Below are 53,057 nucleotides of genomic sequence, written 5' to 3'. Positions count from 1 at the left end.
CCAGGATCAAACTCTCAGGTTCAGATCGCCAACAAAAGCCGGCGACTGACAGGACCGCCTGAAGCGATCTCCTGAAACGTCGATACTGTTACAGTTTCTCTGCTCAAAAGATGCACAGACGATCCTCAATTGTGCCGATCCCCAAAGAGACCCAGCACCACAAGGCCGCAACGGCTACCAACTGCCGCCGCCTGCGCATCCCTTCTCACAACACGGTATAAACTTGTCAAAGAACCCGCAACGCTGAGACGCGTCGCTTCCGAACATTTCAGCGGCGCTCCGTTCTGGATCACCGCGTCGTGTTCGGCTTATTTAGTGGTCTTTACTTTCGCTGTCAACCTCTTTTTTTTCGAGGTGCTCGGCAGTTACTTGGTCGGACCACTGTTTCCCTTGAAGCGTCACTGCTCTTTCGAACCGTGCTGCGTCGCGGGAGGCGGTGTATAGGCCGCTTGGCCGATGCCGCGCAAGCGCTTTTTTCGCCCCCTCGCGATTTTCATGCGGCACCGCCGCCTTACCGGATGATCGAGGTCAGGACTCAGCGCCGGATGATTGCCTTGAGCCAGGGCGAAATCGCAAAAACGTCCGTGAAGTAGCCCTGCTGGATCACCGCACGCCCAGCCTTGTGAATGTTGGCGGGCAGCTTTCCCAGCTCTCCCTTGCGGGTCACCACATGGATGGACCGGCGGAAGCCGGAAGTCGGCAGCGGCAGCACACGCATATGGTTGAGGTGCTGGCGGCTTTTCACCAGGGCCGTCGGCGGAAGCAGGCTCCACCCCATCTCCTCCGCCACCATGGCCATCACGGTGTCGGTCGCATCGAAGGCGAAACTCCGCGGCACCTCCATGCCCAGCCGCCGCAAATGCTGGTCCACCAGCCGGCCGAGCGCGCTGTCCGTCGTGCTGCGGATCAGCGGCAAGGTTTGGGACAGGGTCCGCAGGGCGGCTTCATCGACCACATCGGGACAACTGCGCGGCAGCAGCAGCACGAAGGGCTCGGTGAGCAGACACAGGCTGTCCACCTGATCCATGTCGTCGAAGCTGTCATTGGTGAACAGGACATCCAGCCGGCGGGCAAGAAACTGCTCGCGCAATTGCCCGCACAGGCCCGACGCGATGCTGAAAGACGGCACGTGGTCGCGCAGCCGTTGCAGCAGCCGCGGAATGAAGGGTGCCGCCAGCGTGTCGATGCAGCCGATGCGCAGTTCCGGCATGAAGGCACCATCCGTGCCGCCGATTGCCGCCGGCAATTGCCGCGCATCGGTCAGGATGCGGTTGCTCCAATGCCAAAGCCGCTGCCCGGCCGCTGTCAGCGCCATCGGCCTGATGCTGCGGTCGAGCAGTTGGGTGGCGAAGGCGGTTTCCAGTTGACGCACGACATGGGAGACGGCCGATTGGGTCAGCCCGAGCCGGCCGGCAGCGCGGGTCATGCTGCCCAGTTCGGCGACGGCAACGAACACTTCCAGGGATCCCAGGTCAAAGTCTCGGTGATGCATGGGGCTCCGATCTGCGACGGTTCGGGACAACTGCAAACTGCATACTATCTTATGTTGGATCTGGGCATGAATGCAGCTCATCCCGACCATGAAAGAAATTTCTCCAACTGACCGGAACTGCGGTTTCCGCGGCAGCCTCAATGCCTGCCTGCAATTACGCCGGGGTTCCTGCCATGACGTCTTCCTTCGACACTCCCACCCCGCCGACAGCCACAGCCCGACGGATCGGCGATTGGGTGGCCGGATTGCGGCGAAGCGATGTTCCTGACGCAGTCGCCGCGGTGGCACTGGACTGCATCGTCGACACCCTCGGGGTCGCGCTCGCCGGCTGCGGCGAAGCGTCCGCCCGGCTGGCGGCCGACGAGGCGCTCGCGAGCTATGCCGCCGGGCCATCGCCGTTGCTGGCCGGAGGCCGCCTGTGCGCGGAGGGGGCCACCTTCGCGAATGTCGCAGCCGCCCATGCGCTGGATTTCGACGACAACAGCTATGCCGGCTTCGTCCATGGCTCCGCCGTCGTGGTGCCGACAGCGCTGGCGATGGTCGATGAGGTCGGGGGGACGGGACGCGATCTGCTCACCGCCGTCGTCGCCGGCGCGGAAGCGCAATATGCGCTGGCGGAGGCGGTCGGCAACGGCGTGTACCACGATGGCTGGTGGACCACGGCACTGTTCGGCACCGTCGGCGCAGCGGCCGCCAGCGCCAAGGCGCTTGGACTGGACGGCCGGACGGCAGCGGACGCCATAGCCTTCGCGCTCTGCGGAACCGGCGGCCTGCGTGCGTGCTTCGGTACCGGGGCCAAGCCGCTGCTGGCGGCGCAGGCCGCAGCGAACGGAGTGCGCGCCGCCCGGCTGGCCGCGCGGGGCCTGACGGTGCCCCATGGGGTGGTGGAGGATCCACGCGGCTTCGCAACGCTGATGGCGGCGGGCCGCTTCGATCCGGCGGCCCTCGATGGGCTCGGCCGGCACTGGCGCCTGCTCGATCCCGGCATCGACACCAAGCTCTATCCGGTCTGCCTGTCCGCCCATGCCGCCATCGACGCCATGCGCGACCTTATGGCGGAGCATGGCTTGAAGCCGCAGGACATTCGGACCGTCCACTGCCGTGTCCCACCGGTGGTGGCTGCCAACCTGACCTATCAGTATCCGGCGACAGCGGGAGAAGCGCGCTTCAGCCTGCCCTTCGCCGTCGCCTGCGCGATGCTCTACGGAACGCTGGGTCTGGAGCATCTGGGCGATGCGACGCTCACCGATCCGGATCTGCGCCACGCCATCGGATGCGTCTCCATGGCGGCCGATCCGGACTGGAATGCCGATCCCGACCGTGCACGCACCGCGCCTGAGGGCGCGGAGGTGAGCGTCGAGACACAGGCGGGAGAGCGCCATACACGCTTCTGCGCCTCGGCACGCGGCACGGTGGCCCGTCCGTTGTCGGCGACGGAGCGCGCGGCCAAATTTCACACCTGCGCCGCCCGCGCCGTCGGGGCCGAGACGGCGGAGCGCCTCCATCGAAAATTGTACCGGCTCGAGGCCGAAGGCAGCCTGTCGCGCCTGTTCGACCCTGCACACCATGGCAGCTGTTCATGATGTCGATGAATATCGATCATGCTGCCCGGCCGCTCCGCTGGGAACGGCCCGTATTTTCATCATGCTGTCGCGACCAATCATCTTGGGTAAAACATAAGGAATCCAGGGATTTCCCCGGGAGTGCACTGCACAAATTTTGCCCGCCTAAGCCCTCTGCCCAAATCTTAGCCCGTTCGTTGCCCGGTTCCTCGTCCTTCCGGCGTCCTTTCCTCCGGCTGCGGCCTTGTGAGACCGTTTCGGTCAAGCAGGAACCAAGGTCCGCCGCAAGGGCCGGCAAACAGAGGGGCTTTCATGATGATGCGACGTTTGGTGGCACGGGCTGTGCTCTCGGCGATCCTCCTGTCCGGGACGGCGATGTCGGTCCAGGCCGCGGGTACGCTCAAGGTTTCGGTGGATTCCAACCTGAACACGCTGGATCCGGCCAAGATGAAGGGCGGCCAGGAGTATGTTGCCGCCTACCTGATCTTCAACGGCCTGACCGTCATCGGCCATGACATGACGGTGAAGCCCGATCTGGCCGATCGTTGGGAGCGCAGCGACGACCTGAAGACCTGGACCTTCCATCTGCGCAAGGGCGTGAAGTTCCACAACGGGCGCGAGCTGGAGGCCGAGGACGTCGTCGCCACCATCGCCCGCATCCAGGACAAGGCGACCGGTTCCACCGCCCGCGTCAATTTCGAGATCGTGGAGTCGATGAAGGCGCTGGACCCGCTGACCGTCCAGTTCCAGCTGAAAAGCCCCTATGCCGGCTTCGCCGAGCTGTTCGGCGAGCGTCAGGCGCGCATCGTGCCGCGCGACGCCGTTGACACGCTGGCCTCCAAGCCGGTCGGCACCGGTCCGTTCGAGTTCGTGTCCTTCGCCCCCGGCGACCGCATCGTCCTGAAGCGCAACGCCAACTACTTCGAGCCCGGCCTGCCGAAGCTGGACGAGGTGATCGTGCGCATCCTGCCGGAATCGGCGGCCCAGGTGGCGGCGCTGACCACCGGCGAACTGGATCTGGTGTGGAACCTGCCGCTGGAGGCCATCGAGAAGGTCAAGGGCGACCCGAAGCTGAAGATCGATTCCGTCCCGACCTCGACCTGGGACGGCGTCATCATGAACAACACGGTGAAGCCCTTCGACGATCCGCGTGTGCGCAAGGCGGTGGCGATGGCGCTCGACAAGCAGGCCATCACCCAGATCGCGCTGTTCGGCAACGGCACCCCGACCCACTCGCCGATCCCGCCGAGCCATCCCTACTACAACAAGGATCTGAAGATCGCCAAGGGCGACCCGGCCGGCGCGAAGAAGCTGCTGGCAGAGGCCGGCTATCCCAACGGCTTCGAGGTCACGCTGCACACGCCGGCCGGCCGCGCCACCCGCGAACGTCTCGGCCTCGCCGTGCGCGAGCTGCTGAAGCCGGCCGGCATCACCGTCAACGTCCAGCGCGTTCCCTTCGACGTCTTCCTGAAGGACATCGAGGGCAAGGCCGGCTTCTACATCGACGGCTTCTTCAGCCGCCCGACCATCGATACCTCGGTCTATCCCTGGTACCACTCGCGCGGGTCGTGGAACACCGCGCTGTGGAGCTATTCCAACCCGAAGATGGACACGCTGCTGGACGGCGCGCGCCAGGCCAAGAGCGAGGATGAGGCCAAGGCGCTCTACACCCAGGTCCAGGCGCTGGCGGTGGAGGATTCACCGGGCGTCATCCCCTACGTCATCAACCACATCAACGGTCTGAGCGCCAAGGTCCACGGGTTCCATTCGCACCCGATGATGTTCCTCGACCTGCGCGACGTATCGGTCGACTAAGGTCGTTTTGGGGGTCGTTCGGGGGCCGGTTGCCTAAGGCCGGTCCCCTCCTCTTCCCGCAGGGGATGCTGCCATGTTCGCCTACACACTGACCCGTCTCGTCTATCTGGCGCTGGTCCTGGCCGTGATGTCGGTCCTGATCTTCCTGGTGACGCAGGCGATGCCGGGCGATGTCGCCTCGATGATCGCCGGCCAGTTCGCCTCGAAGGAGGTGGTGGACGCCATCGCGGTCAAGCTCGGCCTCGACCAGCCGCTGATCGTCCAGTACGGGCATTGGGCAGCCGGCATCCTGCGGGGCGACCTCGGCCGCTCGCTGGTGCTGGAACAGCCCATCGGCCCGATCCTGATGGAGGCGCTGGCCCGCTCGCTGGTGCTGGCCGTGGTGGCGCTGTTCGTGGTCGCTGTGGTCGGCATCGGGCTGGGCGTCCTGGCGGCGGTGCGGCGCGGCAAGCTGACCGACCAGCTGGTTTCCGGCGTCTCCTATCTCGGCATCGCCGTGCCGGACTTCTTCTGGGCCATCGTGCTGGTGCTGGTCTTCGGCAGCTACATGAAGCTGCTGCCCACCGGCGGCTATGCGCCGATCACCGACGGCTTCCTGCCCTGGGCCTCGCATCTGGTCCTGCCGGTCGTGACGCTGGTGCTGATGCTGCTGGCCCGCATCGCCCGGCTGACCCGCTCCAGCATGATCGACGTGCTCCAGACCAACTACGTCAAGTTCGCCCGCGCCAAGGGCATGCCGGAATCGGTGGTGATCCTGCGCCACGCGCTGAAGAACGCGCTGTTGCCGACCATCACCGTGCTGGCCATCGATTTCGGCCTGATCCTGGGCGGCGTCGTGGTGATCGAGACGATCTTCTCCTATCCCGGCATGGGCCGGCTGCTGCTGTTCGCCATCCAGCGCCACGACCTGCCGCTGATCCAGGCGACGATCCTGATCGTGTCGGCCGCCTACTGCCTCGCCAACCTGACCGCCGACCTGCTCTACGCCTTCGTGAACCCGAAGATCCGCCACGGCATGAGGGCCTCCTGACATGACCGACGCGACCCCCGCCCAATCGGTTCCACGCCGGCAACTGCCGCCCCTGCCCGTCTCGCTCCTCGTCGGCATCGTCCTGCTGGCCCCGCTGGTGGTGGCCGCCGTCGCCGGCTCCTGGATCGCCCCCTACCCTTATGATGAGATGAACATCATGAGCCGGCTGCAGCCGCCGGGGGCCGAGTTCTGGTTCGGCACCGACGAGTTCGGCCGCGACGTGTTCAGCCGCACCCTGGTCGGCACCGGCAGCTCGCTGGTGATGGGCGTCGCCGCAACGGCGCTGAGCCTGCTGGCCGGCGTGCCGCTGGGGCTGATCGCCGGCTACAAGGGCGGGCGCGCCGGCGAGGCGATCATGCGGGCCATGGACGTGCTGATGTCCTTCCCGCCGATCCTGCTGGGCATCCTGGTTCTGGCCGTCACCCCGCCGGCGCAGTGGAAGGCCATCGTCGCCATCGGCATCGTCTATGTGCCGCAGGTGGTCCGCCTGACCCGTGCCATCACGCTGGAGCTGATGCAGGAGGAGTTCATCACCGCCGCCCGCCTGCGCGGGGAGAGCGCCGCCTACATCCTGTTCCACGAGATCCTGCCGAACATCTGGCCGCCGCTGGTGGTGGAAGCCAGCCTGCGCGTGGTCTTCGCCATCCTGCTCGGCGCCTCGCTCAGCTTCATCGGCATGGGGGCGCAGCCGCCCTCCTCCGACTGGGGCCTGATGATCAGCGAGGCACGGCCCTTCGTGGAACAGGCGCCGTGGATCGCGCTCTGCCCCGGCTTCGCGCTGGCGACCGCTGTGATCGGCATCAACCTGCTGGGCGACGGGCTGCGTGCCCTGCTCGACCCCCGCAACACGGGAGCGCACTGAGATGATGACCGCTCCGCAAGCCCGTCCGGCGGTTCCGCCGGTGGTCAGCCCGGCGATCGCACCCGAACCGGCGCCGCTGCTGGATGTCCGCGGCCTGACCATCAGCTACGGCAATGCCCGCGGCACGCTGCGCGCCGCCAGCGACGTCAGCTTCGCCATCCGTCCCGGCGAGGTGATGGGTCTGGTCGGCGAGTCCGGATCGGGCAAGAGCACCGTCGCCATGGCGATCCTCGACCTGCTGGGCGGGGGTGGCCGGGTGGACTCCGGCGAGATCCTGTTCGACGGCGTCGACCTGCGCCGCCTGTCGCCGTCCGAACGCCAGGCGTTGCGCGGCGACCGCATCGCCGCCGTCTTCCAGGACCCCTTCACCTCGCTGAACCCGGCGCTGACCGTCGGCCACCAGATTGCCGAACCGCTGATCCAGCACAAGGGCCTCTCTCCCCGGCAGGCCGCCGCACGGGTGCAGGATCTGCTGGCCGAGGTCGGCATCCGCGATCCCCGCCGGGTCGCCGCCGCCTACCCGCACGAGCTGTCGGGCGGCATGCAGCAGCGGGCGCTGATCGCCACCGCGCTCGGCTGCGAGCCGAAGCTGCTGATCCTCGACGAGCCGACCACGGCACTCGACGTGACGGTCGAGGCCCGCATCATCGAACTGCTGGCGAAGCTGTGCGACAGCCACCGGCTGAGCGCGCTGTTCGTCTCCCACAACCTCGGCATCGTCAACCGCATCTGCCAGACCGTCACCGTCCTCTATGGCGGTGTGGTGGTGGAGACCGGGCAAACCGGCCGTGTGCTGTCCCGCCCGGCCCATCCCTATGCCAAGGGTCTGGTCGCCGCCCTGCCGCGCATCACCGCGGAGCGCCGCCACCGCCTGCCGTCGATCCCCGGCACCGTCGCCAAGCTGGCCGGGCCGCCCGCCGCCTGCGTCTTCGCTCCGCGCTGCCCCTTCGCCGAAGAGACCTGCCGCAGCCAGCCGCAGGCGATGCGGACGGATGAGGGCGGGGACGGCGTGCGCTGCTGGAAGGCCGACGCGCTGGCCGGCACGCCGTGGCCGGACGAGGATGCCGCCTCCGACCGCCGCCCCAGGGCCGCGCAGCCGCGCTCCGCCCCGCTGGTGGAGGTCGACCATCTGCGCAAGATTTACGGCGCCAGCCGGTCCATCCTGCCCTGGCTGCGCCGGGCCGGCACCGTGGCGGTGGAGGATGTGTCCTTCACCGTCGGCCGCGGCGAGGTTGTCGGGGTGGTCGGTGAAAGCGGCAGCGGCAAGAGCACCATCGGCCGCGTCCTGCTGGCGCTGACCGAACCCAGCGCCGGCACGGTGACGTTCGACGGGGCCGACCTGACGCGGCAGATCGGGAGCGGCGACCAGACCCTGCGCCGCCGCGCACAGCTGGTCTTCCAGAACTCCGCCGCGTCGCTGAACCCGCGCAAGACGGTGGGGGCGGCGATGGACCGGCCGCTGGTGCTGGCCGGCCGGGCGGATGCGGAGGAGCGGCGCCGGACCGTCGCCAGCCTGCTGACCCGCGTCGGACTGCCGGCCGCCTACGCCGACCGCTATCCGCACGAGCTGAGCGGTGGGGAGCGCCAGCGCGTCAACATCGCCCGCGCGCTCGCCACCGATCCGGACTTCGTCGTCTGCGACGAGGCGGTGTCGGCGCTCGATGTCTCTGTGCAGGCCAACATTCTGAACCTGCTGGCCGAACTGCGCGACGAGATGGGCCTGTCCTATCTCTTCATCACCCATGACATCGCCGTGGTGTCGCACATCGCCGACCGCGTGCTGGTCGTCTATGGCGGCACCATCTGCGAGGAAGGGCCCATCGGCCGCGTGCTCCGCCCGCCGTACCACCCCTACACCGAGGCGCTGCTGTCCGCCGTGCCGCGGCTGGCGGAGGACGGGCAGGAGGCGCCGCGCATCCTGCTGGAGGATGCGGCCACCGCCCCCGGCGGGCGGGGCTGTGTCTTCGCCGGACGCTGCCCGCGCAAACTGGGGACGGTCTGCGACGAGCAGGCCCCCCCCGTCCACGAGACGGCCGACGGCCACCGCATCGCCTGCCATATCCCACTGGCGACGCTGGCCGAACGCGCCGCGGTCTTTCCCGAGCTGGCCGACGGCGACACCCGGCACTGATCGGGCCTTTCCCTACGCCATGTCTGCCGGCGCTTCGGAAGCGAGGCGCCCGACGCCACCCCCTTGCCTTTCGATCCACCGTCCAACCAAGCCAGGACTTTCGCCATGACCGTCCACACCCGCATCCGCCAGTTCAACACCAAGAAGACCTATCCCGAGCAGTCGATCGACAACGACCTGTGCCAGACGGTCGTCGCCCGCGGCACCATGGTCTTCGTCCGCGGCCAGATCGGCCAGAATCTCGACACCAGCGAGAGCGTCGCCATCGGCGATGCCGCCGGCCAGACCGAACAGGCGATGGCCAACATCAAGATGCTGCTGGAAGAGGCCGGCTCGCAGCTGGAGCACATCTGCAAAATCACCGTCTACATCACCGATCCGCGCTACCGCGAGCCGGTCTACCGCACCATCGGCAAATGGCTGAAGGGCGTCCATCCGGTGTCGACCGGTCTCGTGATCAGCGCGCTCGCCCGCCCGGAATGGGTGGTCGAGGTCGATGCGATCGCGGTGATCCCCGACGCCTGAGGCTCCGGTCCCGCCGCCAACTGCCCAGCCAACAGACAAGAAGAACCGCCACCATGAGCACCAGCCTGACCAACCCGCCGCGCCGCGAGCTGCAAAGCTTCCTGGACTTCCCGATCTGCACCGACCTCGACCAGCTCGACGGCCATATCGGCATTCTCGGCATCCCCTACGGCGATCCCTACTCCATCGACGAGGTGACCAACGACCAGACCAACGCCCCGACCTGGGTGCGCCGCTATACCGAGCGGGCGCTGCGCAAGCTGGAGCGCTGGGACTTCGACATCGGCGGCCCGCTGCTGGGCGGCAAGGACATCAAGGTGGTGGATTGCGGCGACGTGAAGGCCGATCCCCGCAACCTCGACCTGCATTACGCCAACGCCGAGGCGGTGGTGCGCCGGATGCTCGCCAAGGGCATGCTGCCCATCGTCATCGGCGGCGACCATGGCATTCCGATCCCGGTGCTGCGCGCCTATGACGACCAGGGGCCGATCACGCTGGTCCACATCGACGCCCATCTCGACTGGCGCGACGACGTGAACGGCGCCCGCAACGGCTATTCCAGCCCGATCCGCCGCGCCGCCGAGATGGACCACATCGGCCAGATCTTCCAGATCGGCCTGCGTTCCGCCGGCAGCGCCCGGCCGGAAGAGGTCGAGGCGGCGATCGCCTACGGCGCGGTGCTGGTGCCGGACGTGGAGTTGCAGGACATCGGGATGAAGGCGGTGCTCGACCGCATTCCCGACGGTGGCCGCTATTACCTGACCATCGACGCCGACGGCATGGACCCGACCATCATGCCGGCGGTCAACGGCCCGGCGCCGGGCGGCGTCACCTATCCGCAGATCCGCACCCTGATCCACGGGCTGGTGGCGAAGGGCCGTGTCGTCGGCATGGACATCGTGGAGATCACGCCTAAGAAGGACCTCAACGGCATCACCGCAATCACCGCCGGCCGCATCATCTGCAACCTGATCGGAAAGACCATCCAGGCCGGCTATTTCGACGCCAAGTAAAAATAACCGAGTGATGGGAATGGGGAGCATGGAGCGATGACCGCTGCCCGCCGGCTCGACCGGCTTTTCTGCGACCGGGCGCTGCTGGCCGGCGGCTGGGCGTCGGGGGTGCTGCTGCGCTTCGACGCCCAGGGTCTGATCGCCGCCATCGAACCGGGGGTGGACAGGCCGCCCGCCGGGGTGGAGCGGGCAGCCGGGCCGGTCATCCCCGGCATGCCCAACCTGCACAGCCATGCCTTCCAGCGGGCGATGGCCGGGCTGACCGAGCGGGCCGGCCCGGCCGAGGACAGCTTCTGGACTTGGCGGGAGGTGATGTACGGCTTCGTCCGCCGCATCGATCCCGATAGTCTCCAGGCGGTGGCGGCGATGGCCTATGCCGAGATGCTGGAGCGCGGCTACACGTCGGTGGCGGAGTTCCACTATCTCCACCACGATGCCGACGGCCGGCCCTATGCCGATCCCGCCGAGATGTCGATGCGCATCCTGGCGGCGGCCGACGCAACCGGGATCGGGCTGACCCATCTGCCGGTGCTTTATGCCCAGGGCGGCTTCGGCGGACAGCCGGCGGGCGAGGGGCAACGGCGCTTCCTCAACGATCCGGACCGCCTGCTGGCCATCGTCGAAGCCTGCCGCGCCGCGCCCGGCGGACATCGCACCGGTCTGGCCCTGCATTCCCTGCGCGCGGTGTCGCCCGACGCGATGGCGGCGGCACTGGACGGTATCGCGGCGCTAGATCCTACGGCGCCGATCCACATCCATGTCGCCGAGCAGACGGCGGAGGTGGAGTCCTGTCTCGCCTGGTCGGGGCGGCGGCCGGTGGAATGGCTGCTCGACCGCGGCTGGCCGGGGCCGTCCTGGTGCCTTGTCCACGCGACCCATGTCACCGCCGGCGAGGTGGCCGGCATCGCAGCCTCGACAGCGGTGGCGGGGCTTTGCCCGACAACCGAGGCCGATCTCGGCGACGGGCTGTTCCCGGCGCGCGATTTCCTGGCGCAGGGTGGCCGGTTCGGCATCGGGTCCGACAGCCAGATCGTCATCGATGCCGCGGAGGACCTGCGCCTGCTGGAGTTCGGGCAGCGGCTGGCCGCGCGGCGGCGCAATCTGCTGGCACCGCAGCCGGACAGCTCGACCGGCGCGGCCCTCTACCGGGCGGCGGTGGCCGGCGGCGCACAGGCGCTGGGACAGCCGGAGCCGGCAGGCGGCCTCAAAGCCGGACAGCGCGCCGATCTGGTCGTGCTCGATCCGGACGATCCGCGTCTCTACGGCCGCAGCGACGATACGCTGCTCGATTCCTACGTCTTCACCGGCGCCCGCAATCCCGTGCGCGATGTGGTGGCGGCCGGGCGGCTGGTAGTAAGGGGCGGCCGGCATGTCGATGCCGACGCGATCCGCACCGGCTGGCGCCGTGCCGTCGACCGGCTGCACGGCGCCTGAGCGACGCCCAGAACGAAGCCCACCCAGAACGAAGTCCAAAAGGAACAGGGACATCCCGATGACGGCGACCATCGACATTCTGGAACGGCTGGTGGCCTTCAACACCGTCAGCCGCGAAAGCAACCTCGATCTGATCCGCTGGGTGCAGGAGAGGCTGGAAGCCGCCGGCGTCGCGACATGGCTGGTGCCGAGCGACGACGGGCGCAAGGCCAACCTGTTCGCGACGCTGGGACCGGCCGACCGTCCGGGCGTCCTGCTGTCCGGTCACAGCGACGTCGTCCCGGTCGAAGGTCAGGCATGGACCAGCGATCCGTTCCGGCTGACCCGCCGGGACGGCAAGCTGTTCGGCCGCGGCACCGCCGACATGAAGGGGTTCGTCGCCGCCGCCCTCGCTTTGTTCGACCGCGCCGCCAGCCGGCAGGCCGCCGGCCAGCCCCTGTCGCAGCCGCTGCATCTGGCACTGTCCTATGACGAGGAGGTCGGCTGCCTCGGCGTCCGCCGGCTGATCGAGATGATGGCGGCATTGCCCGTCCGTCCGCGCTTCTGCATCGTCGGCGAACCGACCGGCATGCAGGTGGTCACCGCCCACAAGGGCAAGACCGCCCTGCGTGCCGAATGCCATGGCGTCGAATGCCATTCCAGCCTGGCGCCGCAGGGCTTGAACGCCATCCACATGGCGAGCGACCTGCTGACCGGGCTGCGCCGCATCCAGAACCAGCTGAGAGACGGCGGCGCGCAGGACGATGCCTATGACGTGCCCTGGACCACCATCCATGCCGGGGTGATCCAAGGCGGGGAGGCGCTGAACATCGTGCCGAACCGCTGCCGCCTCGATTTCGAAATCCGCCATTTGCCGCAGGACCCGATGGGTCCGCTGCTGGACAGCATCCAGGCGGAGGCCGATGCCATCGTCCGGCGCCTGCGTCCCGATTTCCCGACCGCCGGGCTGACCGTCGCCGAGCTGTCGAGCTATCCGGCGCTCGACACCGACAGCACCGCCGAGGTGGTGGCCTTCGTCAAGGCGCTGACCGGCGGCAACAGCACCGGCAAGATCTCCTTCGGCACGGAGGGCGGGCTGTTCCAGCAGAGGCTGTCGATGCCCACGGTGGTGTGCGGCCCCGGCAGCATCGGCGAAGCCCACAAGCCCGACGAGTTCATCGCCGAGGACCAGCTTGCGGCCTGCGACCGCATGCTGGATGCCCTGCTGGCCCGCCTGACCTGACGGCATTCCCCCGGAAACAGGGCCGCCGGTGGAGGTGGGGCCACCCGATCAGACGGCAACCATCTCCATCAGCCGGGCCCGGTCGGCGGACGAGGCCGCTTCGCCATGCAGCGTGATGCGGCCCCGCTCCACCGCATAGAAGCGGTCGGCGACGTCGAGCGCGCGGTGGATGTTCTGCTCCACCAGCAGGATGGTCAATCCCGCCCGCTTCAGCTCGGTGATGATCGCGAAGATCTCGTCGACGATCATCGGCGCCAGCCCTTCGGTCGGCTCGTCGATCAGCAGCAGCTTGGCGGTCCCCACCATCACGCGGGCCATCGCCAGCATCTGCTGTTCGCCGCCGGACAGGGTGGTGCCGAGCTGCCGACGCCGTTCGGCCAGCCGCGGGAAGCGGGCGAAGGCCTGTCCGATTGCCTGCTCATTCTCCCGGCGCGCCCGGCCGGGACATTGGCGCAGTCCCAGCCGCAGATTTTCCTCGACGCTGAGGCCGGGGAAGATGCGGCGGTCCTCCGGCACCAGACCGAGCCCGAGGCGGGCGATGGCGTCGGGCGTCTGCCCGGCCAGATCGACGCCGCCGAAACGGATGTTGCCGGAACTGGCAGGCACCCAGCCGGCGATGGATTTCAGGATGGTGGTCTTGCCGACGCCGTTGCGGCCGAACAGCCCGACCACCTCGCCCGGAACGGCCTGGAGGGACACGCCCTGCAGGACATGGCTGAGGCCGTAATGCGCGTGCAGGTTCTCGATGGAAAGCATGGTTGTCACCCGTGTCCGAAATAGGCGGCCTGCACCGCGGGATCGGCGCGCACCGCCGTGGGCGTCCCCTCGGCGATCTTGCGGCCCTGGGCCATCACGACGACATGGTCCGACAGGCTCATCACCAGCCCGATGTCATGTTCGATCAGCAGCACGGTCAGCTCGCCGGCCAGCGAGCGGATCAGCGCGCCGGTGTCGGCGGTGTCGCCATGGCTCATGCCCTGGGTCGGCTCGTCCAGCAGCAGCACCCGCGGTTCGGCGGCCAGCGCCACCGCGATCTCCAGCCGCCGCTGTTCGCCGTGGGAGAGGTTGCCGGCAAGCTCGCGCGCCTTGGCCGACAGGCCGAAGCGGTCCAGCAGCGCCTCGGCCTTGGTGAGGGCCCGGCGGCTGTGGCCGACCGGATGCAACGCGTGCCAGGGCCGTTCCAGCACCTGCGCAGCGATCCGCAGGTTTTCCAGAACCGGCAGTTCGAAGAACAGGTTGGTGATCTGGAAGGACCGGGCCAGCCCGGCGGCGAGCAGCCGGTCTGGTGCCTGCCCGGTGACGTCGGCTCCGTCCAGGGTGACCCGGCCGGCGGTGGGGCGGATGGCGCCGCTGATCAGGTTGAACAGCGTGCTCTTGCCGGCCCCGTTGGGACCGATGACCGAGGTGATCCGCCCGGCGGCGGCATCGAATCCGACGCCCGCCACCGCCTGGAGCCCGCCGAAATTCACCGACAGGTCGCGTACGCCCAATGCACAGGCGCTGCCCGCGCCGGCCGCTGTCTTGAAGGAGGCAGCCGTCATGGCGTCGTCCTCCCTTGTCCGGTGCGACGGCCCAGCCGTGCCAGCAGGGCGCCGACCAGTCCCTTGCGCAGGAAGATGACGGACAGCATGAAGATGACCCCCACGACGATCAGGTGATGCTCGGTCCAGGACCCGACGACCGAGCGCAGGGCGGTCAGCAGCAGGCTGCCCACCACCGGCCCGACCAGCGTGCCGACGCCGCCGACGATGACGGTGATGACGGCGTTGCCGGAGGTCTCGAAGAACATCAGTTCGGGCGAGACGAAGCCGCGCAGCATCGGGTAGAGCGCCCCGGCCAGCGCCGCGACGCAGGCGGCCAGCACATAGACCGCCAGCTTGTAGCGCCAGGCGTTAAATCCGAGGAACGGCACGCGCTTCTCGTTGGCGCGGATGGCGGCCAGCGTCCGGCCGAACGGCGCGTCCATCAGATAGGCCAGCCCGGCATAGGCCGCCACGGTCAGGGCCAGCACCAGCAGGAAGAAGGACAGCGGGTCGGCGGTGTCGAGGCTCAACGGCCCGAAGCCGATGCTGATCTGCGGGATGCCGATCAGCCCGTCCGAGGCGCCCAGCGCGCGGGTGTTGTAGACGGTCTTGGCGGCGACCTGAGCCAGCCCGAAAGTGATCAGCGCGAAATAGACGCCCTTCACCCGGTTGGCGATGACGCCGCCGATCAGGCCGGCCACGCCGCCAGCCAGCAGGGCAGCCGCCATCGCCAGCCAGAAGCTGGGCGCGACGTCGCGCAGGACGAGCGCCGAGACATAGGCGCCCAGCCCGAAATACAGCGCCTGCCCCAGCGACAGCAGGCCGGTATAGCCCAGCAGCAGGTCGACGCTCATCGCCAGCCCGGCGAAGATCAGCGCCTCGGTCGCCAGCCGCAGGTAGAAGCCGTTGCCCGTCGCCCAGGCGACGGCGGCGAATCCCAGCGCCACCGCCAGGAAGGCCAGCGCCAGCCAATGGACCGGGGCCAGACGGGACAATCGCGATACCGGACCGGCGCGGCCGGGATCGGAAAGGGTGCGCAAGGTGGCCTCAGGCATGTCCCAACCTCCCGAACAGGCCCTGCGGCCGGACCATCAGCACCAGCACCATGATCCCGAACACCAGCGGGTCGGACCAGACCGGCGAGATGTAGAGGCTGGACAGCGCCTGCACCTGGGTCAGCAGCAGGCCGGCGACCACCGCGCCCTGGATCGACCCCATGCCGCCGACGATCACCACGGTGAAGGCCATCAGGATGAAATCGCGCCCCATGGTCGGGAACACCGAATAGATCGGCGCCAGCAGCACGCCGGACAGGCCGGCCAGCGCCACCCCGAAGGCGAAGGTGCCGGCATAGACCCGGCGGACCGGCACGCCCAGCGACGAGGCCATGTCCTTGTCGAAGGCCGCCGCCCGCACCATGGCGCCCAGCCCGGTGCGGAAGACCACAACCCAGACCGCGGCGATCAGGGCGAGGCCGAAGCCGATCAGGAACAGCCGGTAGTTGGGCAGGAACATGCCGAGGATCTCGGTGCCGCCCTCGATGGGGTTCTCGGGCCGGTGGGTGTTGGGGCCGTAGACCAGCTTCAGCAGGTCCTCCATGATCATGCCCAGCCCGAAGGTCAGCAGCAGGGTCAGGATGTGGCGGTCGCGGCTGTGGAAGACCCGGGCGATCAGCCAGCGCTCGGCCAGCCAGCCGATGGGCAGCATCAGCAGCGGCACCAGCACCAGCAGCGCCCAGAAGCCGACCCCCAGCCCGGCCAGGGTCAGGGCCAGGAAGGCGCCTATGGCGTAGAACTCGCCATGGGCCATGTTGATGACGTCCAGCAGCCCGAAGATGATGGTCAGGCCCAGCGCCATCAGGACGACGGCAACCCCGAGCGACAGACCGTTCAGCGCCTGCGGTGCCAGGACGAATTGCAGATAATCGATGAGATCGGCCATGGGCGTCGGCTCCCTGGAAGCGGTCCTCAGAAGCGGGTGCACTGGTCCGACCCGATGGCGGCGTCACCCGGAACGGTGCCGACCACGTCGAAGCGGTTGCCGCTGCCGTCCGCCGCGATGCGCACGGCATACATGTCCTGGATCGCCTGATGGTCGCCGGCCCGCATGGTCTTGGTGCCCTGCGGCGTCGACCAGCTCAGCCCCTCCATCGCCTTGCGCAACGGATCGGTGTCGGTGCTTCCGGCCTTCTCGACGGCGGCCTTGAAGAAGCCGATCAGGCCGTAGCTGTCGGCGCCGTAGAGGTCGGGCGCGGTGTCGTAGGCCTTGCGGAAGGCGGCGACGAAGGCTTGGTTCTCGGGCGTCGCCAGTTCCGCCGAATAGCCGACCCCGGTGACGAAGCCGTCGGCCGCCTTGCCGATGGCGCCGATGTTCTGGGCGGTGACGGTGCCCGACGCGCCGACGATGGTCAGGTTGCGCAACAGCCCGTATTCGCTCATCTGCGTCAGCAGGCGGACCGTGTCGTTGCCGGCGGTCGAGGTGTAGAGCACGCTGGGACGGGCGGCACGGAGCTGGCCGAAATACTGCGAGTAATCCTTGCTGCCGAGCGGCGCGAACACCTCGCCGGTCGATTGCGCGCCGGTCTTCTCCGCCGCCTGCTTGAAGGCCGCGACGGTGGAGCGGCCCATCTCGTAGTCGGGTCCCAGATAATAGACCTTGGCCTTCGGCTTGTCCTTGGCCAGCCATTCGGCCAGCGCCGCCGACTGCTGCCCCGCCCGCGCGTTCACCCGGAAGACGTTGGGCGAGCATTTGTCGGTGGTGATGGCGTCGGAGAAGGAGACGGTGGTGGCGATCAGCCGGCCGTTGCGCTCGGCGAGCTGCCCGACCGCCAGGGTCGAGCCGGAATTGACGGTGCCGGTCAGGAAATCGACCTTGTTGACCTGGAACAGCTTCTCCGCCTTCTGGGTGGCGACGGCGGGATTGGCTTCCTCGTCCTCGAACAGCAGTTCGACCTGACGGCCGAGGATGCCGCCGGCGGCGTTGACCTCCTTCGTCGCCAGCTCCAGCCCCCAGCGGACCTGCTGACCGATCGGCGCGTAGGTGCCCGACAGCGGGGTCACCACCCCGATGCGGATCGGATCGGCGGCGGACGCGACCCCGCCGAGCCCGAGCAGGACGAGCGCGGCGGTGCCGAGAAGCGTGGTCTTGGTCATGATTTTTTATTCCTCCCTGTTTTGCCTATGCTTGGAGGCGTCGGTCAGACGCCCGTGAAGACCGGCTTGCGCTTCTCGTGGAAGGAGGCGACGCCCTCCTTGAAGTCCTCGGAGCCGCGCAGGCGGCCGTATGCCTGCCCCTCGATCTCGATGGCGCCGTTGACCGAGACGTTGTTGCCGCTGTTCAGCACGCCCTTGATGGTGCGCTGGGCGAGAGGCGAGAAGCCCCGCAGTTCGTCCACCAGGGCGGCGACCGTCGCTTCCAGTTCGGTGTCGGCAACGCACTCGGTGACGAAGCCCCAGTCGGCGGCCTGCCGGCCGGAGACGCGCCTGGCCCGCATCACCATGTCCTTGGTCCGGCAGATGCCGATCATGTGCAGCAGGCGGGCGGAACCGCCGGAACCGGGGATCATGCCGATGCGCATTTCCGGCAGGGCGAACTGCGCGGTCTCCGATGCGATGCGGAAATCGCAGGCCAGCGACAGCTCGAAGCCGACGCCGAAGCAATAGCCGCGGACCTGGGCGATCACCGGCTTGCGGCAGCGTTCCGGGGCGGCGATGTTGACCGCCAGTTCCGACACATGCTCGGCCGACTTCTCCATGAATCCGGCGATGTTGCCGCCGGAGGAGAAATTCTCGCCCTCGGCGCGCAGCACGATCACCCGCACCATGGGGTCGCGGTCCAGCACCTTGAACACGGCGGCGAACTGGTCGCGCTGGAGCATGCTGACGATGTTGAAGGGCGGACGGTGCAGCACGATGTCGGCGCGCTCCAGAGATTCGTCGATCTCCACGCGGAAGCCGTCGAGGTCGGCGAGCAGGCGGTCGGTGCTGTCGAAACGGTAGGGGGTCACGGTCGAAACTCCATGGATAAGGCTGAATTCAGGAAAGGGTCGGGCTATGTTCGAGAGCGAACTCGCCGGCCTGCAGCTTGCGGCGCAGGATCTTGCCGACCGGCGATTTCGGGATTTCATCGAGGAAGACGTACTCGCGCGGGCGCTTGAAGTTAGCGAGGCCGGAGGTGCGGCAATGATCGTCGAGGTCGTTGGCCTCGACGCCGCGGGCGCGCTTGACGAAGGCGACCACCCGCTGGCCCCAGCGTTCATCGGGCAGGCCGGCGACCGCCACCTCCAGCACGCCGTCATGCAGGGACAGCACGCTCTCGATCTCGACCGGCGAGACGTTCTCGCCGCCGGTGATGATCATGTCATCGACCCGGCCGGTGACGAAGAGGTCGCCGTCGCCGTCAAGGAAGCCGATGTCGCCGGTGAAATACCAGCCGGCATGCAGCGCCTTGGCGTCGGCGTCCGGCCGCTTCCAGTAGCCTTCGAAGGACTCGTCGCCCGACAGGTCGGCGGCGATCTGGCCCTCTTCCCCGATGGCGGCACGCTCGCCGGGATCGAAGCTGCCGAGGCGGATGATGCGGATGCGCTGGTTCAGCGCCGCCTTGCCGGCCGATCCCGGCTTGGCCGGCGCGTTCTGGTCGATGGTGAAGGTGTAGATCTCGGACGAGCCGTAGTGGTTGACGAACAGCTCGGGCCGGAAGGCGGCGTCCAGCCGCTTCAGCAGGCCGTCGGTCATCGACGCCCCGGCAAAGCCCAGCTTGCGAACCGACGACACGTCGGTGCCCGCGAATTTCGGGTCGGCCAGCAGGTCGTGATAGAGCGTCGGCACCAGATAGAGGCAGCTCAACCGCTCCGCCGCGATCAGGTCGAGCGCCCGGGCCGTGTCGAAGCGGGGCAGGCAGACGAAGCAGCCGTCCACCAGCGCCATCGCCAGCAGCGAGCGCACCCCCATCGTGTGGTAGAGCGGCATGACACCCAGCGTCCGTTCGCCCCGGCGGTAGCAGTTCTGGGCGACATGGGCGACGGCGGCGGCGCGCTCCGTCCGGTGGCGGCGCGGAACGCCCTTGGGCTTGCCGGTGGTGCCGGAGGTGTAGAGGAACAGCGAGACATGCTCGGCGGTGGCGTGCGGCTGCGCCGCAGCCGGTTCACCATTCAGCAGGTCGGCGAAGCGGCAGTCGCCGCCATCGTCCACGTCACCGACCGCGATGCGGGGCAGCGCCCGCGCCGCGCCGGACTCCCGGACGGCGTTGGCCGAGACGTCCTGATAGAACAGGGCACGCACTTCGGCGTCGGGCAGGCAGTAATCCAGCTCGTCGGGCTTCACCCGCCAGTTCAACGGCACCACGGCGATGCCGGCGAACTGGCAGGCCCAATGGATGGTCGCCATCTCCCAATTGTTCTGCAACGCCGTGGCGATGCGGTCGCCGGGGCGCAGGGCCAACCGGTCGAAGGCACCGACCAGCCGGCGGATGCGCTCCAGCCACTGCGCGTAGGTCAGCCGCAGGCCGCCGTCGACGATGGCGAGCGCGTCCGGGCTGCGCTCCGCGCTGGCCAAGATGCTGCGGCCAAGGTCAAACATGGGCGACCTCCCTCACCGTCCGGCCGGTGACGTCCATCACGGCGCGGACGATGCCGGCATAGCCGGTGCAGCGGCAAAGATGGCCGCTCAGCATGTCGCGTAGCTCCTCTTCGGTTGGCTTGGGGTTGCGGTCGAGGTAATCGGTCAGCGACATCAGAATGCCGGCCGTGCAGAAGCCGCATTGCAGGGCGTGATGCCGGCGGAATGCCTCCTGGAGTGCCGTCATGCGTCCCTCGTTGCCCTGGGACAGTCCTTCGACGGTGTCGATGCGCCGGCCGTCGGCCTGCACCGCCAGCGTCAGGCAGGCGCGGACCGCCACGCCGTCGATGCGGACGGTGCAGGCGCCGCAGACGCCGTGCTCGCAGCCGACGCGGGTGCCGTGGGCGCCCAGCTCGTGGCGCAGGAAATCGCTCAGCAGCAGGCGCGGATGGGCATGGCCGGTGCGCGGCGTGCCGTTCAGGACGATGGAGACGGCATGGCGCGCCTCCGCCGTCAGCACGGATGTGGATTTCAGCGGCGGCATGACAGGGCCTCTTCAAGGACGGTGCGGCCGATCCGGCGGACGAGGTCGCGGCGGTAGCGGGCGGTGGCGTGCTGGTCGTCGTCGCCGCCGAGGTCCCAGGCGAAGGCGTTCAGCGCCCCGTCGAGATCCGGCGGCAGCCGGCCATCGACCAGCGGCCAGGAGCGCATGGTCGGCCGTTCCGCCACTCCGCCTACAGCGAGGCTGGCGTGGTCGCCGTTCACCGTTGCGGCGCAGGCGGCGATGGCGAAATCGCCGTGCCGCATCGACTGCTCGCGGAAGGCATGGCCGCTGCCGCGACGGGCCAGCGGAAAGCGGACGCATTCGACGATCTCGTCCGCCGCCTTCACCGTGGTCAGCGGCCCCAGGAAGAAATCGGCAGCGGCAACGGTACGGCGGCGCTTCGCGTTGCGCAGCACCACCTCACCGCCGGTGGCGACCAGACAGAGCGGCGTCTCGGCGCTGGGATCGGCATGGGCGACCGAGCCGCAGAGTGTACCGCGGTTGCGGGTCTGGAAATGGCCGACCCACGGCAGGGCGGCGGCCAACAGCGGCACCTCCTCCACCAGCGTCGGGCGAGCCAGCACCTCGGCCTGGGTGACGGCGGCGCCGACGGTCAGCCAGCCATCCGCGGCGCGCAGGGTTCGCAGCTCCTCCAGCCGGCCGAGGTCGATCAGCAGGCGCGGCTGGACCAGCCGCATGTTCAGCATCGGCATCAGCGACTGGCCGCCGGCGATCACGCGGGCGTCGTCGCCCCCGTCCGCCAGCGCCGCCAATGCCTCGGCGACCGTCGCCGGCCGCAGATAGTCGAAGGGTGCGGGCTTCATCGGTTAAACCCCAGAAGGCGCAGCAGGCGCGTCAGAAGCGAGGAAGAGTCGGCGAGCCCCTCGGCGCCACCGGCGCGGGCGACCAGCTTTTCGAAGAACTGGCCGATCAGCAGGCGCGACGCGCTGTCGAGCATCCGGCCGCCGACCGCGGCGACCTTGCCGCCGACCGACGCGCTGTAGCGGTAGGTGACGCGCGTGCCGGTGGCGGTGCGCTCCAGCGTCACATGCCCGGTACCGCTGCCCGAGCCGAGCGCGCTGGTGCCGCTGCCGGTCAGTGTCAGCGCCTTGGGCGGATCGAGGTCGGACAGCGCCACCTGCGCGGTGTAGCGTCCCTTCACCGGTCCGATTCCGACCACCACCTCCGCCCGATAGGCGTTGGGTCCGGCAAGGTCCAGCGCCTCGCAGCCGGGCAGCAGCGCCGCAAGCTCTTTCGGGTCGAGCAGGATGGCCCAGACCTGTTCCGGCGTCGCCGGCACCTCGCGGCTGCCTTCCCCGGTCAGCCCGCGCCCACCTTTGACGGCGGCCGGCGGCGGCGTCTCCTCGGAACCTGCGGCGGAGGCCGGGCGCGGCGGCTCCGGCGGATGGATCAGCGCCGCCAGCTTGGCCGGGGTGATCGGCAGGGATGGCACCTCATCCACGCCATCGGCGGAAAGGGCGTCCGCCACCGCATTGGCGAGGCAGACCGGCGTGCTCATGCAGTTCCCCTCCCCCACCCCCTTGGCGCCGAGCGGCGTCACCGGCGACGGGCTTTCGCGATGGAGGATGATGGGAACCGGTACTTCGCAGGCGGTCGGCACCAGATAATCGGCGAAGGTACCGGACAGGAACCGGCCGTCGTCGCCATAGGCGTATTCCTCGTACAGCGCAGTGCCGACGGCATGGGCGAATCCGCCCAGGATCTGGCCTTCCACCAGCAGCGGGTTCAGCAGCCGGCCGGCGTCGTGCATGGTGACGTAGCGGTCGATCCGCAGCGCCCCCGTCGTCCGGTCGATCTCGACCCCGCAGAAGTCGAAGATGAAGCCGTAGCAGGCCGAACTGTTGATGTGGTCGGCGTCGGTCGGCGCCTTCAGCGGCTCCGGCGTCCAGAAGGCGGTCTCGCGCAGCGCCGCCTCCTGCCCGTCCGGCAGCGTGCCGGGCGACCAGTGGCCGGCGGCGGCGACGCGGGAGAAGGACAGGCCGTTGTCCGGGTTGGCGTCGGAGAAGACCTTGCCACCGGCGAAGCGCACATCCTCCGCCCGGCAATTCAACTGGCCGGCGACCAGCGCCGCTATGCGGCCGCGCAGCCGGGTCGCCGCCACCTGGGCCGCCCCCGCCACCGCCCCGGCGAAGCGGCTGGAATAGTTGCCCGACGCGATCGACCAGGCGTCCTTGCCGGTGTCGAGGTCGGTGTTGACGCGGATGTCCTCGAAGCGCAGGCCGAACACGTCGGCCACCACCTGGGCCAGCACGGTCCGATGCCCCTGCCCCTGGGGAGCCGAGGCCACCGTCACCGACACGCCGCCGGTGGGATCGACGGCGACGCTGGCGGTCGCCTGCGCGCCGTTCTTCGGCCCGGCCTTGCGCCGTTCCTCGGCGGTCAGGACGGTGGTGATGTAGCCCATGTTGGAAATCGACGGCTCGACCACCGCGGCGTAGCCGATGCCGTAGAGCCGCCCCTCCGCCCGCAGCGCGTCGCGCCGCGCCTTCAGCGCGTCGAGCGCCCCCTCGCGCACCGCCTGCTCCAACGTCGCGCGGTAATCGCCGCTGTCGAGCGTCCCGCCCGACGCGGTGCGGTAGGGCATCGCCTCGGCCGCCACCAGATTGCGGCGGATGACGTCGAGCGGATCCAGCCCAAGCTCCGCCGCCACCCGGTTCATCAGCCGCTCCAACCCGTAATAGAGCTGCCCGCCGCCGAAACCGCGGTTGAGGCCGGTCGGCGTCTTGTTGGTGACGACGATGCGGTTGGTCACCGTCAGGTTCGGGATGTCGTAGGCGCCGGTCAGGTTGCCGTGGTTGCGGTAGAGCGAGGCCGGCTCTGGCGCCCGCAGATAGGCGCCGCAATCCTCGGTCTGCTCCATCCGCAGCGCCAGCACCCGGCCATCCGGCTCCACCGCCGCGTCGATGCGCATGCGGCGCGCGGTGGCCGAGGTGGCGGCCATCAGATGCTCCAGCCGATCCTCCACCCACTTCACCGGCCGGCCGGCGACGCGGGCGCACAGCCCCATCAGCACGACATAAGGGAACACCGCCTGCTTGTTGCCGAAGCTGCCGCCGGAATGGGGCGGCGTCTTCAGCCGCAGCCGCGATCCCGGCACGTTCAGCGCGCGGGCCATCACCGGATGGACGGCGAAGGGGCCGGAGAAGTTCGACAGCACCTCGTACGCATCCTCGGCCGCGTCATAGTCGGCCAGGACGACGAAACACTCCATCGGCGTGCAGGAGTTGCGCGGATACTCGACCTCGACCGACACGCTGCGGGCGGCACGGGCGAAGGCGGCCTCGGGGGCGCCATAACGGAAGCTGCGGCTGTTGACGAGGTTGGAGCCCACCGCCGGATGCAACGGCTCCGATCCTTCTTCCAGCGCCTGGGAAATCGAGGTGACCGGCGGGAGCGGGCGGTAGCGCACCTCGATCCGGTCGAGCGCATCCTCCGCGACATAGCGGCTGTCGGCCAGCACCACCGCCACCGGTTCGCCGACATGGCGCACGCGGTCGATGGCAAGGCACCAATGCTCCATCGGTGCGCGGATGCCAACCAGGAAGGCGCCGGCAAGGCGCTTGGCGTCGGCCCCGGTCACCACGGCGGCGACGCCGGGAACCGCCAGCGCGGCGGCAAAGTTGATGTCCAGCAGGTCGGCGTGGGCGTGTGGCGAGCGCAGGATCGCGGCGTGCAGGGTGCCGGGCTTCACCGGCAAATCGTCGGCATAGCGGGCGACGCCGGTCAGCAGCGCGGCGTCCTCCACCCGCGGCATCGCGCGGCCGACAAACGGCGATGCGGCCAGCGGCGGCGGCGAAACGCCTTCGATGTCAATGGTCTGGGTGGCGGTCTGCGTGGCCGTCATCGTCATCCTCCCGTTACCGGAGGAGACTAGACCGTTTGCCAAGCGAAGCTTTTACCGTGGAGTGTCGCGATTTACCCTAGCGTCTCATTTTTAAGCGCGTCTCATTGTCATGCATGCCCGGCTTCCAGCCGCCCTCCGCCGGGCCGGTCCACAAGATTGACGACCCGGCGGTATTCGGTGGGCGTCACGCCCTGGTGGTTGCGGAAGAAGCGGCTGAAATGGCTGGGGGCGGAAAAGCCGAGCCGGCCGGACACCTCGGTGGCGCTCTCCAGCCCGGCGGCCATGGCGTCGATGGCCGCCTCCATCCGCAGCACGTTGAAGTAAAGCGCCGGGGTGATCGCCATCGTCTGCTGGAACAGCCGGAACATGTGGGCGCGCGACAGGCCGGCGGCGGCGGCGACACGGGCGGCGTCGAACTCCTCGCCCAGGGTTCCCCGCATGAACAGGATGGCCTGACGGATGCGGAAATCGCCGGCCGCCGGCGCGGCGTAGCGTGTGCCGCCGAGCGTCCGCCATTCGGAGAAGCGGTCGATGATGGCGATCATCAGGTCGAACAGCGCCTCCTCCATCCGCTCGCCCGACGGGTCGTCATAGAGCAGTTCCGCCGCCATGCGGTCGGCCAGCCGGCGGATGTATGGCGTCAGCTCGCCGCAGGACTGCGCGAAGAAGCCGGGGTTGCCGCTGGCGTTGAGTTCCCGCTGCATCGCGCCGAGCCAGCGCGGCTCGATGTACAGCGCCAGGATCACGGTGCGCGGTGCGCCCGGCTGGTGGGCATAGGAATGGGCCTCCCAACTGTTGACCAGCACCGCGGTGTCGTCGCGCAGCGGATAGAGCTGCTCCCCGACGGCAAAGCGCGTGTCGGCGCCGGATGCCTTGATCAGCACATGGCAATGGGGATGCGCGTGATGGATCAGCGCATTGTCCATGTCCAGCAGGGCGACGCGGCCGAAGCTTCCCTGATGGATGCGCATCGCTTTCGACATGGCTTCCGGTCCCTTCCTGCCCATCGGCGGCGAACGGCCGCCGGAATGCTCTTCAATGGTTTGCTTTACAAGCTAATCGTCGGCGGTCCCCTTTACCAGTTCCATGCGGGCTGAACCCTGCTTCCATCGCCGGCGCGGCCGGTCACCGCGGCATGCGGCTTTGCGGAGTTTGATAGACTTCGCTGAAATGCGTGCGGAACAGACGCATGGCCGGCGTCAGCTCGACCCCCTGTCGCCAAGCGAGGCCGACATCCATCGCCGGAACCCGCTCGCGCATGATGATCGTTTCGATGCGCCGCCCCTCCAGCGACCATGGCCGGTAGACCATGTCGGACAGGATCGTCACCCCCTGGCCGTTGGCCACGGTGGAGCGCACCGCCTCGATCGACGAGGTCCGCAGCCGGACATTGGGGCGGAAGGGCGAGGCGCTCCAGTAACGCGTCGTCCAATGGGCGGCCTCGTCCACGGTCAGCATGATGTAGGGGTACTCGGCGACGTCCTGCAACCCCACGGAATCGAGGTCGAGCAGCCGGTGCCCAGCCGGCACCCACAGGCGCCGCTGGCTTCCGATCAGCGTTTCGGTCGTCAGTTCCGGATTGCTGATGTTGGAGGTCAGGACCACCGCCATGTCGAGCCGGCCGGTGATCAGATTGTCCTCGATCATCTCGCGCGTCAGTTCGTGGATATGGATGCGCAGGTTGGGGTAGCGCCGTTCCAGCCGCTCCAGATGCTGCGGCAGGAAATATCCCAGCACCGTATAGCTGGCGCCGATGGTCAGGCTGCCGGCCACCTCCTCCGCCGTGTCGGCGGGGTGCAGCGCCTCCTCCACGCTCGCCATGATGCGGTGGCTGGCGGCGAGGAAGCGGCCCTGCCGGAGATGATGGCCGGACGGGCCATTGCCGAGATCTACCCGTCTATCGCCCGCAATCCCGGCGAGGTCCTGCTGTGGACCGAGGGGCTGCGGGCCTGGAGAGTCCATGGCGTCGATCTGGACGTCCGCGCCGGCGAAGTGCTGGGCGTCGCCGGCCTCGTCGGGTCCGGCAAATCGCGCAGCTTCCGGGCGCTGATGGGCCTGCTGCCGGTCCAGGCGGTCGGGTGACGGTGCGGGGATGGGATGTCACCGGCGCGGCGGCTCGCGACCTTATGCGGGCGGGCCTCTGCTATGTGCCGCCCGACGGGAAGACCGAGGGGCTGCAACTGGCTTTCAGCACGCGGGACAATCTGGCGCAAGGGGAACTGGCCGGCACGCCGAGCCGCTTCGGCCTGCTGCCCTAGCCTCGCATCCGCAGGCGGTGCGAGGTGACTGCTGAACGGGTCGAGCTTCCGGGCGCCTACCGCGGCCGGGCGGCAGGCCAGCTGTCCGGCGGCAACCAGCAGAAGGTGCTGTTCGGCCGTGCGCTAGGCCACGACTACGACCTCTACATCTTTGACGAGCCAACAGTCAGCGTCGACATGAGCGCCCGCGCCGCCATCTACCGGCTGATCCGCGAACTGGCGGAGACCGGCAAGGCGGTGGTGGTGATCTCCTCCGACCTGCCGGAAACGATGAACCTCGCCCACCACCTGCTGGTCTTCGCCCATGACCGCGTCGCCGCCGAACCGGAGGGCAACGCCATCGGCGAGGCGGCCATCTTTATGCCGTGGGCGGCAACATCAAGGCGGCGAAGCTGTCGGCCATTCACACGGGCCGGACGCTGATCGTGTCCTATGTCCTGTGCGCCCTGATCGCGGCGCTGACCGGCCTGCTGCTGACCGCCCGGGTTGAATCGGGCGAGGCCAATCTCGGCGGAACGCTGGCCCTGGAGTCCATTGCCGCCTGCGTGATCGCCGGCGTGTCGCTGCGCGGCGGTATCGGCCGGGTCGAGACCGTGGTGCTGGGCGCCTTCTTCATCGTGCTGGTGCAGAATGGCATGAACCTCGCCCAGATCGGTTCCTATCTGCAGATGGTGCTTCTCGGCGGGCTGCTGATCCTGGCGGTGATCTTCGACCAGATCCGCTATCGCATGATGATGACCGCCTGAGCCACGTTGCCAGGCACGGCGCCGGCCCAATCCGCGACAAAACCACTTCAGTATCCAAACTGTTACCGGGGCGTTTAGAATTTCTTTAGCGAATCGCTGTGTTATTGCAGTTGCCACAAGCAAATGCAGCGCCGGCGAAAGGTCCCTGATGCCTGACACCCTGAAGGCCGACGCCCCGTCCGCCCCGCTCCTGACCATTCCCGACGCGCTCGCTTCGGAAGCCGCGGCGGTGATGCTCAGCGGCGATCCCGGCGCATTGAAGGCCGTTCAGGGAAAAATGGCGGAGGCCCTGGCCGGACAGGGCCTGCCGGAGGCGTCCGCAGGCACGCTCGTCGATGGCTGGATGCACGACTTCGCCGCCGGGCTCGGCGCGCAGGCGACGCCGGATGCGGCCATTGCCCAGGCGAACCGGATCGCCGCCGGTGCCGCCGCGCGGATGGCCCAGGCAACGCAGGAAGCGGCCTCGCTGACCGGCGAGCAGCGCGTGGCCAGCGCATTGGCGCAAGGACAGGGACACGGAACGGAAGCGCTGACCGAAAAGGGCGTGGCATCCGACCTGTCCGCCGCCCTGTTCAACGGGGTGATGGACCCGCTCGCCCGGCCGGCGGGTGCGGCCGATCCGATTGCCGCCCTGTCGCAGGCCCTGAATTCGCCGCCGTCCCCCACGGTCGCACCGATGGCGGCACCGCTTTCCCCGGCCGAGCAGTTGAGCGCCGCCCTGGCCTCCGGCTCCGGCGTTCAGGAGGCCGTGAAGGCGGTGGGGGCCGGTCAGAACGGCCATTTCGCCGACACGCTGGAACGCGCCCTGTCCAGCGGCGCCGATTCCACCACCGCCGTGACCGCGGCGAAGGAAGCAAGCGCCGACAGCGAGGTTCTGGCCCATTCCACCACGGTCGGACAGTCCGACGGCGCCCGCATGCTCGCCGCCCTGTCCTCCGGCAGCGCCGAAACCCACACCGCCGCGAACGGTGCCGCCTTCGCCAGCGTCCTCAACGATGCCCTGACGCAAGGGGGATCGCCGGATGCCGCCCTCGCCGCGTCGGTCAGGGCGCAGACGGAGATGACCGCCAGCCAGAACGCCGCCGTCGTGCCGCCCAAGCCGGCCGACGCGCTGGTGGCGTCGCTCGCCTCCGGCCGCAATGTCGGCGAAACCGTCAAGTCCTTCGCCTCGGCCGCCGGCATCGACCCGACCGCAGCCGGCGGATTCGGGCAGGCCCTGGGCAGCGCCCTGTCCACGGGCCATGAGCCGTCCGGCGCCCTGGGCGCGGCGCGCCAGGACGTCGCCGCGGCATCGTCCCTGTCGGCCGAGACGGCGAAGGGGGTGAAGGCCGATCCGCTCGTCACGGCTCTCGCCAGCGGACAGAATGTCCAGCAGGCCGTCCAGGCCCTCGGCGGCTCCGGAGCCGCCTTCAGCGCGGCCCTCGGGCAGGCCCTGGCGGAGGGACGGACCGCCGGGCAGGCGCTGGCGGCAGCCCGTCAGGCCGCCGACACGGTCCAGCAGAACACCCAGGCCAGCGAAGTCCCGGTGTCGGCGCAGGACAAGGCGATTGCCGACCTCGCCAACCCGGACAAGGCGGCAGCCCCCAAGGAGGCCGGCGAGACCAAGCAAGCCGCCAAGGACGGGGCCCAGAACAGCGACAGCGCCGACGGCAAGGCCGCCGAACAGGTGGCGGATGCCCAGGCGAAGGACGACGGCGGAAAGGAAAAGGACGGGAAGGACGCCAAGGCAGACGATAAGGCGGCTGACAAGGGCGATGCGAAGGGCGATGCCAAGGAGAGCAACGGCGACAAGGCCGCGCCCGATGCGTCCGCCGATGGAAAGCCGGCGGCACCGGACGCCTCCTCCCCGCCGGCGGCAAAGCAGGCGGCGATGAGCGAGGCCGCCCCCAAGGCCATCAGCTTCGATCTGCCCGGCGCGACGGACAAGGGCACCGCCACGAGCGACGGCGCCACACACTTCGCCGCGTCCACGGATGCGCGGCCGGCCGTTTCCGCCCCGTCGGTGACGAAGGCGCTGAGCACCAGCGATGCGTTCGCCGTCGCGGCGCAGAGCCAGCAGCGGGCGGTGCAGTCGGTGGTCCGTGCCGTCGAAAACGCGTCGTCCGACAGCTCGGGCACCACCACGCCGACCGTTACGCCGATATTGCCCGCCACCCCCACCGTCCCGGCCGAGCACCACGCCGCGGCGCCGACCCTGTCGGCCTCCTTCGACGCGGCGGCTCTGGCGAAAGCGCTGGCGATTGCCGAGGGAACGGCCGCTCCCGCCGGCTTCACCGTCTTCCACCTGATCGAAGCGATGTTCCGGCCCGGCGAGACCGGCAGCAGCGTGGTCGGCGTTGCGGTTGTGGCGAACCAGGGGTCGCAGCTCGGCATCTGGCAGTACAGCGTCGACGGCAGCAGCTGGAGCGCGGTCGGATCGGTTGCCGAAACGGCAGCGCTGGTGCTGCCGGGCAATGCCCTGCTGCGCTTCCTGCCCGCGGTCGGTGCCTCCGGCCAGGCGCCCGCCCTTGAGCTGCGGGCAGTCGGGAACGAGTGGACCGGCGGGTTCAGCGGTGCCGAGCACCGGCTGTTCACGCTCGACGGAACCGGCGGCACCACGCCCCTGTCCGCCGATGTGGGGAAGCTGTCCATCGACGTCACCTCCGTCAACGGCGCCCCGGTGGCGACCGGCGTGCAGGCCGTCCTGGACGCCGTGGCGGAGGACAGCGGCAATCCAGCCGGCGCCTCCGTCACGACCCTGTTCGGCAAACTGTTCTCAGACCCGAGCGATGCGGTGTTCGGCGCCACCGGCGACGGTTTCGCCGGCATCGCCGTGGTCGCCAATCCCGGCAACTCCGCCCAGGGCGAATGGCAGTACTGGAACGGAAGCAGCTGGGTCGCGGTCGGCGCGGCGTCGGACGGCAACGCGTTGCTGCTGTCCGCCGAGACGATGCTGCGCTTCCTTCCCGTCGCGAACTGGAACGGGCAGCCTCCCAGCCTGATGGTGCGTCTGGTCGACGATTCGGCAGGTGCCATCGTCAGCGGCGACCGCGTCGACCTGAAGAGCCTCGGCGTCGGCGGCACCACCCCCTACAGCGTGTCGGCCATCCAGCTCGACACCCGCGTGACCGCCGTCAACGACGCGCCGGTCGCCACCGGAACGACGGCGACGCTGGCGCACATCGCGGAGGATGCCGCCAACCCCACCGGGGCGACCGTCTCCACCCTGTTCGGCGGCCTGTTCTCCGACCCAATCGATGCCGTGGCCGGCGGATCGACGGCGAACGCCTTCGCCGGGGTGCTGGTGGTCGGCAACGCCGCCACGGCGACGCAGGGACTGTGGCAGTACTGGACCGGAAGCAGCTGGGCCGACATCGGCGCGGCAAGCGCCGGCAACGGCCTGCTGCTTGCCGCCGGCACCGCTCTGCGTTTCCTGCCGGCCGCCGACTGGAACGGCACCACGCCGGCGTTGACCGTCCGACTGGCGGACGATTCGCTGGGCGCGATCACCAGCGGCGAGCGCGTCACCGTGACCGCGGGCGGCGGAACCAGCCGATTCAGCGCCGGCACCGTCACGCTGACCGGCGGCGTCGATGCCGTAAACGACGCGCCGGTCGCCAGCGGCACCGCGACAACCCTGCCGGCCATCGCCGAGGATACCGCCGATCCGGCCGGGGCCACCGTCACCAGCCTGTTCGGCAGCCTGTTCTCCGACGCGGCCGACGCCGTGACCGGAGGATCGTCGGCCAACGGCTTTGCCGGAATCGCCATCGTCGGCAATGCGGCGACCGCGACCGAAGGCGTCTGGCAATATTGGACCGGCACCGCCTGGGCGGCCGTGGGCACGGTGTCGGAAGGGTCGGCCCTGGTGGTCGCCGCCGCCGACCGGCTGCGCTTCGTGCCATCGGCCGACTGGAACGGCACCACCCCGGCCCTGACCGTCCGGCTGATCGAACAGGGCGCCGGCACCACCGCCACCGGCGGCCATGTCGACCTGACACACGGCGTCGGCGGCAGCACGGTCTACAGTGCCGAGACCATCGCCCTGACCGGCAGCGTCACGCCGGTCAACGACGCCCCGCAGGTCACCGCCGGCACCACGGCGCTGTCGACGGTGAAGGGCGTGGCGGTCGCGGTCACCGGCCTTTCGGTGTCGGACATCGACGCCGGCTCGACCCCGCTGCTGGTGACCTTGTCAGCCGGACACGGGACGCTGACGCTCGCCGATGGCGGAACGGACGCCGTCATCACCGGCAACGGCACGGACACCGTCACCATCCGGGCGACGCTCGCCACAATCAACGGCCTGCTGGGCGCCACCAACGGGCTTCTCTACACCGCGACTTCCTATACCGGCGCCGACAGCATCCATGTCCTGGTCGACGACCAGGGCGGTGGCGGCGCCGGCGGGCCGCTGACCGCCAGCGCGTCCGTTGCCGTGACGGTGGCGCCGCCGAACGCCTCCCCGGTCCTGGCCGACACCGATCTCTCCCTCTCCGTCGCGGCCGAGGCCCTCGCGGCCCCCACGACGGGAACCGCGGGCATCGCCGTATCGACGCTGGTCGGCCTGAACGGCAGCGGCCCGGCGAATGTCACCGACGGCGACACCGGTGCGGTCACCGGCATCGCGCTGGTCGGAACCAACGAAGCCTACGGGCATTGGTGGTTCTCGACCGACGGCGGTTCGACCTGGAGCCTCGTCGGCACCGTCAACGACAGCGATTCCGCCCTGCTGCTGCGCTCGACCGACCGGCTCTATTTCCAGCCCAACGCCTCGGTTCCCGGCACCATCAGCGGTGCCCTGACCATCCATGCCTGGGACCAGACCAGCGGAACCGCCGGCAGCAAGGTGACGATGGACACCAGCGCGGGCAGCGCCTTCTCCACCGCGACCGACAGCGTGACGCTTCACCCCGGCGTGCTGATTCCGAACGGCTCCTTCGACAACGGCTTGACCGGCTGGACCTACACCGGCGGCGTCACCGTCGGCACGACCGGCGACGGCCACGAGGCGACGCTCACCTCGGCGAGCGGCCAGACGCCGACCCAGCTGGAGGATTTCCTCGGCCTCAGCCATGGGTCCATCGCCAGCGCGACCGGGACGGTGCCGTCCGCCGGCCATGCGATGAAGCTCGGCACGACCGTGACGGTGACGCAGGACACGACGCTGACCTTCGACTGGTCCTTCACCTTCACCGACAACGCCTCCTACCACGACTTCGCCTTCGTCAGCGTCAATGGGGTGGTGACGCTGCTGGCCAAGGAGGCGAGCGCCAGCGGCAGCTTCAGCGTCGTCGTCGCGGCCAATAGCACCCTGTCGCTCGGTTTCGGTGCCTCGGACACCGGCGACAACAGCGTCAACCCGATCCTGCGCGTCGACAACATCAAGCTGACGACGGTCGCCAGCGATCCCATCGTGCTGGACATGACCGGTCACGGGCTGGCCCTGCGGCCGCTGTCCGACGGCGTCCATTTCGACGTGACCGGCGACGGCGTCGCCGACAGCACCGGCTGGATCGGGGCCGGCAACGCCCTGCTGGTGCAGGACAGCAACGGGAACGGACGGATCGACGACGCGCACGAACTGGTCTCCGAACAGTTCGGCAGCGGCTTCAACAGCAGCCTGGAGGCGCTCGCCTCCCTCGACCGCAACCATGATGGCCGCCTGGACGCGACTGACGAGGCCTTTGCCACCCTGAAGGTCTGGCAGGATGCGAACGGCGACGGCGTGAGCCAGGCGACCGAGTTGCGCGGACTGGCGGAAGCCGGCGTCCGCTCCATCGCCACCACCGCGAGCCCGAGCGACGCCACCCTGGCCGGCAGCCGCATCCTCGGCACCACCAGCATGACGATGGCCGACGGCAGCAACCATGCGGTGGCCGGTGTGGCCTTCGACGTGAAGGCCGCCTCCGCCGCACAGGTTCAGGTCCAGCCGCAGGCGATAGCATCTGGCACCAACTTTACGGCTCTGCTGACGTCAGGCTTAGGCTTGCCTGCGGAAAGCACAGTTGTACCGCAGGACGCTTTCTCTCATTTGTCGGATTCGACTGCGGCATCTCACGTCTTCGATCAGCATCATCTACAAAACGCCGATACACAAAGCGTGCATCATATCACAACACCCTAATGCGACTGACAGATTTAGAGGATTTATTAGGAATTTGAACACTGTTTTGTCTTAAAACCCCATAAGGGTTGTCGGCTATGTTCGCCGGTGTCGCAAGCCCCTAAGCTTTGGTCGATGGCGATCCCCAGGACCCCTATGCATAGATTTTTTCTTTCTGCTGCGGCCCTGCTTCCGCTCATCGGCTGGGGTGCGCAACCTGTGTTTGCGTCGCCGCGTGAAGACGTGGTCTCGCTGATCGGCAAGGCGACGGAAACGCATGACCGGCTGAGGGGGGCGGAGGCTGCGGCCGAGTCCGCCCGCAACGCACTGCGGATCAGCCATGGCGGCTGGTACCCGTCGCTCAGCCTGTCGGCCAACGGCGGGCGGGAGACCACCAACAAGCCGGCCGGCCTTCCCAACACCGACCTGAACGCCAAGCAGCTGTCGGTGCGCGCGACCCAGCTGATCTGGGATTTCGACGCGACCAATGCCGATATCCGGCGGGCGCAGGTCTCCGTGGTCCGCGCCGACATCGCCGTGGAGCGCACCCGCCAGGAACTGCTGGTGGAAGGATTGAGCGCCTACGCCACCCTTGTCCGCGCCCACCGGCTGCTCGTCTTCTCCCGCCAGTCGGAAGACAACATCCGGCGGCAGACCGGCCTGGAAGAGGTCCGCCTTCAAGAAGGCTACGGCTTCTCCACCGATGTTCTCCAGGCCAAGAGCCAGCTTGCCGGCGCCCAGGCCCGCCGTGTCGCGGCGGAAGAGGCGATGCAGACGGCCCTCAGCCGCTTCCAGGCCTATTTCGGCCATGTGCCCTTCCAGCTGGACGGCGCCGAAGTGCTGGCGATGACCAAGGCCGCGCTGCCGCTGTCGATGGACGCGGCGGTGGACGAGGCGCGACGCCACAACCCGCGCCTCCAGGAACTTGCCCTGACCACGGCCGCCGCCCAGGAGGCGGTGGCGTCGGTGCGCGGCCGCACCCTCTATCCGCGGGTCGAAGGCTATGTCGAGCGCAACATCAAGAGCGATGTCGCCGGCCAGCCGGGGCGGCAGGACGAGCTGCTGTTCAAGCTGCAGGTCACCTTCTCGCTGAACACCGGCCTGACCGCGATCAACAGCGTCCGCCTCGCCGAGGCCGACCTGCGCGCCGCCGACGCCAACTGGGCCGACCAGGAACGCACGGTGCTGGAAACCGTCCGCAACAGCTGGAACCGGCTGGAGAGCGCCCGCTCGCAGGTGCGGCTGCTGAACGATCAGGCCAGCCTCGCCGCCGGCTTCCTCGATGTGGCGCGGGCGGAGCGCGAATTGGGTTCGCGGTCGCTCATCGACATCCTGTCGGGCGAGACGACGCTGATCAACGCGCGCAGCGATGCCGCCGCGGCGGAGACGGAACTGGTTCTCGCCGGGTACCGCCTGCTCGCCGCCATGGGGCGCCTCACCGCCGCCGACATCCAGACCAAGCCGATGCCGAAACTGGCGGCGATGGGGCGTGGCCTGTTCGACGGCTCCGGCAAGACCGAGCCATCACCTCCCGCCAACAGAGACACCAAGCGCAAGCGCGGAAAGGGAGACCAGCAATGACCGGCGGCGCCATCGGACTGCTGCTCCAGCGGCTGCGCTCCAACCTGCGGCTGACGACCCGCGTCTTCGCGGCCTCGCTCGCGGCCAACCTGCTCGGCCTCGCCTCGTCCTTCTACACCATGCTGGTGCTGAACCGGTACGTGACGCACGGCGTCGATTCCACCCTGGCGGCACTGACCGTCGGGGTCGTGCTGTCCATCGCCTTCGAACATCTGTTCCGCCATGTCCGCCTCGGCATCGCCGGCCGCATCGGCCGTGCCGAGCATGAGCGGCTGGCGACCGGTGCCTTCGGCATCCTGCTGACCGCACGCAGCGGCGCCGGCTCGGCGGAGGGCGACGCCGCCCGGCGCGAGGCGATGCGGGCGCCCGAGCAGATCGACGCGGCGCTCGGCTCCGCCAATCTGGCGACGCTGTTCGACCTGCCTTTCGCGCTGGGCTTCATCCTCGTGGTGGCGCTGGTCTCCTGGCCGCTGGCGGCGATCTGCGTGCTGTTCACCCTGCTGTCGATCGCCGCCGGCCTGCTGGCCCAGGCCGACATGCGGGCGGTCGGCCGCGATCTGGCCCAGGCCGGCGCCGATGCGCAGGGTCTCGTCACCTCCGCCATCGTCGGCCGCGACGCGGTGGCCCTGTTCGGCGGCGCCAAGCCGCTTCTGGGCGACTGGCAGCGCGCGGCGAAAACGCTCCGGAGCTTGCGCGAACGCATGTCGATGCGCCAGGGCCGAGCCCAGTCGATGGCGCAAAGCCTCCAGGCGCTCCAGGGCGTGGCGGTCATCGCCACAGGGGCCGTGCTGGTGGTGCGCGGCGAGCTGGATGTCGGTTCGCTGATCGGCGTCAACCTGCTGGTCGGCCGGGCGCTGGCTCCCTTCACCCGGCTGGCGCAGATCGGAGAATCGCTGGCGATGGCCCGGCAGGCGCAGAGCCGGCTGGAGCAGTTCGCCCGCACGGCGGTGGAGCCGCCGACCGGCACCAGCCTGCCCCGCTATAACGGCACACTGGAACTGCGCGACCTGACCTACACCCCGGCGGGGGCGGTCACCCCGCTGCTGCGCCGCCTGTCCCTGTCGGTGCCCGCCGGCAACATTCTGGTGCTGAAGGGGCGGAACGGCTCGGGCAAATCGACGCTGATCCGCCTGATCGCCGGGCTTGCCGATCCGCAGGAGGGCGCCGTCCTGGCCGACGGCGTCGACATCCGCAAATTCGCCCCGCTCTGGTGGCGCCAGCAGACCGGCTATCTGCCGCAGGAGCCCGTCTTCCTCAACCGGACCATCCGGGAGAACCTGCTGCTCGCCAACCCGCGCCTGTCGGAGACGGACTTGCAGGCCGTCCTGCACCGCGCCGGTGCCGAACGCGCGGTGGCCGACTGCGCCCGGGGGCTCGACACGCCGCTGCGCAACTTCGGCCAGGAGCTGCCGGTCGGGCACCGGCGCCGGCTGGCGCTCGCCCGCGCGCTGGCTGTCGGCGGCCGGCTGATCCTGCTGGACGAGCCGACCGACGGTCTCGACGCCGAAGGCACCGCCGTCGTCTACCGCACGCTGATCGAGTTGGCGCGCGCCGGCCACACGGTGGTCATCGCCTCGCACGATCCGCGCATCCTCCAGGGCGCCTCGCTGGTGCTCGACCTCGATCAGTCGCAGGATTTGGCCATGAGCCGTGACCCGGCCGGACTGGTGGCATCATGAAGCCGCTTCCCCTGCTGACCCGCAAGCGGGCCGCCAGCCCCACCCTGCCCCCCGGCCTTTCCCCCAGCCTTAACCTGGGCGCAGCAGCAGCGGCACCGGCACTGCCCTTCGCCACCGCCACGGCGCCGGAGAGCGAAAGCCGCTTCGGCGACGGGCTGTTCGCCGTCAGCATCGCCGCCTTCCTCGCCGCGCTGGGCTGGGCCTCCATCGCCGAGCTGAACGTCTCCAGCAGCGCACCCGGCGACGTGGTGCCGCTGGCCTACAACCAGTCGGTCCAGCATTTCGAAGGCGGCATCGTCCGCGACATCCTGGTGCAGGAAGGCGATTCGGTGAAGGCCGGGCAGGTGCTGGTCGAACTGGACCAGACCAAGACCCGCGCCGACCTGGAAGAGCTGCGCCTGCGCCTCGGCTCCCTCTCCGCCGACATCGCCCGGCTGGAGGCCGAAGTCACGCGGCGCGACAGCATCGACTTTCCCGAGACGCTGACCCGCGAGCGGCCGGATCTGGTGGCGCAGACCCGGGACCTGTTCCGCGCCCGGCGCGACCGGCTGGCCTCCGACATCGACATCCAGCGCCAAGACATCGTCCAGCGCGAGCAGCAGATGGCCGCCGTCCGCGCCCGCATCTCCGGCTCCCAGGTGGCGCAGGGGCTGATCCGCGAACAGCTGTCGATCAGCGAAAGCCTGCTGAAGCGCGAGATCACCAACCGCATGAAGCATCTGGAGCTTCTGCGCGACGACGCCCGCATCACCGGCTCCATCGCCGAGGACCGCGCCACCCTGGCCCAGGCCGAAGCGGCCCTGGCGGAGGCGCGCAGCAAGCTGGTGTGGATCGGCCGCAAGTACGAGGAAGAGGGCCGCAACGCGCTAGACGAGGCGCGGCGCAACCACAATGAACTGTCGCAGCGGCTGACCCGCTATCAGGACAGCCTGGACCGCTCCAGCATGCGGGCGCCGATGGACGGCATCGTCAAGACGCTGGCCGTCTCCACCAAGGGCGCCGTCGTCAAGGCCGGCGAAACCGTGGTGGAGCTGGTGCCGCGCGACGGCAATCTGGTGGTGGACGCCCGCCTGCCGGTGCAGGACATCGGCTATGTCCGCGCCGACCAGCCGGTGGTGGTGACGCTGGCCGGCAGCGACGCCTCGCGTTTCGGCCATATCGAGGGGCGGGTGCGGACGATCAGCCCCGACACGCTGCTCGATGCCAACAAGCAGTCCTACTACAAGGTCCGCGTCGAACTGCCGGTGACCCGCTTCGATTATGGCGGCAAGACCTACGAGCTGTTCCCCGGCGTGCGGGTGACCTGCAGCATCCTGACCGGGCGCCGCACGATCCTCGACTACGTCTTCTCGCCGGTCCTCAACGGCCTCCAGCATACGATGCAGGAGCGGTGAAGATGGCTGCGATCACAAGACTTATCCCTCCCCCGAGGATCCCCCGATGCTGAGTTCGCTCCAGCCCCGTTCCCGGCAGCAGCCGCTGCGCTGGTCGCGCATGACCAAGAAGGCGCGCTTCGCCCTGATCCTGGCGGCGGCGATGCTGGTCACCGTCGTGGTGTCGCTGGTGGTGCGCGCCGGCTTCCTCGGCGAACGCGCAGGGGAGCCGCTGGCGCTCGCCGTGGTGGGACCGCTGAGCGGACCTGACGCGGCGCTCGGGCTGGCGCTGCGCAAGGGTGCGGCCTTGCGGGCCGACACCATCAACGCGGCCGGCGGCATCGGCGGACGCCCGGTCGAGGTCAGGCCCTTCGACGACGAGGGCGACAAGGGCAAGTCGCTGGAGATCGCCCGGCGCATCGCCAACGACCCGGCAATCGTCGCGGTGGTCGGCCACACGCCGGACGCCACCGACAGCGCCGCCGCCATCTATGCGCAGAAGAAGATCCCGCTGATCGCGCCGCGCCCGCTGGTCCGCCCGACGGACGGCACGCCCAGCCCGTGGCTGTTCAGCATCGGCTTCGACCGCACCCACGAAATCCGCTTCCTCGCCAACTATGTCCGCAACGTGGTGGGCGAGCCGACCGTCGCCATCATCCGCGAGGACAGCGAGCAGGCGGCGTCGCTTGCCGGCCAGTTCGACAGCATCCTCCAGCGCTTCGGCACCAAGCTGGTCAACCAATGGACCTACGCCCCCGGACGCGGCGGGGCCGGTGCCCTGCCGGCGCTCGCCCAGGCGGTGAAGGAGCGGATGCCGACCGGCGCTATCGTCGTCATCGGCTCGGCGGTGGACAGCGCGCGTGTGGTGGTCGCCCTGCGCGACGTCGGCGTGCGCAATCTGATCGCCGGCAGTTCGGAGATGGCGACCGCCGCCTTCCGCACCGAGATCGTCGCCCAGACCCAGGCGAACCCCAAGGCATTGACGCCGGAGGCCTACGGCCATGGCCTGCTGGTCGCCTCGCCCGTGTTGTTCGACACGGCGAACGAGCGGGCGCAGCGCTTCTACGGCCAATATGTCAAGCGCTTCAACGCCGTACCCGACTGGGCGGCGGCGCTGGGCGCCGACGGCGTCGACCTGATCGCCGGCGCCATCGCCGCGGCCCCCGTGGGCGCCGGCAAGCCGGACGGCGATACGCTTCGTCTTGCTATCGCCGGCCATGACCGTGCCGAGACCGCGGTCCAGTCGACTGCCGGAACCTGGACCTTCGACGCCCGCGGGCAGGCGACGCTGCCGGTGATGATGGCGACCTACAACGGCCTGAACCCGGTGGCGGCGCTGACACAGCTGCAGCCGATCCGCGAGGCCGGCGTCTCCAACTTCCTGGAGGAGGTGCAGCGCGGGCGGGCGCTCTACGTCAACGACCGCTTCATGTACAAGACGGACGTCATCTACACCGGCGTCCAGCTGCACGAGATCCGCGACCTCAATCCGGACGCCAACGAAGCGACGCTGAGCCTGACCATCTGGTTCCGCTACCGCGGCGCCTTCAACCCGGCCGACGTCGTCTTCACCAACGCGGTCAAGCCGGTGGAACTCGGCAAGCCCTACCGCGAGGAGCGCGGCGAGGTCACCACCTACGTCGCCTACCGGATCGAGGGGCGCTTCTCGCTGAACTTCTCCGACCAGAGGCCGCCCTACGGCAGCCATTCCGTCGGGGTCAGCTTCCGCCACCGGACGCAGAACCGGAACACGGTGATGTTCGTCACCGACGTGCTCGGCATGTCGCTGGTGAACACCAACGACTTCGTGGAAAAGCTGAAGGCGATGGCCGCGGCGGAGACCGCTTCGGCCGCCGATCTCAGCCTCGCCGACCGCTTCCGCCGGGCACTGGAAGGGGAGAGCGAAAGCTCCACCCTGCTCGACCAGCTGCGCGCCAAGCGGGTGCTGGCCCCGTCGCCGGGCTGGCGGCTGTCGCGCGCCTGGATCTCCCAGGACGTCACCAGCGTCAGCAGCGAGGGCGATCCCAACTATGTCGGCTTCGGCCGGCCGCAGCCGGACTTCTCCCGCGTCGATTTCGGCGTCGTGGCGACGCCCGATGCGCCTGCGGCGCGCGACTTCATCCACCGCGACTTCTTCGTCTACATCGCCATCTTCAGCGCGGTGCTGGCGGTCTTCGCCGCCGTCATGGACCGGCGCGACCGCGGCCAGTTCTGGAAGATCCAGACGCTGTTCATGCGCATCCTGTCCTGGCCGCTCCTGCTGATGTCGGCCGGCAACATCGTGCTGGACCAGGCGGTGGCGACGCTGCCGGCAAGCGGCATCGCCATGGTGGTGAACGGCATCAACGTGCTGTGGTGGATCGTGCCGGCCATCCTGGTCGACCGCACGATGGAACGCTTCGTCTGGACCCCGCTAGAGATCCGCACCCAGCGCCGCATCCCGGCCATCGTCCGCCGCTTCTCCACCCTGATCGTCTTCGGCTTCGCCGGCTGCGGCATCATCGCCTTTGTGCTGAAGCAGCCGATCACCAGCCTGCTGGCGGCCTCGGGCCTCGTCGGCATGGTCATCGGCCTCGCCATCCAGGCCAACATCGCCAACGTCTTCTCCGGCATCATCCTCAACATCGAACGGCCGTTCCAGATCGGCGACAGCATCCAGATCACCGACGTCGTCCGTGGCGTCGTGGTTGACATGACGTGGCGGACGGTGCGGGTGCGCAACGTCGCCGGCTTCATCGTCGCGATGCCGAACGCCAAGGTGTCGGAAGCAACCGTGGTCAATTTCAGTTCGGTCGAGCGCGTTTCGATGAAGCTGGAATATTTCGCCGACGCCAGCATCGACCCCGGCCACATGGGCGGCCTGCTGACCACGGCATTGCGCGCCACCGACCGGGTGATGCCGAGCGACACCGGCGGGCTGCCCTTCGTCCGCTATGACGGCTTCCGCGCCGTCAACGGCCAGTGGCTGTGCAAGTACAACCTGTTCTTCTGCGTCAAGGACCACGAGGCCAGCTTCGCCGTGCCCGAACTGGTCTGGCGGTCCGTCTACCGGACTCTGGCCGACGCCGGCATCGACCCGACCCCGCCCGACCTGCTGGAGGCGGGCGCCGCCGCCGCGGTCGTCACCGCAGCCATCCCGCACGCGACCGTTCCGGCATGAGCAGGAGCATCCCGATGACACGCCCCTTCCGCCGCTGCCTCTGCCGTTGCGTCACTGCGGCGATGCTGCTGCCGGTCCTGCTCGCCGGTTCGGCCTGCGCCCCCTTCGGCAGCGAAAAGTCCGCCGCGATCTTGGAGCGGGTGGCTGATGGCGATTACGACGTCGGCATCCGCTACCCCTCCAAGCGCACCCGCTACGTCATGATCGTCGAGGAGGACGAAGAGTCCTTCGCCCTCGCCAACCGCCCTGTGACGGGCAGGACCGCTGACGGCGCAACACCGGCTCCCGCAACCGAGCCTGCCGCTCCGCAGCAGAACGACCGGGTGCTGACGCCTTGCACCGGGGCGGCAGGCAACTGGTACCGCCACACGCCGGCCGGCTATGTCTGCGCCGGCGGAGCGGGCGGCTGACCATGAAGCGTACGGCTCTGACAATCGCCCTGCTGCTCGCCGGCTGCGCCGCCGACGGGTCCAGGCAGCCCGTCACGGATGGCGGGGTGGATCCGGCCCCGATGCTCCGCATCACCGCCGATGCCGAGGCCAACGGCCGGCGTCCGGTGGCCGTCGACGTGGTCCGGGTGGCCGACAGCGCCCTGGCACGCCGGGTCGGGTCGCTCGACGCCGCAGGCTGGTTCCGCGAGCGGGCGGCCCTGAACGGCGAGGCTGCCGGGCGGATCGCCATCGCGTCCTGGGAACTGGTGCCCGGCCAGAGCGTGATCCTGCGCAGCCTTCCCCCCTTTGCCGCCACACCAACCGCAACCATCGTCTTCGCGCGCTACGGCATGCCGGGGGTCCACCGCCAGTCGTTGGACGGCATGAGTGCGCTCGACATCCGGCTGGGGCGCGACGGCTTCACCGTGGCTCCGCTGCCGAAGGACACCGCACCGTGACCGTACGGCCCGCCCCCTCGCCCTCCGCACCTCCGACCGCGCCCGCCGCCGCTGCCACCGCCGCCGCTGCCGCCGGTCCGGGTGTCCTGGCTCTTTTCCGCGCCTTCCATGCCGACCTGCTGGCCGCCTGCGCGCAGGACCAAGCCCCGGCCGGATCGGTCGCCGAACGGCTGGTCGCAATGCTCCACGGCATGAGCGCCTCGGCGACCGCCCAGGGTCCCGCCGCCCATGGCACGGTGGTGAAGGCGGCCTTCGCAATGGCGATGCTGGCGGACCGGGCGCTTGCCCAGGTGAAGCCGGCGGACGCCGTCGTCGCCGGCCGCCTGTTCGGTGCGAACGCCACCCTGCAAACACTGTTCGTCCAGGCCGACGACCTGATCCGCCAGGGCGCCAAGGCCGACCGCGGGCTTGCCGCGGTTTATCTGGCGGCCCTGGCCCTCGGCTTCCCCGACGATGCCCAGGCGACGGCGCGGCGCTCCCCGCTGCACCGGATCGTCACCGGCAGGGAGGGCGGAACCGAGCAGCCGCAGGCCGGCCTTGCCAGCCGGCGCGCCTACGATCCGCCAATGGGTGCGGTGGTCGGCGGCTTCCGCCCGTCGGCGCGGCGCTGGTGGGTGGCGGTCGGCGGCGTCGCAGCACTGTTCCTGCTGGTGTCCCATCTGCTGTGGTCCACCGCCGTCAACGATCTCCAGCGTGACCTGCGCGGCGCCCGGTCCGCGGTCGAGGATATGGGGCAGTCATGGTCCTACTGATCCTGACGATTGAACTCGTGATCTCCAGCATCGGTTCGGCCATCGGCTGGATCCTGTCCTTCGTCTTCGCCTATCTGCCGTTTCTGCTGGCGGCCCTGCCGCTCTACATCCTCTATCGGGTGGCCCGGTCGGTCTGGCCGACACTGCGCACCCGGCTCCGCCGTCGGCGCAAGCCCGCCAAGGCCGCGGTCCGTGCCAAGGCACCGACGCGCAAGCCCATGCCGTCCTCGGCGCTCCATGTCCGGGCGGAGGTGCCGCCGCCGTCGAAGGCCGCCGCCGGCAAGCCGCCGCTGGCCCGCACCTACAATGAAGGGCTGGACATCCTGGCCCGGCAGATGCGCGGTCCCCTGCGGCGCGGCGACATTCCCTGGTTCCTCGCCTTCGGCGTCGGCGGCCCGGCGCTGCTTGCCACCGACCCGACCCATGTGCGCTGGCCGGAGGACGGCAACACCGAGAACGGCTGCTGGTGGTTCTGCGAAGGAGCGGCGATCCTGCATGCCGGCGCCGATTCCGCCGATGGCACGAAACTGGACGCCTCCTGGCCGTCGCTGGTCGCAGCGATCCGCAAGCGGCCGATGCGCCGGCCGCTGGACGGCATCCTGTTGTTGGTCGGCGCCGACGAGCTGCGCGCCGCGGCGGAGCGCGAAGCGCCGCGCCGGGCGCTGGCCAGGCGGGCGGAGTCCCTGCGCGCACGGCTGCGCTCGATCCGCGACGATCTCGGCATGGTCTGCCCGGTGCATGTGGCGGTGGTGCGCGCGGAGTCCCTCGACGGCTTCAGCGACCTCTGCGCGACGATTCCCGCGGCCATGCTGGACAGCGTTCTGGGATGGACCAGCCCGCATGACTGGTTGGCGCCCTTCGAACCCGCCCGTGTGGCGGAAGCCTTCGACGCCATCCAATCCGACCTCGCGCTGCTGGAGGCTGATGCGCTTGCCGGCGTGACCGCCGCCGGGACTGCCTGCGTGCGCCTGCCGCTTCTGCCGGCATCGCTGGAGACGCTGCGCCATCCGCTGGCGCTGTTCCTGGATGGCGCGCTGGGGGGAGATGAGGCGGCCGAGCCCTTTCCGCTGCGCGGCATCGCCCTGACCGGCGCCTGTGCGACCGCGACGGGGGGGCGCCGCCCGGCCTTTGCCCGCGACCTGCTGCCCGGCCGCGCCTTCGCCGAGCCCGGCTATGGACGCCCGTCGGAAGCCGCTTTCCTGCAAGGGCGCCGGCATCGCCGGATCGCGCAGGCCACGCTGGCCGCCTCCGTGACGGTCCTGTCGGTCGCCGCGTGGCAAGGCTTCGCGGGCGTCTCGGCTGGAAGTGCGGCAGTGGCGGCACCGGTCGCCGACCTGCGGCGGGCGCTGCTGTCACGCGACGCCCCCGTCGATGGACCGATGGTCGGCCGCGTGATCGCCGCCACCGCCGTGATGGAGCGCGACCGGCTGGCGACGCCACTGCTGCCGACCTCGCTGTTCAGCGGAGTCGACGAGGACAAGCGGCGGCTCGCTTCGGTCACCCTGCGCCGGGCGGTGCTGCGGCCGATCCGCGACGCCCTGCTGCCCAGCTCCGCCCTGACCGATTTGCCGCCGGTCACCAATCCCCGGCGCGTCGAGGATCTGCCGGCCTTCCGCCGGCTGGCCGCCCAGCTGGACCGCATCGGCGGCCGGCGCGGTGCGCTGGAGCGCTACGACCGCTTCCGCCGCAACAGCGGATTCGACGAGTTGCTGGCGCTGGCCGAAAGCGTCTATGACGCCGTGCCGCGCCCGCCCATCGCGGCGACCGACGGCTTCGTCACGCGCATCGCCGCCGGTGCCGACCTTCCCAACCTGGATGCCAGGACCATCGCGGTGGCCCTGCGGGCGGAATCGGTGCAGCTCGCCGCTCCGCTGGCCGAGGAGCTCTACACCCGCAATCCCTTGCGCCTGCGGGCACAGGCATTGGCCGACCGGCTGCGCGACCTGCCGCAATCGCCGAGCGACGAGGATGTCGCGGACCTCGGCCGGCTGGTCGATGCCGTCACCGAGGCCGCCGGCTGGCCGATTGCGGCCGCCTTGCAGGATCCCGCGCGCGGCTTGCCGGATGCCGTCAAGCTGGCGCTCCAGAAGGCGGCGATGGCCGACCTTCCCGGCCGCGACACCACCGACCGCATCACCGAGGCGCTGTCCACAGCGGCCACCTCGGCCCGTGCCGCCGTGCTGGCGCTCGACACCCCGTCGGCCGGGCGCCTGCTGACCAGCGGCGAAGGCGGCGCACTGTCCCTGAATCCTGCGGTCGCCGCCCTGCCGGCACAATTGGTCGCTGCCGTGGCGGTCAAGCCCAAGGACGAGCCGCCGCCGGCCAAAGCCACCGCTTCCGAAAGCAAGCCCGCGGCGCCCGCTCCGGCGGCGCCGGTCGTCGAGCAGCGCCCCGCGCCACCCCCTCCTGTGCCGGCTCCCGAACCCCTTCCCGCGCTGCCCAAGCAGGTGGCGGTCGCCAGCCCGCCGCCTGCGCCCTACGAGGCTCCCCCACCGGCCCGGCTGCCCCCGTTGCCGCCGTTGCCGACCCTTCCGGCCCTCCCCCCGGAATCTGCGACGCCTGCGACGCCAGCGCCCGAGGCGGCGGTGGCGAGGCTCGATGCAGTGTTCTCCCAATCGCTTGCCGGACGCTTCCCCTTCGTCCGTCCGGAGCTTGCCCGCGGCGCGCCCGATGCCGATCCCAAGGACGTGCGCCGCTTCTACGAGCAGCTCGACGAGAGCCGGGCTGCCGTCATGAAGACGGCGTCGCCTGAAGTCGCGGCCTTCCTCGAGAAAATGGAGACGGTGCGTCCCCTGTTCGATGCGGTCTCCCGTTCGGCACCGGTCACTGTCCGTTTCAGCTACGGCACCAACCGGGCGCAGGAACTGGGGGCGGAGCACATCATCGATTGGTCGGTGCGATCAGGGACCAGCGCAGTCGGCGCCTCCGCCGGATCCGACACCCTGGTCTGGAAAGCGGGGCAACCGCTGCTCCTCAGCTTCCGCTGGGCCGCCGGTTCGCCCTATCGCCCGAAGAACGCCATGGCGAGCGAAGCGGAAGCGGCGGCCGGCGATACGCTGACGCTGGTCGAGCGCGGCCCCTGGGCGTTGCTGCGGCTGTTGAAAGGGCGGTCGTCCTCCACGAACAGCAACGGCGCCCTGCTGCGCATCGTCCTGCCGACCCAGACCATCGGCGGCGAGCCGGTGCGCGATACGGTCCTGTTCATGACGGCGTCCATTGCCGCCGGGTCGCGATCCGCCCTACCGGGGAAGGCCTTGGACCTGCCGTCCCGTTTCCCTTCAAGGTAGAAAATGTCGCCAATCGCAAGAAAAGCTAATGACATCTTTGGTCACATATCGCAGCAAGCCGATCCATGTCTCTGGGAAATTCCTAATAACCCCAACAGCGACTTAACAGGTTTTTAATCAATAAAACCGTATCAACAGACTATATTGCATAGGTCCACAGGCAGATATTTCCTGCCCCGCTTCCGCTCTAATCATCATTAGCCAATTTTTTCGCTGCCGCAGGCAGCCAACGCCTTTCGTTTGTCAATCGCCGTGACTGCAATTGACGATCACCCACTATTTTCCACCGGAAGGCTCAGCCAAGCGGCAGCGACCGGACGGAAACGTGTGGTTGACATCGAAGTTTCCACCGCAGATCAACTCTTCCCGACCCGAGAAAGGTTTCGGATCATGGTAGACCGTAAGAAGCGCGCCCAGGACCTGATCAAGTATCACAGCTACGCCTCCGGCGCCTTCGGGCTGATCCCCGTTCCGGGCGCCGACGTCGCCGCCGTCAGCGCGGCGCAGCTGAACCTCGTCCACAAGCTCGCCAAGCTCTACGAAGTCGAGTTCGCGCAGGAGCGGACCCGCGCCATTGTCGGCGCCCTGCTGGGCGGCGTCATGCCGGGAGCTCTCAGCTCCAGCGTCCTGGGCTCCGCCGTCAAGGCCGTCCCCTTCATCGGCACCGCGCTCGGCGTGGCGGTGATGCCGGCGCTGTCGCTGGCGGCGACCCGGGCTCTGGGCCAGGTGTTCGCCCAGCATTTCGAGACCGGCGGCACGCTGCTGGATTTCGACATCGATGCGATGCGCGAGTATTTCCGCAAGGAGTTCGAGGCCGCCAAGGGTGAGGCCGCCACCGACGCTCCGGCCGCCGCACCGCAGATGGACGAGCAGCCGGTCCAGAAGGCCGGCTGACGCCTGAACGCCGGGCAAAGAAGGAAGCATCGCCGTGTTCGAGCTGATCTATATCGGTCTCTGCCTGCTGGTCGGGTTTCTGGGGATCGGCCGCCGCGGCGGCTTCCTGCTTTACGCCTTCCTGGCGGTGGTTCTGACGCCGCCCGGCGCCCTCCTCGTCATGATCCTGCTCACCGGCCGCCGCAAGAAGCCGGCCAAGGCGTGACCGCAGCCATGACCATGTTCCCCCTTGCCGCGCCTCGGCGACTGCTGGCCCTGCTGCTGGCCCTGCTGGCGCTGCTCGTGCTGTGCACTCCGGCCCGTGCCGAATATTGGACCGTAGCGTCGGAGGACCATTTCCCGCCCTACAATTATTCCTTCAACGGCAACCGCACCGGCATCGACACCGAGATCGTCAACGCGCTGCTGAAGGAACTCAACGTCACCCCGGTCCATCGCCCGCTGTCCTGGACGGAGGTGGTCCAGTCGATGGACGAGAACACCGCGGACATCGGCTTCCAGTTCATCGCGTCGCCGACCCGTTTCGCGCAGTACAACATGATCGGCCCGTTCCGCACCGGAACGACCGTGTTCATGGTGCGCAAGGACTCCAACATCACCTTCGACCGGCTGGAGGATCTGACCTCCTACCGCATCGGCGTCGTCGACGGCTTCTCCTACGCCGCCGACTTCGACGCGGCGACATATCTGGAGAAGGTGGCGTCAAGCAGCAACGTGGTCAATTTCCGCCGCCTGATCCTCGGCCGGGTGGACGTGATCGTCGGCGACCTGCATGTGCTGAACTACATGGCCAAGCAGGACGGCCGCCTGAAGGACGTGCGCGTGCTGCCCAAGCCGGTCGGGCTGATCCCCCGCTACATCGCCCTTCCCAAGGCGCGCAAGGAGAAGGCGGAACGGCTGCAAGCCGCCTTCGTCAAGCTGCGCGACAACGGAACCATCGCCCGCATCCTCGACGGCTGGCTGGCGGAGTGACCGGACGATGGCCAAGCGCACTTCCTCTTCCAACCGCCCCCCTCCCAGCCGACCGCCGTCCTCGCTGCTGCCGCTGATCGGCCTTGCCGACCGCAGCATCTTGACCCGGCTGGTCATCACCGGCTGCGTCGCCGCCACCGCCAACCTCATCAGCCTGATGAGCCTCAGCGCGGAACTGAGCGGCTGGATGCGCGGCGAGGTGCTGGACACCCCCTTCCTGATCTTCTGCCTGTCGCTGCTGGTCTCCTACGCGTTTGCCAAGCGCTTCGTCTCCCTGACGCTGACGACCGCCTTCAGCGCGCTGGCCGGGGTGCGGCGGCGCTTCCTCCGCCACGTCACGCTGGGCGGCCACGCCGACATCCTGGATTTGCAGGCCAAGCGGTCCTTCGATCTCGGCAACCACCATCTGGAGCGCATCGCAGCATTGCTGCCCAACCTGTCCATCGCCGCCAACATGATGCTGGTGGCGGCGGTCGCCTACCTCTACCTGTGGACGCTGTCCACCGTCGGCGCCACGCTGCTGCTGGTGGCGGCGCTGCTGGTCGGCGGCTGGTACGTGCGCGAGGCGCAGCGGACCCGCTCGCTGCTCGGCAATGCCAAGGAGTCCGAGCTTCGGATGCTCCAGGGCTTTTCCGAGCTGGTCGGCGGCAATGCCGAGGTCAAGCTGGGCAAGGCGCGCCGCGACGAGCTGACCCAGGCCGTGGAGGCCGACGTCGCCCGCTGGGAAGAGCTGAAGCGCCGCCACGGCCGTAATCTGGGCGAGCTGTTCTCCTGGATCGCAACGATCATCATCGGGTTCTCGGCGGTCTTCGTCTTCATCTTCCCGCGCATGGGCGCGATGTCGGTGTCCGAACTTCCGCTGGTCACCTCGGTCATCCTGTTCCTGGCCCGCCCGCTGTCGAAATTCCTCAACGCCGTTCCCGACTATGTGGCAGCGGAGGATGCGGCGGCACAGCTGACGGCCCTGCTCGGCACCATGCCGGCTCTGGAATATGAGCCGTCGCGCACCGCCCGCGCTCCGCGCCGCTTCTCCAGCATCGAACTGCGCGGCGTCAGCTTCGCCTACCGCGCCGGACTGCGGCCGGAACCCTTCGTGATCGGCCCCATCGACCTGAGCATCCCGGCGGGCAGCGTGGTCGGCATCGTCGGCTCCAACGGGTCGGGCAAGTCCACCCTGCTGCGCGTCATCCCGCTGCTGTTCCGTCCCGACGAGGGGCAGGTGCTGCTCGACGGGCAGCCGGTGGAGACCGACCGGCTGGAGGCCTACCGCGACCTCTTCTGCGCCGTGTTCCAGGACCATCACCTGTTCACCCGGCTGCCGCAGGGGCCCGGCTTCGACGCCGAGCTGTTCCGCGAGATGCTGGCCTATCTGAAGATCGACCATCTGGTTCCGGATACCGGCAACGGGCTGCTGAACCGCGACCTGTCGAAGGGGCAGCGCCGACGCGTCGCCCTGGCGGTCGCGGTGGCGGAGGGCCGGCCGGTCGTCATCCTCGACGAATGGACGTCCGACCAGGATGCCGAATTCCGCACCCGCTTCACCAACGAGATCATCGGCAAGCTGCGGGCCCTCGGCCGCACCGTGATCTTCGTGTCGCACGACGGCGACGTCTCGTCGGTCTGCGACGTCACCATCCGGATGACCAACGGCCGGATGACGAATGACCGAATGACGAACACCGAAACAATCGACGGGTCAACGGACATGCCGGCCGCGACGGCCGCGTCCCGACCCGACATGGGTTCCGCTTCGGATCCCGCCATGGCTTGCTTGCAGGAGACCGCGTGATATGGCTGACCAAGCCTTCACCATCGACGATGCCGATGCGCTGCCGAAGCCGAAGTCGCGCCTGCGTGCGCTGCTGGCCCACTGGTACGACGAACACCGCCGTTCCCTGCTGTGCACGCTGCTGGTCGGCATCCTGATCTTCCTCTATTTCGCTCCGTCCATCGTCGTCTTCATCCCCGCCGGCCATGGCGGCGTGCTGTGGAAGCGTTTCCACGAGGGCACCCAGATGGGTCCGGCGCTCGCCGAAGGCGTGCATGTCATCTTCCCCTGGGACAAGATCGAGGTCTACGACCTGCGCCTGCAGGAGGACACCCGCTCATATTCGGCCATCGCCAACGACGGCCTGAACGTCAGCATCGAGATCACGGTCCGCTACCGCCCCTATGCGGAGATGCTGGCCGCCCTGCACAAGAATGTCGGCCCGCGGTATCTGGAAGTCCTGCTGGTGCCGGAGGTCGGGTCCGTCTCGCGCGAGATCGTGTCGCGCTTCAAGGCGGACGAACTCTACGCCCACCGCCGCCTGCGGGTGCAGACGGAGACCTACGAGCAGGTCGCCGACCGCGTGATGTACGCCCAGCTGATCGGCGCCGAGAATGTGCCGAAGCCGGACGGGCGGACCAAGACCGGTTATCTGCTGATCCAGGACATCCTGATCCGCAATGTCTCCCTGCCCGAAGCGATCATGGCGTCGATCGAACGCAAGATTCAGCAGGATCAGGCGGCGCAGGAATACCAGTTCCGCCTCCAGCGCGAACTGTTCGAAAGCCAGCGCAAGCAGTTGGAAGGCCAGGGCATCCGTGCCTTCCAGGAAACCGTGCAGGCCAACCTGACCGAGAACTATCTGCGCTGGCGCGGCATCGAGGCGACGCTGGAGCTGGCCCATTCGCCCAACGCCAAGATCGTCGTGATCGGCAACGCCGCCAGCGGCGGGCTGCCGCTGATCCTCGACGCCGCCTCCAACCAGAACCCCCTGCCGGCACCGGGCGCCACCGCCGCCACGCCGGGCGCGCCGCCGGCATCGCCGAACGCCAAGCTGACCTCGGTGCCCACCAGCACCGCCGTGCCGCCGGTCTCGCAGCTGCCGTCGCTGAGCGGAGAGGGAACGCCGGGCCAGACCCCGGTCGCCCAGATGCCCAGCCTGAACACCGGCGGCGAGTCCGCGCCCGCAGCTGCGCATCCGGCGGCCCCCGCTCCCGCGGCCAAGCCGGAATCGGCGAAGGAGGGGGCCAAGGACGGCTCCAAGACCGCGGCCTCGGCGCCGATCCTGTCGAAGGTGTCGCCGTCCAAGCTCCTCGACATGATCCAGTCGAAGTGAGGCGGCGATGGATCTCTGGCGCATTCTGAGACGCGAGGCGCTGCGCAACATGCAGCCGCTGCTGCTGCTGGCGGTGCTGGCGGCGGCGCTCAACCTCGCCCTGCTGACCTCGCTGAACGACGCCTTGCTGGTGCTGGACGATCCGGAGGGGCTCCAGCGTCTGCTGATCGTCTTCCTGCTGTCGGCCTTCCTGTGGCGGATCGCCCAGGGTTGGATGATGAACGCGGCGTCCAAGCGCATGCAGGCCGCGCTCGCCACCCTGCGCGTCGACCTGCTGCGCCGCGCCGTGGCCGCCGACCTGCCCGACGCGATGGCGGTCGGTTCCTCCCGCCTCGCCCAGGTGGCGGGAGCGGAGTTGCAGATGCTGGCCCAGGCGGTTCCAACCCTGGTCATCAGCTTCCAGTCGGTCGCCGCCATCCTGCTGTGCCTGCTGTATCTCTCCACCCTGTCGGGTGCGGCCGTGCTGATCGTGCTGGGCTTCCTTGTGGTCGGCGGCATCCTGATCGGCCGCTCCGTTATCCGGCTGGAACTGATGTCGGAGACGATCCACGAGGCCGAAGGCGCCCTGTCGGAACGGTCGGACCACATCCTGCAGACCCTGCGCGAATGCAAGCTGAACCGCCGCCGCGCCGCCAACGCGCTGGCCGACGCGACGTCCTGCGCCGAATCCCTGCGCAAGGAACGCCACCGGTTCGGCGCGGAGTACAGCCACTATTTCACCATCAGCGAGCTGACCTATTACGCCGCACTGGCCGGGATCATCTTCCTGCTGCCGGCGGTCACCGACACCGACATCGCCACGGTCATCCTGGCCGGCCATGCCGCCGCCTTCATCGCCTATCCGGTCATCACCATCGTCGCCTCCTATCCCTCCTACATCAGCGCCGAGACTGCCGCCCGCTCCTATCTGGCGGTGGAAGCGGAGCTGAAGGCGGCGCCGCAGGCGGTGGTTCCGGGCCGCGGCAGCGGCATGGACGATCCCTTTTCCACCATCGCCCTGGAAGGCGCCACCTTCCGCCATGCCGGGCGGGACGGCACGGGCTCCTTCACCGTCGGCCCGGTGGACATGACGGTCGAGCGCGGCAGCGTCGTCTTTATCACCGGCCACAACGGTGCCGGCAAGAGCACGCTGATCCACATGCTGCTGGGTCTCTATCCGATCCAGCGCGGCAGCCTGTCGGTGGATGGCGTGACGGTCGGGCCGGACGGCCTTGCCACCCACCGTGACCGCTTCGCCGTGGTCTTCTCCGACAGCCATGTGACCCGCCAGCTCTATGGTGCCACGACGCTCGACGACGGCTTCGCCGAAGAGCTTCTCGACCTGCTGGAGATGTCCGACAAGGTCGCCATCGATGGCCGTGCCTTCACCACCGTCGATCTATCGCAGGGCCAGAAGAAGCGGCTCGCCCTGATCGCCGCGCTGCTGGAGCGCAAGCCGGTGCTGGTGCTGGACGAGTGGGCGGCCGACCAGTCGCCCTATTTCCGGCGCAAGTTCTACCGCGAGATCATTCCCTGGATGAAGGCGCGCGGCATCACCGTGATCGCGGTGACCCACGACGACGCCTATTTCGACGCGGCCGATGTGCAGCTCCAGGTCGACCGCGGCGGCATCCGCCAGTTCATCGCCACGGTTCCCGCGGGCGGCATTCCTGCCCCCGACCTTCTTCCCGTCTCTTCCTGAGGCGGGTCCACCCCCTCCCCTTC

General features: G+C 69.0%; 41 protein-coding genes. 28 read left to right on the top strand and 13 right to left on the bottom strand.

Features of this window, described 5'->3' with window-relative positions; genetic code table 11:
• Nucleotides 1–535: 535 nt before the first annotated feature.
• A complete protein-coding gene (locus tag GBZ48_RS27010) occupies nt 536–1,582 on the bottom strand; it encodes a LysR family transcriptional regulator (protein ID WP_246307488.1) in 1,047 nt (348 codons plus the stop codon).
• Between the two features lie 83 nt (nt 1,583–1,665).
• Between GBZ48_RS27010 and GBZ48_RS27005 the strand changes: the two genes are divergently transcribed.
• From GBZ48_RS27005 to argE, 9 genes are all read left to right on the top strand, one after another.
• The gene (locus GBZ48_RS27005; protein WP_246307487.1) at nt 1,666–3,075 is read left to right on the top strand and encodes an MmgE/PrpD family protein; all 1,410 of its coding nucleotides are present in this window, start codon (nt 1,666–1,668) and stop codon (nt 3,073–3,075) included.
• 291 nt (nt 3,076–3,366) lie between these two features.
• Nucleotides 3,367–4,869, top strand: a complete 1,503-nt coding sequence (locus GBZ48_RS27000; protein WP_246307486.1) for an ABC transporter substrate-binding protein — start codon at nt 3,367–3,369, stop codon at nt 4,867–4,869.
• 73 nt (nt 4,870–4,942) lie between these two features.
• Nucleotides 4,943–5,899 (top strand): ABC transporter permease, encoded by a 957-nt coding sequence (locus tag GBZ48_RS26995; protein WP_109049872.1) that lies wholly within the window; start codon nt 4,943–4,945, stop codon nt 5,897–5,899.
• 1 nt (nt 5,900) lies between these two features.
• Entirely contained in the window at nt 5,901–6,761 is an 861-nt protein-coding gene (locus tag GBZ48_RS26990; protein WP_174473851.1) for an ABC transporter permease, read from the top strand.
• A gap of 1 nt (nt 6,762) precedes the next feature.
• On the top strand, nt 6,763–8,892 hold the full coding sequence (locus GBZ48_RS26985; protein WP_174473850.1) for a dipeptide ABC transporter ATP-binding protein: 2,130 nt from the start codon (nt 6,763–6,765) through the stop codon (nt 8,890–8,892).
• Nucleotides 8,893–8,997: 105 nt separating this feature from the next.
• Nucleotides 8,998–9,417: a RidA family protein gene (locus GBZ48_RS26980; RefSeq protein ID WP_174473849.1), complete on the top strand. Its 420-nt coding sequence runs from the start codon at nt 8,998–9,000 to the stop codon at nt 9,415–9,417.
• Nucleotides 9,418–9,470: 53 nt separating this feature from the next.
• A complete protein-coding gene (locus GBZ48_RS26975) occupies nt 9,471–10,430 on the top strand; it encodes an agmatinase (RefSeq protein WP_098738319.1) in 960 nt (319 codons plus the stop codon).
• Nucleotides 10,431–10,466: 36 nt separating this feature from the next.
• Nucleotides 10,467–11,864, top strand: coding sequence for a formimidoylglutamate deiminase (locus GBZ48_RS26970; RefSeq protein WP_174473848.1), 1,398 nt, complete (start codon nt 10,467–10,469; stop codon nt 11,862–11,864).
• A gap of 58 nt (nt 11,865–11,922) precedes the next feature.
• Nucleotides 11,923–13,086 (top strand): acetylornithine deacetylase, encoded by a 1,164-nt coding sequence (gene argE / locus GBZ48_RS26965; RefSeq protein ID WP_174473847.1) that lies wholly within the window; start codon nt 11,923–11,925, stop codon nt 13,084–13,086.
• 48 nt (nt 13,087–13,134) lie between these two features.
• Here argE and GBZ48_RS26960 read toward each other — a convergent pair whose 3' ends face one another.
• From GBZ48_RS26960 to GBZ48_RS26905, 12 genes are all read right to left on the bottom strand, one after another.
• Nucleotides 13,135–13,842 carry an ABC transporter ATP-binding protein gene (locus GBZ48_RS26960; RefSeq protein ID WP_174473846.1) on the bottom strand — a complete coding sequence of 236 codons (708 nt, stop codon included), beginning with the start codon at nt 13,840–13,842 and terminating at the stop codon, nt 13,135–13,137.
• A 5-nt stretch (nt 13,843–13,847) separates the two neighbouring features.
• Nucleotides 13,848–14,627 carry an ABC transporter ATP-binding protein gene (locus tag GBZ48_RS26955; protein WP_174473845.1) on the bottom strand — a complete coding sequence of 260 codons (780 nt, stop codon included), beginning with the start codon at nt 14,625–14,627 and terminating at the stop codon, nt 13,848–13,850.
• Nucleotides 14,624–15,664 carry a branched-chain amino acid ABC transporter permease gene (locus GBZ48_RS26950; protein WP_174473844.1) on the bottom strand — a complete coding sequence of 347 codons (1,041 nt, stop codon included), beginning with the start codon at nt 15,662–15,664 and terminating at the stop codon, nt 14,624–14,626. The genes GBZ48_RS26955 and GBZ48_RS26950 overlap by 4 nt, the downstream gene beginning before the upstream one ends.
• Nucleotides 15,657–16,550: a branched-chain amino acid ABC transporter permease gene (locus GBZ48_RS26945; RefSeq protein ID WP_174473843.1), complete on the bottom strand. Its 894-nt coding sequence runs from the start codon at nt 16,548–16,550 to the stop codon at nt 15,657–15,659. Before GBZ48_RS26945 ends, GBZ48_RS26950 begins: the two co-directional genes overlap by 8 nt.
• A gap of 26 nt (nt 16,551–16,576) precedes the next feature.
• Nucleotides 16,577–17,761, bottom strand: a complete 1,185-nt coding sequence (locus GBZ48_RS26940; protein ID WP_174473842.1) for an ABC transporter substrate-binding protein — start codon at nt 17,759–17,761, stop codon at nt 16,577–16,579.
• A 44-nt stretch (nt 17,762–17,805) separates the two neighbouring features.
• Complete coding sequence (locus tag GBZ48_RS26935; protein WP_174473841.1) at nt 17,806–18,615, bottom strand: enoyl-CoA hydratase-related protein; 810 nt, start codon at nt 18,613–18,615, stop codon at nt 17,806–17,808.
• A 28-nt stretch (nt 18,616–18,643) separates the two neighbouring features.
• Complete coding sequence (locus tag GBZ48_RS26930; RefSeq protein WP_174473840.1) at nt 18,644–20,185, bottom strand: AMP-binding protein; 1,542 nt, start codon at nt 20,183–20,185, stop codon at nt 18,644–18,646.
• Entirely contained in the window at nt 20,178–20,708 is a 531-nt protein-coding gene (locus GBZ48_RS26925) for a (2Fe-2S)-binding protein (protein WP_174473839.1), read from the bottom strand. The genes GBZ48_RS26930 and GBZ48_RS26925 overlap by 8 nt, the downstream gene beginning before the upstream one ends.
• Nucleotides 20,696–21,532, bottom strand: coding sequence for an FAD binding domain-containing protein (locus tag GBZ48_RS26920; RefSeq protein WP_174473838.1), 837 nt, complete (start codon nt 21,530–21,532; stop codon nt 20,696–20,698). Before GBZ48_RS26920 ends, GBZ48_RS26925 begins: the two co-directional genes overlap by 13 nt.
• Nucleotides 21,529–24,573 (bottom strand): xanthine dehydrogenase family protein molybdopterin-binding subunit, encoded by a 3,045-nt coding sequence (locus GBZ48_RS26915; protein ID WP_174473837.1) that lies wholly within the window; start codon nt 24,571–24,573, stop codon nt 21,529–21,531. The genes GBZ48_RS26920 and GBZ48_RS26915 overlap by 4 nt, the downstream gene beginning before the upstream one ends.
• 107 nt (nt 24,574–24,680) lie before the next feature.
• Nucleotides 24,681–25,556 carry an AraC family transcriptional regulator gene (locus tag GBZ48_RS26910; RefSeq protein WP_174473836.1) on the bottom strand — a complete coding sequence of 292 codons (876 nt, stop codon included), beginning with the start codon at nt 25,554–25,556 and terminating at the stop codon, nt 24,681–24,683.
• Between the two features lie 142 nt (nt 25,557–25,698).
• Nucleotides 25,699–26,394: a LysR substrate-binding domain-containing protein gene (locus GBZ48_RS26905; RefSeq protein ID WP_246307485.1), complete on the bottom strand. Its 696-nt coding sequence runs from the start codon at nt 26,392–26,394 to the stop codon at nt 25,699–25,701.
• Nucleotides 26,395–26,400: 6 nt separating this feature from the next.
• On the opposite strand from GBZ48_RS26905, the gene GBZ48_RS36475 reads away from it, so the two are divergent.
• The 19 genes from GBZ48_RS36475 to GBZ48_RS36800 all read left to right on the top strand — a co-directional run bounded on the left by GBZ48_RS36475 (nt 26,401) and on the right by GBZ48_RS36800 (nt 53,034).
• Entirely contained in the window at nt 26,401–26,655 is a 255-nt protein-coding gene (locus GBZ48_RS36475) for a hypothetical protein (RefSeq protein WP_246307484.1), read from the top strand.
• A complete protein-coding gene (locus GBZ48_RS36470; protein WP_246307483.1) occupies nt 26,652–26,831 on the top strand; it encodes a hypothetical protein in 180 nt (59 codons plus the stop codon). The genes GBZ48_RS36475 and GBZ48_RS36470 overlap by 4 nt, the downstream gene beginning before the upstream one ends.
• Nucleotides 26,832–26,855: 24 nt before the next feature.
• Nucleotides 26,856–27,254: an ATP-binding cassette domain-containing protein gene (locus GBZ48_RS36465; protein WP_246307482.1), complete on the top strand. Its 399-nt coding sequence runs from the start codon at nt 26,856–26,858 to the stop codon at nt 27,252–27,254.
• Entirely contained in the window at nt 27,197–27,577 is a 381-nt protein-coding gene (locus GBZ48_RS26895; protein WP_343049686.1) for an ABC transporter permease, read from the top strand. The genes GBZ48_RS36465 and GBZ48_RS26895 overlap by 58 nt, the downstream gene beginning before the upstream one ends.
• Before the next feature lie 148 nt (nt 27,578–27,725).
• Nucleotides 27,726–33,683: a hypothetical protein gene (locus GBZ48_RS26890; RefSeq protein ID WP_174473835.1), complete on the top strand. Its 5,958-nt coding sequence runs from the start codon at nt 27,726–27,728 to the stop codon at nt 33,681–33,683.
• A 198-nt stretch (nt 33,684–33,881) separates the two neighbouring features.
• Nucleotides 33,882–35,243, top strand: coding sequence for a TolC family protein (locus GBZ48_RS26885; protein WP_343049685.1), 1,362 nt, complete (start codon nt 33,882–33,884; stop codon nt 35,241–35,243).
• Nucleotides 35,240–36,922: an ATP-binding cassette domain-containing protein gene (locus tag GBZ48_RS26880; RefSeq protein ID WP_174473834.1), complete on the top strand. Its 1,683-nt coding sequence runs from the start codon at nt 35,240–35,242 to the stop codon at nt 36,920–36,922. The genes GBZ48_RS26885 and GBZ48_RS26880 overlap by 4 nt, the downstream gene beginning before the upstream one ends.
• Nucleotides 36,919–38,316 carry an HlyD family type I secretion periplasmic adaptor subunit gene (locus GBZ48_RS26875; protein WP_174473833.1) on the top strand — a complete coding sequence of 466 codons (1,398 nt, stop codon included), beginning with the start codon at nt 36,919–36,921 and terminating at the stop codon, nt 38,314–38,316. The genes GBZ48_RS26880 and GBZ48_RS26875 overlap by 4 nt, the downstream gene beginning before the upstream one ends.
• A gap of 46 nt (nt 38,317–38,362) precedes the next feature.
• A complete protein-coding gene (locus GBZ48_RS26870) occupies nt 38,363–41,455 on the top strand; it encodes an ABC transporter substrate-binding protein (protein WP_174473832.1) in 3,093 nt (1,030 codons plus the stop codon).
• Between the two features lie 14 nt (nt 41,456–41,469).
• Complete coding sequence (locus GBZ48_RS26865; RefSeq protein ID WP_174473824.1) at nt 41,470–41,865, top strand: hypothetical protein; 396 nt, start codon at nt 41,470–41,472, stop codon at nt 41,863–41,865.
• 2 nt (nt 41,866–41,867) lie between these two features.
• Complete coding sequence (locus GBZ48_RS26860) at nt 41,868–42,344, top strand: hypothetical protein (protein WP_174473831.1); 477 nt, start codon at nt 41,868–41,870, stop codon at nt 42,342–42,344.
• A complete protein-coding gene (locus tag GBZ48_RS26855) occupies nt 42,341–43,096 on the top strand; it encodes a DotU family type IV/VI secretion system protein (protein WP_174473830.1) in 756 nt (251 codons plus the stop codon). The genes GBZ48_RS26860 and GBZ48_RS26855 overlap by 4 nt, the downstream gene beginning before the upstream one ends.
• Nucleotides 43,084–46,383 (top strand): type VI secretion system protein, encoded by a 3,300-nt coding sequence (locus tag GBZ48_RS26850; protein ID WP_246307481.1) that lies wholly within the window; start codon nt 43,084–43,086, stop codon nt 46,381–46,383. Before GBZ48_RS26855 ends, GBZ48_RS26850 begins: the two co-directional genes overlap by 13 nt.
• 390 nt (nt 46,384–46,773) lie before the next feature.
• On the top strand, nt 46,774–47,277 hold the full coding sequence (locus GBZ48_RS26845; protein WP_174473829.1) for a YcjF family protein: 504 nt from the start codon (nt 46,774–46,776) through the stop codon (nt 47,275–47,277).
• A 34-nt stretch (nt 47,278–47,311) separates the two neighbouring features.
• The gene (locus GBZ48_RS26840; protein WP_167421769.1) at nt 47,312–47,482 is read left to right on the top strand and encodes a hypothetical protein; all 171 of its coding nucleotides are present in this window, start codon (nt 47,312–47,314) and stop codon (nt 47,480–47,482) included.
• A gap of 8 nt (nt 47,483–47,490) precedes the next feature.
• A complete protein-coding gene (locus tag GBZ48_RS26835; protein ID WP_174473828.1) occupies nt 47,491–48,249 on the top strand; it encodes a substrate-binding periplasmic protein in 759 nt (252 codons plus the stop codon).
• Between the two features lie 7 nt (nt 48,250–48,256).
• Nucleotides 48,257–50,038: an ATP-binding cassette domain-containing protein gene (locus GBZ48_RS26830; protein ID WP_174473827.1), complete on the top strand. Its 1,782-nt coding sequence runs from the start codon at nt 48,257–48,259 to the stop codon at nt 50,036–50,038.
• A gap of 1 nt (nt 50,039) precedes the next feature.
• Nucleotides 50,040–51,353 carry an SPFH domain-containing protein gene (locus tag GBZ48_RS26825; RefSeq protein WP_174473826.1) on the top strand — a complete coding sequence of 438 codons (1,314 nt, stop codon included), beginning with the start codon at nt 50,040–50,042 and terminating at the stop codon, nt 51,351–51,353.
• A 7-nt stretch (nt 51,354–51,360) separates the two neighbouring features.
• Entirely contained in the window at nt 51,361–53,034 is a 1,674-nt protein-coding gene (locus GBZ48_RS36800) for an ATP-binding cassette domain-containing protein (protein ID WP_174473825.1), read from the top strand.
• Nucleotides 53,035–53,057 lie beyond the last annotated feature (23 nt).

Source organism: Azospirillum melinis, from assembly GCF_013340935.1.
Lineage (GTDB): Bacteria > Pseudomonadota > Alphaproteobacteria > Azospirillales > Azospirillaceae > Azospirillum > Azospirillum melinis.
The sequence above is the reverse complement of the archived record's forward strand: the minus strand, read 5'-3'. Positions and strand labels throughout refer to the sequence as shown.

Bases quoted from the DNA above. Each gene is read 5' to 3' on its own strand.
- GBZ48_RS27010 (WP_246307488.1), bottom strand. From the start codon at position 1,582: ATGGTCGGGATGAGCTGCATTCATGCCCAGATCCAACATAAGATAGTA.
- GBZ48_RS27005 (WP_246307487.1), top strand. From the start codon at position 1,666: ATGACGTCTTCCTTCGACACTCCCACCCCGCCGACAGCCACAGCCCGA.
- GBZ48_RS27000 (WP_246307486.1), top strand. From the start codon at position 3,367: ATGATGATGCGACGTTTGGTGGCACGGGCTGTGCTCTCGGCGATCCTC.
- GBZ48_RS26995 (WP_109049872.1), top strand. From the start codon at position 4,943: ATGTTCGCCTACACACTGACCCGTCTCGTCTATCTGGCGCTGGTCCTG.
- GBZ48_RS26990 (WP_174473851.1), top strand. From the start codon at position 5,901: ATGACCGACGCGACCCCCGCCCAATCGGTTCCACGCCGGCAACTGCCG.
- GBZ48_RS26985 (WP_174473850.1), top strand. From the start codon at position 6,763: ATGATGACCGCTCCGCAAGCCCGTCCGGCGGTTCCGCCGGTGGTCAGC.
- GBZ48_RS26980 (WP_174473849.1), top strand. From the start codon at position 8,998: ATGACCGTCCACACCCGCATCCGCCAGTTCAACACCAAGAAGACCTAT.
- GBZ48_RS26975 (WP_098738319.1), top strand. From the start codon at position 9,471: ATGAGCACCAGCCTGACCAACCCGCCGCGCCGCGAGCTGCAAAGCTTC.
- GBZ48_RS26970 (WP_174473848.1), top strand. From the start codon at position 10,467: ATGACCGCTGCCCGCCGGCTCGACCGGCTTTTCTGCGACCGGGCGCTG.
- argE (WP_174473847.1), top strand. From the start codon at position 11,923: ATGACGGCGACCATCGACATTCTGGAACGGCTGGTGGCCTTCAACACC.
- GBZ48_RS26960 (WP_174473846.1), bottom strand. From the start codon at position 13,842: ATGCTTTCCATCGAGAACCTGCACGCGCATTACGGCCTCAGCCATGTC.
- GBZ48_RS26955 (WP_174473845.1), bottom strand. From the start codon at position 14,627: ATGACGGCTGCCTCCTTCAAGACAGCGGCCGGCGCGGGCAGCGCCTGT.
- GBZ48_RS26950 (WP_174473844.1), bottom strand. From the start codon at position 15,664: ATGCCTGAGGCCACCTTGCGCACCCTTTCCGATCCCGGCCGCGCCGGT.
- GBZ48_RS26945 (WP_174473843.1), bottom strand. From the start codon at position 16,550: ATGGCCGATCTCATCGATTATCTGCAATTCGTCCTGGCACCGCAGGCG.
- GBZ48_RS26940 (WP_174473842.1), bottom strand. From the start codon at position 17,761: ATGACCAAGACCACGCTTCTCGGCACCGCCGCGCTCGTCCTGCTCGGG.
- GBZ48_RS26930 (WP_174473840.1), bottom strand. From the start codon at position 20,185: ATGTTTGACCTTGGCCGCAGCATCTTGGCCAGCGCGGAGCGCAGCCCG.
- GBZ48_RS26925 (WP_174473839.1), bottom strand. From the start codon at position 20,708: ATGCCGCCGCTGAAATCCACATCCGTGCTGACGGCGGAGGCGCGCCAT.
- GBZ48_RS26920 (WP_174473838.1), bottom strand. From the start codon at position 21,532: ATGAAGCCCGCACCCTTCGACTATCTGCGGCCGGCGACGGTCGCCGAG.
- GBZ48_RS26915 (WP_174473837.1), bottom strand. From the start codon at position 24,573: ATGACGGCCACGCAGACCGCCACCCAGACCATTGACATCGAAGGCGTT.
- GBZ48_RS26910 (WP_174473836.1), bottom strand. From the start codon at position 25,556: ATGTCGAAAGCGATGCGCATCCATCAGGGAAGCTTCGGCCGCGTCGCC.
- GBZ48_RS26905 (WP_246307485.1), bottom strand. From the start codon at position 26,394: ATGGCGAGCGTGGAGGAGGCGCTGCACCCCGCCGACACGGCGGAGGAG.
- GBZ48_RS26890 (WP_174473835.1), top strand. From the start codon at position 27,726: ATGCCTGACACCCTGAAGGCCGACGCCCCGTCCGCCCCGCTCCTGACC.
- GBZ48_RS26880 (WP_174473834.1), top strand. From the start codon at position 35,240: ATGACCGGCGGCGCCATCGGACTGCTGCTCCAGCGGCTGCGCTCCAAC.
- GBZ48_RS26875 (WP_174473833.1), top strand. From the start codon at position 36,919: ATGAAGCCGCTTCCCCTGCTGACCCGCAAGCGGGCCGCCAGCCCCACC.
- GBZ48_RS26870 (WP_174473832.1), top strand. From the start codon at position 38,363: ATGCTGAGTTCGCTCCAGCCCCGTTCCCGGCAGCAGCCGCTGCGCTGG.
- GBZ48_RS26865 (WP_174473824.1), top strand. From the start codon at position 41,470: ATGACACGCCCCTTCCGCCGCTGCCTCTGCCGTTGCGTCACTGCGGCG.
- GBZ48_RS26860 (WP_174473831.1), top strand. From the start codon at position 41,868: ATGAAGCGTACGGCTCTGACAATCGCCCTGCTGCTCGCCGGCTGCGCC.
- GBZ48_RS26850 (WP_246307481.1), top strand. From the start codon at position 43,084: ATGGTCCTACTGATCCTGACGATTGAACTCGTGATCTCCAGCATCGGT.
- GBZ48_RS26845 (WP_174473829.1), top strand. From the start codon at position 46,774: ATGGTAGACCGTAAGAAGCGCGCCCAGGACCTGATCAAGTATCACAGC.
- GBZ48_RS26835 (WP_174473828.1), top strand. From the start codon at position 47,491: ATGACCATGTTCCCCCTTGCCGCGCCTCGGCGACTGCTGGCCCTGCTG.
- GBZ48_RS26830 (WP_174473827.1), top strand. From the start codon at position 48,257: ATGGCCAAGCGCACTTCCTCTTCCAACCGCCCCCCTCCCAGCCGACCG.
- GBZ48_RS26825 (WP_174473826.1), top strand. From the start codon at position 50,040: ATGGCTGACCAAGCCTTCACCATCGACGATGCCGATGCGCTGCCGAAG.
- GBZ48_RS36800 (WP_174473825.1), top strand. From the start codon at position 51,361: ATGGATCTCTGGCGCATTCTGAGACGCGAGGCGCTGCGCAACATGCAG.